Annotated in this window: 56 protein-coding genes and 4 tRNA genes (1 of these 60 cut by a window edge); 29 read left to right on the forward strand and 31 right to left on the reverse strand. The window is 62.4% G+C overall.

All coding sequences use genetic code 11. The features are described 5' to 3' along the window. The 4 genes from J2X76_RS00005 to J2X76_RS00020 form a co-directional block, all read right to left on the reverse strand. Positions 1–94 (reverse strand): GTP-binding protein (locus J2X76_RS00005; RefSeq protein ID WP_018010120.1); only part of this gene is annotated, 94 nt, incomplete at its 3' end. A 277-nt stretch (positions 95–371) separates the two neighbouring features. After that, positions 372–866, reverse strand: a complete 495-nt coding sequence (locus J2X76_RS00010) for a histidine kinase (RefSeq protein ID WP_113130417.1) — start codon at positions 864–866, stop codon at positions 372–374. 237 nt (positions 867–1,103) lie between these two features. Beyond that, a tRNA-Gly gene (locus J2X76_RS00015) sits at positions 1,104–1,177 on the reverse strand. A gap of 25 nt (positions 1,178–1,202) precedes the next feature. Further along, positions 1,203–1,287: transfer RNA gene (locus J2X76_RS00020), tRNA-Tyr, on the reverse strand. A gap of 203 nt (positions 1,288–1,490) precedes the next feature. Between J2X76_RS00020 and rlmB the strand changes: the two genes are divergently transcribed. The 5 genes from rlmB (at position 1,491) to J2X76_RS00045 (ending at position 6,144) form a co-directional block, all read left to right on the forward strand. Next, positions 1,491–2,369, forward strand: coding sequence for a 23S rRNA (guanosine(2251)-2'-O)-methyltransferase RlmB (gene rlmB, locus J2X76_RS00025; protein ID WP_113130416.1), 879 nt, complete (start codon positions 1,491–1,493; stop codon positions 2,367–2,369). A gap of 85 nt (positions 2,370–2,454) precedes the next feature. Further along, on the forward strand, positions 2,455–3,243 hold the full coding sequence (gene cysQ / locus J2X76_RS00030; RefSeq protein ID WP_310211752.1) for a 3'(2'),5'-bisphosphate nucleotidase CysQ: 789 nt from the start codon (positions 2,455–2,457) through the stop codon (positions 3,241–3,243). A gap of 159 nt (positions 3,244–3,402) precedes the next feature. Further along, a complete protein-coding gene (locus J2X76_RS00035; protein ID WP_113130415.1) occupies positions 3,403–4,707 on the forward strand; it encodes a UDP-glucose/GDP-mannose dehydrogenase family protein in 1,305 nt (434 codons plus the stop codon). Between the two features lie 69 nt (positions 4,708–4,776). Next, the gene (locus J2X76_RS00040; protein ID WP_113130414.1) at positions 4,777–5,148 is read left to right on the forward strand and encodes a hypothetical protein; all 372 of its coding nucleotides are present in this window, start codon (positions 4,777–4,779) and stop codon (positions 5,146–5,148) included. 90 nt (positions 5,149–5,238) lie between these two features. Continuing rightward, positions 5,239–6,144: a transglycosylase SLT domain-containing protein gene (locus J2X76_RS00045; RefSeq protein WP_405029956.1), complete on the forward strand. Its 906-nt coding sequence runs from the start codon at positions 5,239–5,241 to the stop codon at positions 6,142–6,144. A 54-nt stretch (positions 6,145–6,198) separates the two neighbouring features. Here the strand turns inward: J2X76_RS00045 and J2X76_RS00050 are convergent, their stop codons facing one another. The 3 genes from J2X76_RS00050 to J2X76_RS00060 form a co-directional block, all read right to left on the reverse strand. Continuing rightward, a complete protein-coding gene (locus tag J2X76_RS00050; RefSeq protein WP_310211758.1) occupies positions 6,199–6,555 on the reverse strand; it encodes a hypothetical protein in 357 nt (118 codons plus the stop codon). A gap of 216 nt (positions 6,556–6,771) precedes the next feature. Then, entirely contained in the window at positions 6,772–7,230 is a 459-nt protein-coding gene (locus J2X76_RS00055; RefSeq protein ID WP_310211760.1) for a hypothetical protein, read from the reverse strand. A 255-nt stretch (positions 7,231–7,485) separates the two neighbouring features. Then, positions 7,486–7,561: transfer RNA gene (locus tag J2X76_RS00060), tRNA-Thr, on the reverse strand. Between the two features lie 252 nt (positions 7,562–7,813). On the opposite strand from J2X76_RS00060, the gene J2X76_RS00065 reads away from it, so the two are divergent. Further along, on the forward strand, positions 7,814–8,587 hold the full coding sequence (locus tag J2X76_RS00065; protein ID WP_310211763.1) for an NAD kinase: 774 nt from the start codon (positions 7,814–7,816) through the stop codon (positions 8,585–8,587). Between the two features lie 47 nt (positions 8,588–8,634). Here J2X76_RS00065 and J2X76_RS00070 read toward each other — a convergent pair whose 3' ends face one another. Continuing rightward, a complete protein-coding gene (locus J2X76_RS00070; RefSeq protein WP_113130409.1) occupies positions 8,635–9,291 on the reverse strand; it encodes a TetR/AcrR family transcriptional regulator in 657 nt (218 codons plus the stop codon). A gap of 170 nt (positions 9,292–9,461) precedes the next feature. Between J2X76_RS00070 and J2X76_RS00075 the strand changes: the two genes are divergently transcribed. Further along, positions 9,462–10,664, forward strand: a complete 1,203-nt coding sequence (locus J2X76_RS00075; RefSeq protein ID WP_310211767.1) for a multidrug effflux MFS transporter — start codon at positions 9,462–9,464, stop codon at positions 10,662–10,664. Positions 10,665–10,741: 77 nt separating this feature from the next. Here the strand turns inward: J2X76_RS00075 and prfB are convergent. From prfB to J2X76_RS00090, 3 genes are all read right to left on the reverse strand, one after another. Further along, positions 10,742–11,870 (reverse strand): peptide chain release factor 2 gene (prfB, locus tag J2X76_RS00080; RefSeq protein ID WP_310211772.1). Its coding sequence is split into 2 segments (ribosomal slippage): positions 10,742–11,800 and positions 11,802–11,870, totalling 1,128 coding nucleotides; the frame shifts between segments, so codons are not numbered across the junction. A 109-nt stretch (positions 11,871–11,979) separates the two neighbouring features. Further along, positions 11,980–14,451: a penicillin-binding protein 1A gene (locus J2X76_RS00085; protein WP_113130406.1), complete on the reverse strand. Its 2,472-nt coding sequence runs from the start codon at positions 14,449–14,451 to the stop codon at positions 11,980–11,982. Between the two features lie 257 nt (positions 14,452–14,708). Further along, on the reverse strand, positions 14,709–15,896 hold the full coding sequence (locus J2X76_RS00090; RefSeq protein ID WP_405029991.1) for an N-acetylmuramoyl-L-alanine amidase: 1,188 nt from the start codon (positions 15,894–15,896) through the stop codon (positions 14,709–14,711). Positions 15,897–16,580: 684 nt separating this feature from the next. Between J2X76_RS00090 and J2X76_RS00095 the strand changes: the two genes are divergently transcribed. From J2X76_RS00095 to J2X76_RS00125, 7 genes are all read left to right on the forward strand, one after another. Continuing rightward, the gene (locus J2X76_RS00095; protein WP_310211775.1) at positions 16,581–19,574 is read left to right on the forward strand and encodes a ribonuclease E/G; all 2,994 of its coding nucleotides are present in this window, start codon (positions 16,581–16,583) and stop codon (positions 19,572–19,574) included. A gap of 303 nt (positions 19,575–19,877) precedes the next feature. Then, a complete protein-coding gene (locus J2X76_RS00100) occupies positions 19,878–20,654 on the forward strand; it encodes a DsbA family protein (RefSeq protein ID WP_310211777.1) in 777 nt (258 codons plus the stop codon). A 132-nt stretch (positions 20,655–20,786) separates the two neighbouring features. After that, the gene (aroQ, locus tag J2X76_RS00105; protein ID WP_310211780.1) at positions 20,787–21,224 is read left to right on the forward strand and encodes a type II 3-dehydroquinate dehydratase; all 438 of its coding nucleotides are present in this window, start codon (positions 20,787–20,789) and stop codon (positions 21,222–21,224) included. Between the two features lie 28 nt (positions 21,225–21,252). Continuing rightward, on the forward strand, positions 21,253–21,714 hold the full coding sequence (accB, locus tag J2X76_RS00110; protein ID WP_310211783.1) for an acetyl-CoA carboxylase biotin carboxyl carrier protein: 462 nt from the start codon (positions 21,253–21,255) through the stop codon (positions 21,712–21,714). A gap of 9 nt (positions 21,715–21,723) precedes the next feature. Next, complete coding sequence (gene accC / locus J2X76_RS00115; RefSeq protein ID WP_113130399.1) at positions 21,724–23,070, forward strand: acetyl-CoA carboxylase biotin carboxylase subunit; 1,347 nt, start codon at positions 21,724–21,726, stop codon at positions 23,068–23,070. A gap of 8 nt (positions 23,071–23,078) precedes the next feature. Then, positions 23,079–23,696, forward strand: a complete 618-nt coding sequence (aat, locus tag J2X76_RS00120; RefSeq protein ID WP_310211789.1) for a leucyl/phenylalanyl-tRNA--protein transferase — start codon at positions 23,079–23,081, stop codon at positions 23,694–23,696. An 82-nt stretch (positions 23,697–23,778) separates the two neighbouring features. Then, a complete protein-coding gene (locus J2X76_RS00125) occupies positions 23,779–24,711 on the forward strand; it encodes a DUF2167 domain-containing protein (protein WP_310211792.1) in 933 nt (310 codons plus the stop codon). 4 nt (positions 24,712–24,715) lie between these two features. Here J2X76_RS00125 and J2X76_RS00130 read toward each other — a convergent pair whose 3' ends face one another. The 3 genes from J2X76_RS00130 to J2X76_RS00140 form a co-directional block, all read right to left on the reverse strand. Then, on the reverse strand, positions 24,716–25,135 hold the full coding sequence (locus tag J2X76_RS00130) for a DUF2155 domain-containing protein (RefSeq protein ID WP_037088812.1): 420 nt from the start codon (positions 25,133–25,135) through the stop codon (positions 24,716–24,718). A gap of 77 nt (positions 25,136–25,212) precedes the next feature. Next, positions 25,213–25,611, reverse strand: a complete 399-nt coding sequence (locus tag J2X76_RS00135) for an NADH:ubiquinone oxidoreductase subunit NDUFA12 (protein ID WP_310211796.1) — start codon at positions 25,609–25,611, stop codon at positions 25,213–25,215. Positions 25,612–25,714: 103 nt separating this feature from the next. After that, entirely contained in the window at positions 25,715–26,179 is a 465-nt protein-coding gene (locus J2X76_RS00140; protein ID WP_113130396.1) for a GNAT family N-acetyltransferase, read from the reverse strand. A gap of 59 nt (positions 26,180–26,238) precedes the next feature. Here J2X76_RS00140 and J2X76_RS00145 point away from each other — a divergent pair, with 59 nt between their 5' ends. Beyond that, positions 26,239–26,667 (forward strand): hypothetical protein, encoded by a 429-nt coding sequence (locus J2X76_RS00145; protein ID WP_310211802.1) that lies wholly within the window; start codon positions 26,239–26,241, stop codon positions 26,665–26,667. Positions 26,668–26,689: 22 nt separating this feature from the next. Here the strand turns inward: J2X76_RS00145 and J2X76_RS00150 are convergent, their stop codons facing one another. Both J2X76_RS00150 and gatB read right to left on the reverse strand, forming a co-directional pair. Then, a complete protein-coding gene (locus tag J2X76_RS00150; protein ID WP_113130394.1) occupies positions 26,690–27,193 on the reverse strand; it encodes a GNAT family N-acetyltransferase in 504 nt (167 codons plus the stop codon). Between the two features lie 5 nt (positions 27,194–27,198). Next, complete coding sequence (gene gatB / locus J2X76_RS00155) at positions 27,199–28,704, reverse strand: Asp-tRNA(Asn)/Glu-tRNA(Gln) amidotransferase subunit GatB (protein WP_113285887.1); 1,506 nt, start codon at positions 28,702–28,704, stop codon at positions 27,199–27,201. A 140-nt stretch (positions 28,705–28,844) separates the two neighbouring features. Between gatB and J2X76_RS00160 the strand changes: the two genes are divergently transcribed. After that, positions 28,845–29,156 carry a DUF1294 domain-containing protein gene (locus J2X76_RS00160; RefSeq protein WP_310211807.1) on the forward strand — a complete coding sequence of 104 codons (312 nt, stop codon included), beginning with the start codon at positions 28,845–28,847 and terminating at the stop codon, positions 29,154–29,156. Here the strand turns inward: J2X76_RS00160 and J2X76_RS00165 are convergent. Continuing rightward, complete coding sequence (locus J2X76_RS00165) at positions 29,153–29,662, reverse strand: GNAT family N-acetyltransferase (protein WP_113130391.1); 510 nt, start codon at positions 29,660–29,662, stop codon at positions 29,153–29,155. The two genes, J2X76_RS00160 and J2X76_RS00165, sit on opposite strands and share 4 nt — an antisense overlap. Before the next feature lie 277 nt (positions 29,663–29,939). Here J2X76_RS00165 and J2X76_RS00170 point away from each other — a divergent pair, with 277 nt between their 5' ends. Further along, positions 29,940–30,197, forward strand: coding sequence for a YjhX family toxin (locus tag J2X76_RS00170; protein ID WP_113130390.1), 258 nt, complete (start codon positions 29,940–29,942; stop codon positions 30,195–30,197). A gap of 47 nt (positions 30,198–30,244) precedes the next feature. Here J2X76_RS00170 and J2X76_RS00175 read toward each other — a convergent pair whose 3' ends face one another. From J2X76_RS00175 to J2X76_RS00205, 7 genes are all read right to left on the reverse strand, one after another. Continuing rightward, positions 30,245–30,514 (reverse strand): hypothetical protein, encoded by a 270-nt coding sequence (locus J2X76_RS00175; RefSeq protein ID WP_113130389.1) that lies wholly within the window; start codon positions 30,512–30,514, stop codon positions 30,245–30,247. A 68-nt stretch (positions 30,515–30,582) separates the two neighbouring features. Next, positions 30,583–31,725 carry a slipin family protein gene (locus J2X76_RS00180; RefSeq protein ID WP_310211814.1) on the reverse strand — a complete coding sequence of 381 codons (1,143 nt, stop codon included), beginning with the start codon at positions 31,723–31,725 and terminating at the stop codon, positions 30,583–30,585. Between the two features lie 418 nt (positions 31,726–32,143). After that, positions 32,144–32,220 (reverse strand) — tRNA-Leu (locus tag J2X76_RS00185). Between the two features lie 216 nt (positions 32,221–32,436). Beyond that, a complete protein-coding gene (locus tag J2X76_RS00190) occupies positions 32,437–32,901 on the reverse strand; it encodes a GNAT family N-acetyltransferase (protein WP_310211816.1) in 465 nt (154 codons plus the stop codon). Between the two features lie 20 nt (positions 32,902–32,921). Next, the gene (gatA, locus tag J2X76_RS00195; protein WP_310211819.1) at positions 32,922–34,403 is read right to left on the reverse strand and encodes an Asp-tRNA(Asn)/Glu-tRNA(Gln) amidotransferase subunit GatA; all 1,482 of its coding nucleotides are present in this window, start codon (positions 34,401–34,403) and stop codon (positions 32,922–32,924) included. Positions 34,404–34,462: 59 nt separating this feature from the next. Further along, a complete protein-coding gene (gene gatC, locus J2X76_RS00200; RefSeq protein ID WP_113130385.1) occupies positions 34,463–34,750 on the reverse strand; it encodes an Asp-tRNA(Asn)/Glu-tRNA(Gln) amidotransferase subunit GatC in 288 nt (95 codons plus the stop codon). A 109-nt stretch (positions 34,751–34,859) separates the two neighbouring features. Next, the gene (locus tag J2X76_RS00205; protein WP_310211823.1) at positions 34,860–35,561 is read right to left on the reverse strand and encodes a metal-dependent hydrolase; all 702 of its coding nucleotides are present in this window, start codon (positions 35,559–35,561) and stop codon (positions 34,860–34,862) included. Between the two features lie 130 nt (positions 35,562–35,691). Between J2X76_RS00205 and ruvX the strand changes: the two genes are divergently transcribed. Continuing rightward, complete coding sequence (gene ruvX / locus J2X76_RS00210) at positions 35,692–36,180, forward strand: Holliday junction resolvase RuvX (RefSeq protein WP_113130383.1); 489 nt, start codon at positions 35,692–35,694, stop codon at positions 36,178–36,180. Here ruvX and J2X76_RS00215 read toward each other — a convergent pair. From J2X76_RS00215 to J2X76_RS00230, 4 genes are all read right to left on the reverse strand, one after another. Continuing rightward, positions 36,123–36,449 (reverse strand): DUF6105 family protein, encoded by a 327-nt coding sequence (locus tag J2X76_RS00215; RefSeq protein ID WP_113130382.1) that lies wholly within the window; start codon positions 36,447–36,449, stop codon positions 36,123–36,125. The two genes, ruvX and J2X76_RS00215, sit on opposite strands and share 58 nt — an antisense overlap. Continuing rightward, a complete protein-coding gene (locus J2X76_RS00220) occupies positions 36,446–36,616 on the reverse strand; it encodes a hypothetical protein (RefSeq protein WP_310211827.1) in 171 nt (56 codons plus the stop codon). Before J2X76_RS00220 ends, J2X76_RS00215 begins: the two co-directional genes overlap by 4 nt. Positions 36,617–36,743: 127 nt before the next feature. After that, positions 36,744–37,229: a group II truncated hemoglobin gene (locus J2X76_RS00225; RefSeq protein WP_310211829.1), complete on the reverse strand. Its 486-nt coding sequence runs from the start codon at positions 37,227–37,229 to the stop codon at positions 36,744–36,746. Positions 37,230–37,295: 66 nt separating this feature from the next. Then, the gene (locus J2X76_RS00230) at positions 37,296–37,940 is read right to left on the reverse strand and encodes a TetR/AcrR family transcriptional regulator (RefSeq protein WP_310211834.1); all 645 of its coding nucleotides are present in this window, start codon (positions 37,938–37,940) and stop codon (positions 37,296–37,298) included. Positions 37,941–38,122: 182 nt separating this feature from the next. On the opposite strand from J2X76_RS00230, the gene J2X76_RS00235 reads away from it, so the two are divergent. Further along, positions 38,123–39,058, forward strand: coding sequence for an AEC family transporter (locus J2X76_RS00235; protein ID WP_310211838.1), 936 nt, complete (start codon positions 38,123–38,125; stop codon positions 39,056–39,058). Here the strand turns inward: J2X76_RS00235 and J2X76_RS00240 are convergent. Next, a complete protein-coding gene (locus J2X76_RS00240) occupies positions 39,040–40,692 on the reverse strand; it encodes an acyl-CoA dehydrogenase family protein (RefSeq protein ID WP_113130379.1) in 1,653 nt (550 codons plus the stop codon). The genes J2X76_RS00235 and J2X76_RS00240 overlap by 19 nt on opposite strands. Before the next feature lie 202 nt (positions 40,693–40,894). Here J2X76_RS00240 and J2X76_RS00245 point away from each other — a divergent pair, with 202 nt between their 5' ends. The 4 genes from J2X76_RS00245 to dprA are packed head-to-tail and all read left to right on the forward strand — an operon-like array spanning position 40,895 to position 44,920. Beyond that, a complete protein-coding gene (locus tag J2X76_RS00245; RefSeq protein WP_113130378.1) occupies positions 40,895–41,836 on the forward strand; it encodes an aspartate carbamoyltransferase catalytic subunit in 942 nt (313 codons plus the stop codon). Then, positions 41,836–43,134: a dihydroorotase gene (locus tag J2X76_RS00250; protein WP_405029992.1), complete on the forward strand. Its 1,299-nt coding sequence runs from the start codon at positions 41,836–41,838 to the stop codon at positions 43,132–43,134. Before J2X76_RS00245 ends, J2X76_RS00250 begins: the two co-directional genes overlap by 1 nt. Beyond that, on the forward strand, positions 43,103–43,765 hold the full coding sequence (gene plsY, locus J2X76_RS00255) for a glycerol-3-phosphate 1-O-acyltransferase PlsY (RefSeq protein ID WP_310214636.1): 663 nt from the start codon (positions 43,103–43,105) through the stop codon (positions 43,763–43,765). The genes J2X76_RS00250 and plsY overlap by 32 nt, the downstream gene beginning before the upstream one ends. 12 nt (positions 43,766–43,777) lie before the next feature. Then, positions 43,778–44,920: a DNA-processing protein DprA gene (gene dprA, locus J2X76_RS00260; protein WP_310211841.1), complete on the forward strand. Its 1,143-nt coding sequence runs from the start codon at positions 43,778–43,780 to the stop codon at positions 44,918–44,920. Here dprA and J2X76_RS00265 read toward each other — a convergent pair. Beyond that, a complete protein-coding gene (locus tag J2X76_RS00265; RefSeq protein WP_113130420.1) occupies positions 44,900–45,106 on the reverse strand; it encodes a hypothetical protein in 207 nt (68 codons plus the stop codon). The genes dprA and J2X76_RS00265 overlap by 21 nt on opposite strands. Before the next feature lie 246 nt (positions 45,107–45,352). Between J2X76_RS00265 and topA the strand changes: the two genes are divergently transcribed. From topA to rpmG, 6 genes are all read left to right on the forward strand, one after another. Next, complete coding sequence (gene topA, locus J2X76_RS00270) at positions 45,353–48,028, forward strand: type I DNA topoisomerase (protein WP_113130375.1); 2,676 nt, start codon at positions 45,353–45,355, stop codon at positions 48,026–48,028. Between the two features lie 50 nt (positions 48,029–48,078). After that, on the forward strand, positions 48,079–50,379 hold the full coding sequence (rnr, locus tag J2X76_RS00275) for a ribonuclease R (RefSeq protein ID WP_310214639.1): 2,301 nt from the start codon (positions 48,079–48,081) through the stop codon (positions 50,377–50,379). 2 nt (positions 50,380–50,381) lie between these two features. Further along, positions 50,382–50,834 carry a DUF983 domain-containing protein gene (locus J2X76_RS00280; RefSeq protein WP_113285873.1) on the forward strand — a complete coding sequence of 151 codons (453 nt, stop codon included), beginning with the start codon at positions 50,382–50,384 and terminating at the stop codon, positions 50,832–50,834. Further along, a complete protein-coding gene (locus J2X76_RS00285; protein WP_405029957.1) occupies positions 50,831–51,514 on the forward strand; it encodes an NUDIX hydrolase in 684 nt (227 codons plus the stop codon). The genes J2X76_RS00280 and J2X76_RS00285 overlap by 4 nt, the downstream gene beginning before the upstream one ends. Before the next feature lie 10 nt (positions 51,515–51,524). Continuing rightward, positions 51,525–52,709 (forward strand): MFS transporter, encoded by a 1,185-nt coding sequence (locus J2X76_RS00290; protein WP_310211845.1) that lies wholly within the window; start codon positions 51,525–51,527, stop codon positions 52,707–52,709. Positions 52,710–52,800: 91 nt separating this feature from the next. Continuing rightward, positions 52,801–52,968: a 50S ribosomal protein L33 gene (gene rpmG, locus J2X76_RS00295; protein WP_003547442.1), complete on the forward strand. Its 168-nt coding sequence runs from the start codon at positions 52,801–52,803 to the stop codon at positions 52,966–52,968. A 775-nt stretch (positions 52,969–53,743) separates the two neighbouring features. Here rpmG and J2X76_RS00300 read toward each other — a convergent pair. Then, positions 53,744–54,016, reverse strand: the final stretch of a protein-coding gene (locus J2X76_RS00300) for a PleD family two-component system response regulator (protein WP_113130370.1). 1,098 nt of this gene lie beyond the right edge of the window; only the last 273 of its 1,371 coding nucleotides appear in the window; its start codon lies off the right edge, out of view — the gene reads right to left on this strand; its stop codon occupies positions 53,744–53,746.

Consider the following 54,016-nt stretch of genomic DNA (forward strand, 5'->3'; position numbering starts at 1 on the left):
TCGCGGCCGTCAGCGACGTCTTGCCATGGTCAACGTGACCGATCGTGCCAATGTTGACGTGCGGCTTGTTGCGCTCAAACTTGCTCTTTGCCATTGAATGCTTCCTGTGAACATAAGGGTGGACCCGGCGACCGGGTTTGGTGTCGCCGTTTAAGGCTTTCCACTAGAATGCGCAAGACATAATTACGACGCGCGCCCGGACAAGGGGAGCAGGCGAAATCCCGCGGAAATCGTCGGCAGACGGCGCGATCCGCCGCATGCCTTTGGCGGGCGCCTCCGTTCCATGACAGCTGTAAAAACAAAGGGCCGGCCGTCACCCCTCAATACGGGAGACGGCCGGCCCCTTCAATTCGCGAGCGCCAGATGGGCCCTTACTTCGCCGGCTTCAGCGAGTTGATCAGCGCCAGCAGTTCGGCCCCATGCTTTTCCTGTTCGCCCTTGGTGCCCCAATAGGTGATGACGAGGAGCTTGTCCGGCTTCGGCGCGACGAGCGAGACGCCGATCGAGACGGCGCTGTCCTTGTCCTTGCCGCTCCAGTCGAAATTGGTCATCTTCATGCCGTTGAACGTGTCTTCCGACTGTTTCTGGGTGGCCGGATCGACCGTCACGCCATTCTCGCTCAGGAAGGAGAACACGTCATCGATGACCTTGTCGGTGGTTTCCGCGGTCGCGACGTCGATCGACAGATAGATCGAGTCGTCATCGGAGTTCGCCTGGATGCCGCTGTCGGTTTCCTCCGGGTTCCAGGCATCCGGAATGGTGATCTGCGCGACGGGGTCGGCGCTCGGGAAAAGCAGGGTTGCGGCAAACGACGGAGACGACAGGAGCGTCGTCGCAAGGGCTGCGGCGGCAAGTATTTTCTTCATGGACAAAGTTCCATAGCTGGTGGTGGGGCGGCCTCTGTGCCGGCGAAAAAGCTTCTATCGAGAATGCTTTAAAAAGTTGCGAGCATCATCTGGACAATCCGAGGCGATCGGCGGAAATCAGGGTTCCACCCAAAAAAAGTACGGCGCTGCGGTGACGGGGATAAGAGGCCGGACAAAGGCCATGAAAGTCGCGCGCTCAAGCGAGCAACACGCCGATTTCCGATATGATCTTGAGTATGGAGCGGGTAGCGGGAATCGAACCCGCGTATTCAGCTTGGAAGGCTGCTGCTCTACCATTGAGCTATACCCGCGGTGTGGTGTCCGATCAGAGACGAATGGTGGAGAGAGTTGGATTTGAACCAACGTAGGCTGAGCCAACGGATTTACAGTCCGTCCCCTTTAACCACTCGGGCATCTCTCCAGTTTTTCGTCCGGATCGTGAGACCAAGTTCGTCAGACCTTCGAAGCTTGCCGCCCCTCGATCTGCGCCGCGTATATGACCGCCTCGTTCCCGTCTGTCAACACGATGAAGAAGCAAAAATGACGAAAATAAATCAGTCGCTGTTTCGACCCGCCTCCCCGCCGAGGGCTTTGCCGCGAGAGCGAGGATGGCTATAAGGCCTGATGAGCAAGGACGACAAACAAGACAAATCCACCCGCGACACCCATTACGCGACGCTTCGGCGGGCCGTGCGCGACGCCCGGCGCGAACGCGGGGAAATTCCGACGCCGCCGCAGAGGCGGCCGAAATCCAACAAGGACTGGAAACCGCCGCAGCTTCAGCCGGAACAGGTCTTTCTCTACGGCCTGCATACGGTGCGCGCGGCGCTCGACAATCCCGAACGCAAGCTCATCAAGCTGTCGGTGACGCAGAACGCCTTTGCCCGCCTCGATATCGGCGAGCCGGAAACGTTGTCCTTTCCGGTCGAATTCGTCTCGCCGCAGGATATCGACAAGGTGCTCGGCCCGGAAGCCATCCACCAGGGCGTGATGCTGGAAACGCGGCCCCTGCCCGTGCGCCGGCTGGAAGCCTTGAAGGCAAGCCCTCTGCTTCTGGTTCTCGACCAGGTGACCGATCCGCACAATGTCGGCGCGATCATGCGCTCGGCCGTCGCCTTCGGTGCCGGCGCCATCGTCACCACCCAGAGACACAGCCCGACGGAATCCGGCGTGCTCGCCAAATCGGCTTCGGGGGCGCTGGAGCTGATACCTTATATACAGATCACCAATCTCGCCGACGCGATCGAGGAACTGCACCGGCTCGGCTTCCAGACGATCGGGCTCGATTCGGAAGGCCCCGCCCCGCTCGAAGGCACGTTTGCCGGCAACCGGGTCGCACTGGTGCTCGGCTCCGAGGGAAAAGGGCTGCGGCAGAAGACCCGCGAGACGGTCAACGCGCTTGCCCGCCTCGACATGCCGGGCGCCATCAAATCGCTCAACGTCTCGAACGCCGCCGCGATCGCGCTTTACGCGACACGGCAGCATCTCGCCAAGGTCGGCTGACCTGCCCCGTTCAAGGCTCCCAAACGCGGGGCGAACGTGTCATGGGAAGTCTACGCAACCGACGTGATCAGCCGCCATGGAATTCATGCTCGCCACATTCGAAAAAGCAGCCCTTCTCGCGGGCCAGGCCATCCTGGACATATACAGGGCCGGCCCCAGCACCAGCTACAAGGCCGACCGGTCCCCGGTCACGGAGGCGGACGAGCGGGCCGAGGAGATCATCCTCGCCGAGCTCGCCCAAACCTTTCCCGACATTCCGGTCGTCGCGGAAGAATCGGTGGCGATGGGACGCATCCCGTCGATCGAGGGGCGCTCCTTCATCCTGGTCGATCCGCTCGACGGCACCAAGGAATTCATCAACAAGCGCGAGGATTTCACGGTCAATATCGCTTTGATCGAAAACGGCGTGCCGGTCCTCGGCGCGGTCTATGCGCCTGCTCTCAAGGTCGCCTATCTCGGCGGCGGCGGCCGGGCGGAAAAGCTCGTCATCGGTGACGATTTCGCGGTGGCGAGCCGGACGCCGATCGTCGCAAGGCCCGTCGAGCCCCGCCCGATATGCGTCGCCAGCCGATCGCACAATTCCGCCGAGACCGAAGCCTTCCTCGAAAAAGCGGGGGCAGCCGATATCCGTTCGATCGGCTCTTCGCTGAAATTCTGCCTGCTGGCAGAAGGCGCCGCCGACCTCTATCCCCGCTTCGGCCGGACCATGGAATGGGATACGGCGGCGGGCGATGCCGTGTTGCGGGCCGCGGGCGGCAACACGGTGACGCTCGACGGCGCGCCGCTTGCCTACGGCAAGACCGGCCGCCCGGATCTCCTGGATTTCGCCAATCCCGATTTCATCGCCTGGGGGTCGCGGCCGGCGAACAGTTAAAGCACCGTCGTCCTATTGTCATCATTCGGTGACATTGGCCAGAGAACCGATTGCAAGGGCACCGGTCGCAAGGAGCCAATCCGGCGCGTTGCATTCCCTTGCCGATGCGCTTAGGAAACCGCTGCGCGTGAGATTGCCGAGCAAGGATGAGGATTATTGATGCGTATTGTGATGGTGGGATCGGGTTATGTCGGCCTCGTGTCGGGCGCCTGCTTTGCGGATTTCGGACATGACGTGATCTGCGTCGACAAGGCCGCCGAAAAGATCGAGGCCCTGAAACAAGGCGTCATCCCGATCTTCGAGCCCGGCCTGGATGCGCTGGTCGAATCGAACGTCAAATCCCGCCGCCTTTCCTTCACCACGGAGCTCGGCCCGGCAGTGGCCGATGCGGATGTCGTGTTCATCGCGGTCGGCACCCCGTCGCGCCGCGGCGACGGCCATGCCGACCTCGGTTACGTCTATGCCGCAGCCCGCGAAATCGCCGAAGCCCTGACCGGCTTCACCGTCATCGTCACCAAGTCGACCGTGCCGGTCGGCACCGGCGACGAGGTGGAGCGGATCATCCGCGAAACCAATCCGGATGCGGATTTCGCCGTCGTCTCGAACCCGGAATTTTTGCGCGAAGGGGCAGCGATCGAGGATTTCAAGCGCCCGGACCGGATCGTCGTCGGCCTTTCCGACGAGCGCGCCCGCGGGGTGATGACGGAAGTCTACCGTCCGCTCTATCTCAACCAGTCGCCGCTCCTCTTCACCAGCCGCCGCACGTCCGAGCTGATCAAATATGCGGCCAATGCCTTCCTGGCGATGAAGATCACCTTCATCAACGAGATGGCCGACCTTTGCGAGCGCGTCGACGCCGACGTTCAGGACGTTTCGCGCGGCATCGGCCTCGACGGCCGCATCGGCTCGAAATTCCTGCATGCCGGCCCCGGTTATGGCGGTTCCTGCTTCCCGAAGGACACGCTGGCGCTCGCCAAGACCGCCCAGGATTATGACAGCCCGGTGCGCCTGATCGAAACCACCATCGCCATCAACGACACCCGCAAGCGGGCCATGGGCCGCAAGGTGATCGCGGCCGCCGGCGGCGACGTGCGCGGCAAGAAGGTCGCCGTCTTCGGGCTGACCTTCAAGCCGAACACCGACGACATGCGCGACAGCCCGGCGATCGCCGTCGTCCAGACGCTGCAGGATGCCGGCGCGATCATTTCCGGCTACGACCCGGAAGGCATGGAAAACGCCAGGCAGATGATGGACATCGAATTTGCCGGCGGCCCCTACGAGGCCGCCGAGGGGGCCGATGTCGCCGTTCTCGTCACGGAATGGAACGAATTCCGGGCGCTCGACCTGGAGCGGCTGAAATCCGTGATGAAAAGCCCGATTCTCGTCGACCTGCGCAATGTCTACCGCGCGCGGGAAGTGGAAGCGCATGGCTTTGCCTATACCGGCGTCGGCAAAGTTCGCTAAGGAAAGTCCCGAAGGCGTCGGATCGAAGGCGTTGCCCGGAACCTTGGGCTTCGCACGAGAGGTGTCCGAATGACCACGGAAGCGAAAATCACTTGGGTCTTGGCGGCGCTGCTGACGGCGGCGCCGGCTTTCGCCCAGACCGAGCCGATCCGTTCCGCCGAACAGCACATATCCTGTTCCGCCTTCTATTCGATGCGCGGGATCATGGCCAAGGAGTTCGGCAAGAACGACATCACCGCTGGCATCGTATCCCGCGACGAGGCGCATATGCATGCCGCGCTGGTGATCCTGCGGGATATCGGTTATCCCCAGGACCAGACCAATGCCCTGTTCGAGAGACAGACGCAGCTGATGCTGGAAAAGACCCAGTCGATGGCCGGGGCGGATTTCGCCGCGCTGGACCGGTCCTGCCAATCGCTTCTGGAGCAATCCACGCGATAGACGAGCCGGTTCGGAACGTTCCCGGTGCCGAAGGCTTTCAAGCCGCAGCCTGATTGGGCATATTGCATGCCGATGATGTTTCGCCGTCTCATGCAAACAGGCCTGGCCTTGTCATTGGCAGTCCCGCCCCATGGCGGGCGCATCGCGGCTGCCGAAGGCCCCGCCTCTTCCGAATGCCGATACGAGCATGCGGCATCGGACGGAGCGGGCCGGCTCTGCATCCGCACCGAAACCTTCAATCAGGATCTCTGCGAGGCGATGGAGCGGCTTGCCGTGACGAACGGGCTGCCGCCGGAATTTTTCGCTCGGCTGATCTGGCGCGAAAGCCTGTTCCGGGCCAATGCGGTGAGCCCGAAAGGCGCCGAGGGCATAGCCCAGTTCATGCCGCAAACAGCGAAAATCCGGGGGCTGGCAAACAGCTTCGACGTCGCCGAAGCACTTGCCGCGTCCGCTCGCTATCTCAGCGACCTGCGCGGCCGATTCGGCAATCTCGGGCTTGCGGCCGCAGCCTACAATGCGGGGGAAGCAGGCTTGGAAACGTTCCTGAAGGCCGGGCGCCTGCCGATCGAAACGCGCGACTACGTGTTTGCGATCACCGGCCATTCCGCCGAGACATGGAAGGACAATCCGCCGGAGGCGGCGGCTCAGGCGCTCGATCCGGGCAAACCCTTCATCGACGGCTGCTTGAGGCTCGCCAACACGAGGCGGCTCAACGAGAGCGTACTGATTGCCTCGGCTGACTGGGCGCCGTGGGGCGTGCAGCTTTCGGCCCACTATAATCCGAATATCGCCGGCCGGCTGTTTGCCACCACGATCGGCAGGCTGCCGGCTCCCCTCAACGCGGAACGGGCGCTTGTGGTACGGCAGAAACGGGGCAATTTCGGCTATCGCCCGCGCTATGCTGCGCGGATCGGCCGTGCCACCCGAGCGGAGGCAACCGATCTGTGCGCCGAGATCAGGGCTCAGGGGGTGCCGTGCACCGTTCTTAGAAACTGAAACCACGCTGGTGGAGCGGGAAGCACACCTCCCGCTGCCACACCGGAGTTTGGATCAGCAATTTTGCGCCTGCCCGGCCTGGGGAGTCCCGCCAGAATTGGTCGCGGCACCGCCGCCGCCCTGAGGCAGATTGTTCGGGGCGCAGTTCGAACCACCGGAATTGCTGGAGGTGCTGCCCGTCGTATTGGAATCAAGCGCACCACGCCCTGCCCCGCTAAGCGGGGTAGCCGTATTGCCATCGAGCGTCGCAGAACCGGAGCCGCTCGCCCCCGAGCCCGACACGGATCCGCTGGTTCCCGCGGAACCGGAGCCCGAAGCGCCGCTGGATCCGGAGCCTGAGCCCGATTGGGCCACCGCGGCGGTGGCGAGACCGAGCGACAATGCGCCGATGGTGAGAATCTTTGCAAACATTGGATTTCCTCTCTTGGGCTTTTTCCAGACATGCCCTGCGAAGGATCTAACCCGGCCGGTCCCATAAGGTTTCCGGCGTCACCGAGCGCGAAACGGCAAAAGCCGTACCACCAGCCTACTCCCCCCTCGGGCGAGCCCACCGCGCCCGTCGTCATCGGACGGCGTTCCGGAACGCTCGTCCGATGACGAGGCTCCGGCAATACGACACCGTGTCGATCAGGAGGCGGCCAGTTTCGACCTTAACCTGTCGCCTTGCTGCTTGATGGCATCAAACATGCTTTGCAGCGCGGCGAAATTCCCGCGCTCCTCGGTGCATACGCGATCCTGGTAAAGCGGCAGATCCTCAAAATCCTGATCATTGAACCAGTAGATTTCGGTCTCGCCGTTGGAACGGGGCTGCTGGACCGGCATCTCGGCGCCGAGATAGACATGAGGCTGGAGAATTCTGTGGCGCTCGACGGCGAACTTGATGAATTTGCGCTCGAATGCCTCCGCCGTCTGCATTCTCCAGGTGCCCACAGAGACCCAGTTCCTGCAATTGCCGAGCGGCATCGTCTGTCCGCCTTTGTAGCGCCACCCCTCGATCAGCGAACGGAAGCGATCCTGGCCACCGGCGGAGAAGCCGAGCTTGAAGACATATGCCCTGGGATCGAGAGCATAGGCCTTGCGTGCCACGCATTCCGAAAACAGCACATAAACGAACGGTCCCGCCTTGTTTGCAAACGGGGATGAACTGCTCGAATATCTGATGAGCTTGCACTGCGAGCACGACATGCCGGTATGGTGGGAATTTGATCGGGCTCTGTCAATCGAACGCACGATCATATGAGGGCGGAACTGCGCCGATGCATTCTGAAAATCATGGGCGGGCCATTTCCGCCGCTTCAGCCCGGCTGGCGAACAACCGTCTGCTCAGATGAAGGGTTTTAGTGGTGCCCCCGGCAGGGTTCGAACCCGCGACCCCCTGATTACAAATCAGGTGCTCTACCAACTGAGCTACAAGGGCACTTCAGAGTGGGGGAGTTACCAGATTCTGCCTTCCTGTAAAGAGAAAATCGCGGTGACGGTGCGGAGCGGGTGTAGGGATTTCAGGGTTTCACTCGCTCGCGCCGCTGCAAGGTGCTTGTCCAAAAGCCTGTTTTTCCTGTACTGAGTGCCGTCCCGCCGGCATGTTCCTGTCACAGGATCGTGTTAGCTCGACTGGTTACAGCGTCCCTTGCGCGCCCCGTCGGGTGGCGGCACCTTCAAAGGCCCGTTCATGGCGTCCCAGACGAACAAGCTCTCCATCATCGCCTCGACCGCGCCGGAAGCACAGTCCGCACTGGAGGAACTCGTGGGGCTCTACGGCAACGTGCCGACCGCGGAGGCCGACGTGATCGTGGCGCTCGGCGGCGACGGCTTCATGCTGCAGACGTTGCATGACACGATCCATACGGGCAAAAGCGTCTATGGCATGAACTGCGGCTCGGTCGGCTTCCTGATGAACGATTTTCGCGCCGAGCAGCTTCACGAGCGGGTTGCCTCTTCGGTCGAAAACGAATTCCACCCGCTGAAGATGACCACCGAAAACGAGGACGGCTCGACATCGACGGCGCTCGCCATCAACGAGGTCTATCTCTTCCGGCAATCCTACCAGGCAGCCAAGCTGCGCGTCGAGATCGACGGCCATGTACGGCTGGAGGAGCTGATCTGCGACGGCCTGATGATCGCCACGCCCGCAGGCTCCACCGCCTACAATCTGTCGGCGCATGGACCGATCCTGCCGCTGGAAGCGCCGCTGCTGGCCATGACGCCGGTCTCGGCGTTCAGGCCGCGGCGCTGGCGCGGCGCGCTTTTGCCGAACCATGTCTGTGTCGACATCCACATCCTCGAGCCGGAAAAACGGCCGGTCAACGCCGTTGCCGACAATACCGAGGTGAAGTCGGTGCTGAAGGTGCGGGTGGCGCAATCGACCGAGATCACCGCGCGCATCCTGTCCGATCCCAACCATTCCTGGTCCGACCGAATTCTCGCCGAGCAGTTCAACAACTGACTCAGCGTCAGCGCACCCAAATAAAGCCTCTTGCCCTCGCGTAAAGCTCAGCGCTTCGGGGTGAAGGCGCGCAAGAATGTGCGGGTGGCGTTCGCCGCCATCTGGTCGATCTCCGATTCCGGCGTCTGGCGGCCGATCTGCTGGTCGTAGCGAAGGTCGGTCGCCAGAAGCGCCATGTACTGGCGGGCGGCAAGCGCCGGATCGTCGATCTCGAGATAACCGCCATGGGCAAGCTGCGCGAGCCGTGCGGCGATGGCCGGATATTTCTTGCCCGGCCCGTATTCCTTCCAGGTTTCGAAAAGCTCGGGGAAACGGGCGCCTTCGGTCTCGACCACCTTGCGCAGCCAGCGGCCGTTCGGGTCGCAGATCGCCTTGCGCAGGAGCTGGGCCGAAAATTGCGTCAGCTCCGTCTCGATATCCTGCGGCGCCACGGGGAAAGTATCGAGGACGCGAAAAAAACCGGCGCTGGAGCGGTCGGTGATTTCAGCCACCACGACCTTGAAGAGGTTATCCTTGTCGCCGAGCTGATTGTAGATCGTCTGGCGCGACACCCCTGCCCTTGCCGCGATCGCATCGATGCTGGCGCCACCAAAACCTTCCTGGGCAAAAACATCGGCTGCCGCGTTGAGGATCGCCTGGCGCTTGTTCTGTGCCGGCGGCCAAGTATCTAAATCGCGTGAAAGTTCGGCAGACGAATTTTTCATGACATCACTATAGCGGGGGTTGACGAATTGGACAATTGTGTCCAAAATCTTTTACATGATTGATTAGGCCCATCCTCCCGCACGCGGCCGGCTTTCATATTCATCTCCCATAATCGTCCTTGCCCTGCCGTTACCACGGCAGATGTGGTGACGGGAAAGGTTTTTTCCAAATGCAAAGCAGAGCTCCTTCGCATGCCCTTTCGCTCGGGCTGCTTTCGGCTATCGGGCTTTTCGCTCTCGACATGTACCTTCCGGCGCTGCCGACCATCAGCGCAAACCTCAATGCCAACAGCCACGAGGTACAGGCGAGCCTGATCTCCTTCTTCGCCGCCATGGCGGTGTCGCAGATCGTCTACGGCCCGCTCTCCGACATGTTCGGCCGCAAGCGGCCTCTTTATGTCGGCCTCTCCCTTTACGCCATCGGTGCGATCGGCTGTGCGCTGTCGCCGTCGATCGAGTGGCTGATCGCCTTCCGGTTCCTGCAGGGCATGGGCGCCTGCGCCGGCGTCGTCATCTCCCGCGCCATCGTCCGCGACCTGCATACCGGTCCGGCGGCGGCCCAGCTGATGTCGCGGCTGATGCTGGTGTTCAGCGTCTCGCCGATTCTTGCCCCGCTTGCCGGCAGTATCGTCACCGTGTTCGGCGACTGGCGGCTGATCTTCTGGGTCATGGTCGGTGCCGGCGCGGTCGGCGCCATCGTCGCGGTCTTCTTCCTCGAAGAAACCCGCCTGCCCGCCGCACGCAGCGAAAGCAGCCTCGCGGGTGCACTCAAGTCCTACGGCACGCTGCTTCGGGATCCCTATTATCTCGGGCTGGTGCTGATCGCCTCGTTCGGCATGTCGAGCTACATGATCTATGTGGCCAATTCGTCCTTCGTGCTGATCGAGCATTACGGCCTGTCGCCGACCTTCTACAGCATCGTCTTTTCGTGCAATGCGGTGGCCTTCATCGGCATGTCGCAGCTGAACGGCTGGCTTTCCCGCAAGATCGGGCTGCGCAAAGTGATCCGCAGCGCCGTGTTCGGCTATTCGACGATGATGGTCATGCTGGCATTCGTTACCTCGCTCGGCATTGACCGTCTCGATGTGATGGCCGCCTTCCTGTTCGGCGGCTACGGCTTCCTCGGCATGATCATCCCGACGGCTGCGGTGCTGGCGCTCGAACACCACGGCCGGATCGCCGGCACGGCATCGGCGATGATGGGCACGATCCAGTTCGTGACCTCGGCGGTCGTGGTCGGCCTCGGCGGCATGTTCGCCGACGGCACGTCGTTGCCGATGGTCACAGTCATCGCAGTGTGCTCGGTCGTCGTCTTCATGCTGTCGCTCGCAGTGCTGCGCAGCCGTCAAGGTGCCGTGGCGGCCGCGGAATAAATCCTCTGCCCCCTAAAACAAGAGCGGCCGGACTTTTCGAAGTCCGGCCGCTTTTTTGTTGTGCAGTGAAACAAGCCTTAGTCGATATCGGCCGCCACGTCTGCAGCACCGCTGATGCGGTGCGCAAGGGCCGCTTCCATGAACTCGTTCAGCTCGCCGTCGAGCACGTCGTCGGGGGCCGTGCTCGAAACGCCGGTGCGCAGGTCCTTGACCAGCTGGTAGGGCTGCAGCACGTAGGAGCGGATCTGGTGGCCCCAGCCGATATCCGTCTTGGAGGCGGCTTCCGCATTGGCCGCCTCTTCGCGCTTCTTCAGCTCGGCTTCGTAAAGGCGGGCGCGCAGCATGTCCCAGGCCTTGGCGCGGTTCTTGTGCTGCGAACGTTCCTGCTGGCACTGCACGACGATGCCGGACGGCATGTGCGTGATGCGCACCGCCGAGTCGGTCGTGTTGACGTGCTGGCCGCCGGCACCGGACGAGCGATAGGTATCGATGCGGCAGTCGCTTTCGTTGATGTCGATCTGGATCGAATCGTCGACCACCGGGTAGACCCAGATGGACGAGAAGGACGTGTGGCGGCGCGCGTTGCTGTCATAGGGCGAGATGCGGACCAGGCGGTGGACGCCCGATTCGGTCTTCATCCAGCCATAGGCATTGTGGCCCTTGACGAGGATGGTCGCCGACTTGATGCCCGCTTCTTCGCCGTCATGCACTTCCAGGAGCTCGACCTTGAAACGCTGGCGTTCGGCCCAGCGGGTGTACATACGCAGGAGCATGTTCGCCCAGTCCTGGCTTTCCGTGCCGCCGGCACCGGAATGGACTTCGACATAGGTGTCGTTGCTGTCGGCTTCGCCCGAGAGCATGGCCTCGACCTGGCGCCGGCCGGATTCCGCCTTCAGCGCCTTCAGCGCATCCTCGGCTTCCTTGACGATCGCCTCGTCGCCCTCTTCCTCGCCAAGTTCGATCAGCTCGATATTGTCGTTGAGCTGTTGCTCCATGGCCTTGACGCCATTGATGCCGTCATCGAGCTGCTGGCGCTCGCGCATCAGTTTCTGCGCTTCGGTAGCATCGTTCCAGAGGTTCGGGTCCTCTGACTTGTTGTTCAACCAGTCCAGTCGTCTTACCGCCTGATCCCAGTCAAAGATGCCTCCTCAGCAGGCTTATGGCCTGCTTGATTTCGTCGACTACGTTGATGATTTCCGCACGCATGGCGCTTGTTCTTCGCTCTTTGTGTTGGGGTTTTAGGTGCCGTGGACATAGTTGCAGCGAGCCCGGATGTAAAGACCGGGCCGCCCGCAAGCATTTGCTTCCCGCAGGATCAGAACAGTCCCGGCATGCCGGAGGTGACCGCCTGCTGCGCCTGCGGCGAGTTGGTGAAGATCTGGTCCTGGGTCATGTATTCGCCGTCGCCGATGACCTGGAAGACGTCGGCCGGGCCGGTGCCGGGCTTGAAGGCTTCGACGATCGTGTCCGGCTGGCCTTCCATGGCCGCCATGCCGGTCTTGCGGTTGACCGCGACGAGCTGCATGCCGTCCGGCACGTGGAACTTTTCGGCCGGCGTCAACTTGGCTGCCTGCGCGAGGAACTCGCCGAAGATTGGGGCTGCGAGACCACCGCCGGTGCCGGCACGGCCAAGCGGCGTCGGCGTATCGAAGCCGATATAGAGACCGGCAACCAAGTTCGGCGTGAAACCGACGAACCAGGCATCCTTTTCGTCATTGGTGGTGCCGGTCTTGCCGGCGACATCGCGGTCCTTGACCGGGATCTTGCCAGCAGCCGTGCCGCGCAGGACAACGCCCTGCATCATCGAGGTGATCTGGTAGGCCGTCATCGGATCGAGAACCTGCTCGCGGTTGTCGACGATGCTGGGCTCCTCCTGGTGAGCCCAGTCATTGGAGTTGCAGCCGTCGCAGGCGCGCTCCTCGTGGCGGAAGATCGTCTTGCCGTAGCGGTCCTGGATGCGGTCGATGACGGTCGGCTTGATCTGCTTGCCGCCATTGGCGATGACCGCATAGGCCGAGACCATGCGCATGACGGTCGTCTCGCCGGAGCCGAGCGACATAGCGAGCACCGGCAGCATCTTGTCGTAGATGCCGAAACGCTCTGCATATTCGGCGACCAGTTCCATGCCCATGTCCTGCGCCAGGCGCACGGTCATCTGGTTGCGGGACTTTTCGATGCCGGTGCGCAACGTCGACGGGCCGCCCGCCTCGCCGCCGTAGTTTTCCGGCCGCCAGACCTGACCGCCGGAGACGATCTCGATCGGGGCGTCCAGGATGACCGAAGCCGGCGTATAGCCGTTGTCGAGCGCTGCCGAATAAACGAAGGGCTTGAACGACGAACCCGGCTGGCGCATCGCCTGGGTGGCGCGGTTGAATTCGGATTGCGAATAGGAGAAACCGCCCGCCATCGCCAGAACGCGGCCCGTATTCGGGTCCATGGCGACGAAACCGCCCTGGACCTTCGGCGGCTGGCGCAGCCTGTAGGTCTTGGCCTGCGGATTGATCGGCTGCACGTAGACGACGTCGCCCGGCTTCAGCACGCCGTCCGGAGATTTCGCCGGCTTGCGGCTATTGGCGGAGTCCCGATAGGCCCATTTCATGTCGTCGGCATTGATCGTGCCCATCTCGCGGGCCGCATCGACCTTGCCGGCCGCATCCGTCGAGGGCTGCAGGCCGATCGTGGCGGATTTCGCCGAGACTTCCGTCACGACCGCCAGCTTCCATTCCGGCACGTCAGAAAGCGACTTCTGCTTGGCGAGTTCCGGACCCCAATCCGAACTTCCAAGGGCGCCGCTCATGGCGATCTGGGCGATCGGCCCATGAAAACCGCGACGCTCGTCATATTCTACCAGACCGTTCTGCAGGGCGCTGCGCGCGAAAACCTGAAGGTCAGGATCGAGCGAGGTCCGCACAGAGAGACCGCCCTCGTAGAGCGCCTTGTCGCCATAGCGCTCGATAAGCTGGCGCCGCACTTCTTCCGAGAAATAATCCGAGGCGAACACATGCGCGCCGGTGCGGCGTTGCTTGACGCCGAGCGGCTGCTTCTTGGCGTCGTCGGCATCGGGCTGGGTGATGTATCCGTTCTCGGCCATGCGATCGATGACCCAGTTGCGGCGCTCGAGCGCCGCCTTTTCGCGGCGGAAGGGATGGTAGTTGGCCGGGCCCTTGGGAAGGGCGGCAAGATAGGCGGCCTCGGCGGTCGTCAGTTCGGTCACCGACTTGTCGAAATAGGTGAGCGCGGCGCCGGCGATGCCGTAGGAGTTCAGGCCGAAGAAGATCTCGTTCAGATAGAGTTCGAGGATCTTGTCCTTCGAATAGGTTTGCTCGATGCGGAAGGAGAGGATCGCTTCCTTGACCTTGCGGTCGATCGTCTGGTCGGCGGAGAGAAGGAAGTTCTTCGCCACCTGCTGGGTAATGGTCGAGGCACCTTCCGGCCGGCGGCCGGAGCCGAGATTCTGAAGGTTGGAGAGGACGGCGCGTCCAAGGCCCGTGATGTCGATGCCGGGATGGCTGTAGAAATTCTTGTCTTCGGCCGAAAGGAAAGCAGCCTTGACGCGATCCGGAACCGCCTGGATCGGCAGGAAGAGGCGCCGTTCGCGGGCATATTCAGCCATCAGCGCGCCGTTGCCGGCATGAACGCGGGTGGCGACCGGCGGCTCGTAGGAGGCAAGCACCTCGTAGTTCGGCAGGTCCTTGGTCATCCCGGTGAGGTAGATACCGACACCGGCGGCCACGACCAGAAACAGGACGCAGGCCAATCCAAAGAGATAACCAATCAATCTTACCATATCGGGGCTACCGTTCAGCTTTCATTCGGCGCGTGGAACACACCATCGCATGGTTACAGGCGTTTTGCACGGTGATTGCACCAGCGCAAGGCGAAAGCGGATCAATTGCCCCCTCGTCCATTGCGCCCGGTAATCTTCGAATAACCGCCCGAATGTGAGTAAAATAGGGCTCTTACTCTGCAATTTCCGGTAACCGGCATCCCCTGCAGCATATTCGCCGGCGCCTGTGGCACCCGCGCCACGCGCGGCGGGGAGAATCAGCCGCCGTTCGCCACCGCGCGATCACGATAGCGCCTGATCGCATCGACCATACGATCGATCACCTTCGAGCGCCACGACTCATCCAGAAGCAGCTTTTCGTCCTCGGCATTGGACAGGAAGCCGAGTTCGAGAAGCACGGACGGAATGTCCGGCGCGCGCAGAACCTGGAAACCCGCGTAGCGGTGGGGATTGTTGATGAGCCCGATCTGCCCTTCGAAGGATTCGACGACATTGGTCGCAAGCGCGATCGAAAACGCCTGGGTCTCGCGCCGAGTCAGGTCGAGCAGGATATCGGCGACTTCGGGCGGACCGCTCTGGAGCGTATAGCCGGCAAGCTCGTCGGAGAGGTTTTCGCGGGTCGCGAGGTTTTCCGCCATCCGGTCGGAGGCCTTGTCCGACAGCGTATAAACGGTCGCGCCGCGGATATCCTTCTGGCCGAGCGTGTCGGCATGCGCCGATACGAACAGATCGGCGTGGCCCTGGCGCGCGAGCGTCACCCGCTCGGAGAGCGACAGGAACGTGTCGTCGTCGCGTGTGAGGAAAGCCTTGATACCGTCGACCTTGTTCAATCGTTCGGCAAGCGTCTTGGCGAAGGCGAGCGTGATGGTCTTTTCGGGCGTCTTGGTGCCGGCACCCGTCGCGCCGGCATCGATCCCGCCATGCCCGGCATCGACGGCGACAGTGAAGACATTGTCCTTCACCGCCATCGCCAGCGGGTCGGGAGCGGCGGCGCGCGGCATCGCCCAGTTCTGGGTCTTCACAAGATCGGCGAAAACCTCCTTGGAGGCCATTTCCGCATCGAGCACCAGGCGGTAGCTGCCGTTGTCGTTCGACTGAACCTCGGCGATCGACAGTTTCACCGGCTTCTTGGCGGTCAGCACGATGCGGGCGCTCGCCTCGCCCATCGTGCCGTAACGGATATCCTTGAAGAGGCCCCGCGCGGAGAGGTCCTCGGCCGGGAAGCCGAAAGCGGTCGCCGGCAGGTCGACGATCACCCGTTCGGGGGCGGCAACATAGTGAACGGAGAATTCCGGCTTCTTCTCGAAATCGATGACGATGCGGGTGCGCGCCTCGTCGCCGGCGACCCGGGCGCTGAAGGCGAGAAGCGGCTGCGGCGTGGCGCCAACGGCAGTGGGAGAAAGGGTTGCGATGGCGCTGATCAGAAGAAGAGCCACGCAACCGATTCGTGCAAAAAACCGCTGCCGGCTTCCGCCGCAGGCCGTCGCCGCGCTTGCCTTCACATCCACCCTCAAAACGCCACTCGCATTCAAAGCCCCACCGCAATCGCGCCACTCGCATCAAAGTGCCCATTTTAGAAGGCATTTGCACGTCAAAAGATGCGAATCATCCGCCCGTTCCCTGCCATCCATAAGGGGTCTAATTCCATCGAGAATATGGCAAACTTGGCTTTTCCCTTGCTATTGTGACAGATAAACCATACAACGCGCATGAGGGTTAAAGTGTTGACGGGATAGTCTGCCGATAGGCTGGCCAGCCTCTTCAGGACCTGGCGCCGGAGACCGACAGTCATCCGCCGTCGTTACACTTTATCCTGATACTCGATCCATCCGGCGGTGGCCGGAACAGTACCGGGTGGCATGCCACCCACCGCTCACACGGAGCACATTCATCGGGCCCTCGAGGGCCTATGGTATCGTCATTCTCGTTTGGTTTTTGATGTCGCGGCACAATTTTCAGAACCTGGAGAGACAGCGGGAGCAACGCTCCCCGTCATCTTTCCGGTTGCCGTCACAAATGCGCCCGGCGGGAACATCTTTATCCGGCGCAACGACCGCATTGCATGACGGGCCTGTCCTTGTGGCAGCCTTTTCTGCACTCCCCCGGCGGCGCCGAGGAGCAGAATTTCAATGGCAGACAAAATGCTTATCGACGCGTCTCACGAAGAGGAGACGCGCGTAGTCGTCGTTCGCGGTAACCGGATCGAGGAGTTCGATTTCGAATCGCAGCATAAGAAACAGATACGCGGCAATATCTATCTGGCGAAGGTGACGAGGGTCGAACCCTCACTGCAGGCCGCCTTCGTCGACTACGGCGGGAACCGTCACGGCTTCCTCGCCTTCGCCGAAATCCACCCCGACTATTACCAGATTCCGCTCGCCGACCGTCAGGCGCTGATGCAGCAGGAAGCGGAAGACCAGCGCAAGATCGCCGAGGCCGAGGCCGCCGATCCGGTGGTCGATCTCGCCAACCAGGATCAGCCGGATATCGGCATCGCCGCCCCTGCCGCCGAGCCCGTAAGCGAAGCCGGCGCCGAGGCCGCGGAGGCCACTCCGGTCGAAGCGGTTGCCGTCGAAGAAGAAGCCGAAAAGCCGAAAGCCAAGCCGAAGCGCAGCCGCGCCCGCAAAAAGCCGGCCGAAGCCGCCGCTGACGAAGCACCCGCTGCGGAAGCCGCAGCCGCCGAGGGCGAAAGCGCCCCCTCCTCAGACAATAATGACGACGACGGTTCGACGCCCGGCGAAATGGCCGCGATGGTCGAGACCGATTCGATCTCGGAAGATGTCGATGCCCGCCGCGGCGGCCGCAACGACGATTTCGATGACGACGACGATGACGATCACGGCGAGAAGGAAGTGATCGAGTCGGTCGGCGCCGAAGACGCCATGGAAGAAGTTCCGGACCGCGTCGTGCGCAAGCCGCGCAAGCAGTACCGCATCCAGGAAGTCATCAAGCGCCGCCAGATCCTGCTCGTGCAGGTCGCCAAGGAAGAGCGCGGCAACAAGGGCGCTGCTCTCACCACCTATCTTTCGCTTGCCGGCCGTTACTCGGTGCTGATGCCGAACACGGCGCGCGGCGGCGGCATTTCCCGCAAGATCACCCAGCCGCAGGACCGCAAGCGCCTCAAGGAAATCGCCCGGGAGCTCGACGTGCCGCAGGGCATGGGCGTGATCCTGCGCACCGCCGGTGCCAACCGCACCCGCGTCGAGGTCAAGCGCGATTTCGAATACCTGATGCGCCTGTGGGAAAACGTCCGCACGCTGACGTTGAGCTCGACCGCTCCCACCCTCGTCTACGAGGAAGGCTCGCTGATCAAGCGTTCGATCCGCGACCTCTACAACAAGGATATTTCCGAGATCATCGTGTCCGGCGAAGAAGGCTATCGTGAAGCGAAAGACTTCATGAAGATGCTGATGCCGAGCCATGCCAAGGTGGTCCAGCCCTATCGCGACCTGCATCCGATCTTCGCCCGCTCGGGCATCGAGGCGCAGCTCGACCGCATGCTGCAGCCGCAGGTGACGCTGAAGTCCGGCGGCTACCTGATCATGAACCAGACGGAAGCGCTGGTTGCCATCGACGTCAACTCCGGCCGTTCGACCCGCGAACATTCGATCGAGGAAACGGCGCTCCAGACCAACCTGGAAGCGGCGGAAGAAGTCGCCCGCCAGCTGCGCCTGCGCGACCTTGCCGGCCTGATCGTCATCGACTTCATCGACATGGAAGAAAAGCGCAACAACCGCGCCGTCGAGAAGAAGCTGAAGGATTGCCTGAAAAACGACCGCGCCCGCATCCAGGTCGGCCGCATCTCGCATTTCGGCCTGCTCGAAATGTCGCGCCAGCGCATCCGTGCTTCGGTTCTCGAATCCACGACGCAGATCTGCACCCATTGCGGCGGCACCGGGCATGTGCGCTCGCAGTCGTCGGTGGCGCTGCATGTGCTGCGCGGCGTCGAGGAATACCTGCTCAAGAACACCACGCACGACATCACCGTGCGCACCACGCCGGAGATCGCGCTCTACCTCCTGAACCACAAGCGCTCCAGCATCGTCGATTACGAGAACCGCTTCGGCGTCTCGATCTTCATCGAATCGGATGTCAGCATCGGCTCCAGCCACTTCGCGATCGATCGCGGCGAGCCGGTCGAAAACCCGGTCAAGATCGAAAGCCTGATGCAGTTCGCGGCGATCCCCGTCGAAGAAGACGATGACGACATCGTCATCGAGGCCGACGAGGAAGAAGAGGAAGAGGCCGCTGCTTCGTCGCAGCCGGCCGCTGCCAATGCCGACCGGGCCCGCCAGGAGGGCGACGACCAGAACGGCCGCAAGCGCAAGCGGCGCCGGCGTCGGCGCAACCGCGGCGGCGAGCGGGGCGGCGACGCCCAGGCGGCCCAGGGCGGCAACGACGACATGGCCGATGGCGACGAGGACGGCGACGAAGGCGAGGACGATGTTTCCGAAGCCGGCGAAGCATCCGAAGCAACGGTTGCGGCCGATGCCGACTCGGACGAAAACAACCGCCGCAAGCGCCGCCGCCGCGGCAAGCGCGGTGGCCGTCGCAACCGCAACGGCGAGGACGGACAGGAGCTGAGCGCTTCGGATGACGACGAAGCAGCCGATGGCGATGCGTCCGACGAGGTCGATGGCGACGCAGCGGTAGTCCCTGCCGAGGCAGCCGCGTCCGAAACACCTGAGGAAGTCACGGCCGAAGCTGTGGCGGCCCCCACCGAAGCGGAGGCTGCCCCTGTCGGCAAGGCAGACGCCAAGCCCCGCCGCTCGCGCCGCGGCAAGGCTGCGACCGCGGCCGATGCAGCGGCTGCGGACGAGGTCCCGGCGGCGGTCGCTGCTCCGGCACCCGTGGAAACCGTTGTGGAACAGGTCGAGGCCGCACTTGGCGAAGAGCCGCAGGCTGCCGAGGTTGCTCCGGCTGCGGAAGCTCCCGCCAGCGAGGCCGTAGAGCCCGCCGATGCCGGCGAAGCAAAGCCGGCTCGAGCCAACCGCGCCTCGAACATCTCCTCCTCCGCCGAGGCGGTGGTTAAGAGTTCCGATCCGGCGGCCGCGCCCGAGGCTGAAGGCGATCCTTCCAAGCCGAAGAAGGCGGGCTGGTGGCAGCGCCGCGGCTTCTTCTGAGCCAACCGACATCGATGAAAAACGGCCGCGCAAAACGCGGCCGTTTTTGTTTTGTCCCGCCGAACCTTCAGAAACCGGATCAAGCGCCTGCCGAAGCGATTCCGCAAACACGTCCAACCTGTTGAATTCCGACTCCATTCCGCCGCCCGGCCGGCTTCCGCAAGGGCGTCATACGCAGTTGTGAACCGGTGGAAGCCGGCTGGAGGTGATTTTGAGGTTTTTTGGAAAGCCCGACTGGCTTACTTTGGGCGCAAATCGCAACAATGGTGCGCGGGATTCGTGTGCCGACCCAAGAGGATATGAATGACCCGCCTGTTCAAGACGCGCGTTTTCAAGATGTTGGCCGCCGGCTCGATGCTGGCCCTGGCGTTTTCCGCGGCCGCTCCAGCCGTCGCCCTGGACGACCAGCAGAAAAAGGAAATGGGCGAATTCATCCGCGAGTATCTGATCCAAAACCCGGAAGTGCTGGTCGAGGTTCAGAACGCGCTGGAAGCCAAACAGCAGAGCCAGCGCGTCGAGCAGTCGACAAAGGGGATCGCGGACAACAAGCAGGAGATCTTCTCCTCGCCGACCGACATCACGCTCGGCAATCCGAAGGGCGACGTCACGGTCGTCGAATTCTTCGATTACAATTGCGGCTACTGCAAGCGGGCGCTTTCCGACATGGACGACATCCTGTCCAAGGACAAGAACATCCGGTTTATCCTCAAGGAATTCCCGATCCTCGGGCCGGATTCGGTTGCGGCGCACCGGGTCGCCAACGCCGTGCGTCTGGTCGCTCCTGAGAAATATGCGGAATTCCATCGCCAGTTGCTCGGCGGCAAGCCCCACGCCTCGGAAGCGACGGCGATTGCGGTCGCCGGCGCTCTCGGCGTCAAGGAGGCGGCGATCCGCAAGTCGATGGCAGACCAGCCGAACGATGATCTGGTGCGCGAAGCCTACCGGCTCGCCAACGCGATCGGCATCACCGGCACGCCGACCTACGTGGTTGGCGACGAAGCCGTGTTCGGCGCCGTCGGCCTCGAGACGATCGAGGAGAAGGTCGCCAATGTGCGCGCCTGCGGCAAGGCGACCTGCTGACAGGGCATAGCTCACCGACAGATGTTCCATCTCAGTGGACTCACGGGCTTTCGGCGCGGCGGGGGCTTTCCCTTGCCGCCTCGCCGGTCTATAGGTGGCCCCTGAATTTCAGTGTGGAACAATAGAGTAACGATGAGCAAGACGGTCTTCGTCCTTAACGGCCCCAATCTCAATATGCTGGGCAAGCGCGAGCCCGGCATCTACGGCGCAGCCACGCTGAAGGACGTCGAGAACGACTGCATCGCGGCCGGCAAGGAACTCGGCTTTACGGTCGATTTCCGCCAGAGCAATCATGAAGGCGTGCTGATCGACTGGATGCACGAGGCCAACGAAAAGGCCGTGGGCGTCGCCATCAATGCCGGCGCCTTTACCCATACCTCGATCGCATTGCACGACGCCATCAAGGCGATCTCCGTGCCGGTGATCGAGCTTCATATTTCGAATGTCCACGCGCGGGAGGAATTCCGCCATCATTCGATGATCGCACCGGCGGTAAAGGGCGTGATCTGCGGTTTTGGCACCGCAAGCTACATTCTGGCGTTGCACGCCTTGAAATCCATTACCGCCTGACAAGATAAACAGAACAATAGGGTTTGCCATGTCTGACAAGAAGAACGGTATCGACAAGGGACTGATCCGCGACCTCGCGAACATTCTCAACGAGACCGACCTCACCGAGATCGAAGTCGAACAGGACGATCTGCGTATCCGCGTATCGCGCGCCGGCACGACGCAGTATGTCCAGGCCCCGATCGCAGCGCAGGCCTACGCTCCGGCTGCCGCAGCCGCTCCGGTTGCCGCTGCAGCACCTGCCGCCCAGGACAACAAGAACGCCGTCACCGCACCGATGGTCGGCACCATCTATCTCTCCCCGGCCCCGGGCGCGCGCGCCTTCGTCGAAGTCGGCGCCACCGTCAAGGAAGGCCAGACGCTGCTGATCATCGAGGCCATGAAGACGATGAACCAGATCCCCTCGCCGCGCTCCGGCAAGGTCACGGAAATCCTGGTCAACGACGCTCAGCCTGTCGAGTATGGCCAACCGCTCGTCGTCATCGAGTAAGGCGCATCCATGATTTCCAAGATCCTCATAGCCAACCGCGGTGAAATCGCGCTTCGCGTGCTTCGCGCCTGCAAGGAGCTCGGCATCGCGACCGTCGCGGTCCATTCCACCGCCGACGCCGACGCCATGCATGTGCGGCTTGCGGACGAAAGCGTGTGCATCGGCCCGCCGCCGTCGCGCGAGAGCTATCTGAACATCCACCAGATCGTCGCCGCCTGCGAGATCACCGGCGCCGACGCCGTGCATCCGGGCTACGGCTTCCTGTCGGAAAACGCCAAGTTCGCGGATATCCTCGACGCGCACGGCATTACCTTCATCGGCCCGACCGCCGACCATATCCGCATCATGGGCGACAAGATCACCGCCAAGCAGACCGCGCAGGAACTCGGCATCCCCGTCGTTCCCGGCTCCGACGGCGAGGTGAAGCCTGAAAACGCGATGGAAATCGCCCGCCAGATCGGCTTCCCGGTACTGATCAAGGCAACCGCCGGCGGCGGCGGACGTGGCATGAAGGTCGCCAAGACCGAGGCCGATCTCGACGAGGCCGTCTCGACCGCCCGCTCCGAAGCGCTCGCCGCATTCGGCAACGACGCGGTCTACATGGAAAAATATCTCGGCAAGCCCCGCCATATCGAGATCCAGGTGGTCGGCGACGGTGAAGGCAATGCCATCCATCTCGGCGAGCGCGACTGCTCGCTGCAGCGCCGCCACCAGAAGGTCTGGGAAGAAGCAAATTCCCCTGCCCTCAATGTCGAGCAGCGGATGAAGATCGGCGAGATCTGCGCCGATGCGATGCGCAAGCTGAAATACCGCGGCGCCGGCACGATCGAGTTCCTCTATGAGAACGGCGAGTTCTATTTCATCGAAATGAACACCCGTCTCCAGGTCGAGCACCCGATCACCGAAGCGATCACCGGCATCGACCTCGTGCACGAACAGATCCGCGTCGCCTCCGGCGGCGGCCTGTCCGTCAAGCAGGAGGACATCGTGTTCTCCGGCCATGCCATCGAATGCCGTATCAATGCCGAGGATCCGCGCACCTTCGTGCCGTCCCCCGGCACGATCACGCATTTCCATGCACCGGGCGGCCTTGGTGTGCGCGTCGATTCCGGCGCCTATGCGGGCTATCGCATCCCGCCCTATTACGACAGCCTGATCGGCAAGCTGATCGTGCATGGACGCACCCGCGTCGAATGCATGATGCGCCTGCGCCGCGTGCTGGACGAGTTCGTCGTGGACGGCATCAAGACGACGCTGCCGCTCTTCCAGGACCTCGTCGACAATCCGGATATCGCCAACGGCGATTATGACATTCACTGGCTGGAACACTATCTCGCCGGCGACAAGACGCATTAGGGAGATCGATGGCAGGGCGACGTGGCAGATATTACCCGGCGATAACCCCGGAAATCCTGCTGCGCGCCTATTCCATCGGCCTCTTCCCGATGGCCGAATCCGCCGACGACCCGGAAATCTTCTGGGTCGAGCCGGAAATGCGTGGGCTCCTGCCGCTCGATGCCTTCCACGTCTCGAAAAGCCTCGCCAAGGCGGTCCGCAAGGCCCCGTTCGACATCCGTTTCGACACGGCCTTCGAGCGCGTGATGGCCTTGTGCGCCGAACCTGCCGGCGACCGGCCGAGCACCTGGATCAACTCCACCATCCGCAAGCTCTATACCGAACTGCACCGCATGGGCCACGCGCACAGCGTCGAAGCCTTCGAGGGCGATGAGCTGGTCGGCGGGCTTTACGGCGTCTCGCTCGGTTCCGCGTTCTTCGGCGAGAGCATGTTTTCGAGGCGCACCAACGCCTCCAAGATCTGCCTCGTGCATCTGGTGGAGCGGCTTCGGGAAAACGGCTTTACCCTGCTCGACACGCAGTTCACCACCGAGCATCTGAAGACGTTCGGCGCGATCGACGTTCCCAAGGACGACTACCTCAAGCTCCTGAGAGCCGCGGTCGAAGTGCCGCATCTGAAATTCTGATTTTCCCTCCCGAAAAATACCCGCGCCGTGTTGTTACGCGCAGATAGCACGCTAAGGTAGAATGATCGAAGGGGATTTTCTGATGAGACATTTTTTAGCGACCATTGTTATTCTTGCATCCATGGGCGGTCCGGCATGGGCCAAATCCATGGAAGAGGTTTTCCCGAGCGCCGCCACATTTTCCGATCAGGAAAAGCAATTCTTCAAAAATTTCAATTTCCAGCAGGGCATGGTGAAGCTGCCGGCCGCCAAGGCGACGCTCGTCGTTCCTCCAAATTTTTATTACCTCAATCCGGTAGACACGAAAAAGGTACTGGTCGATATCTGGGGCAACCCGCCGGCCTCGGCCGAAGGCAATCTGGGTATGCTTTTCCCGACACAATACCTGCCTTCCGAAAAGATGTCCTGGGGCTCCATCATCGAATACGATGCGGACGGTTACGTTTCGGATGCCGAAGCAGCGTCAATTGACTACAACGAGCTTCTCCAGCAGATCAAGAATGGCGTCGTCGAGAGAAATGTGGAGCGGGAGAAACAGGGCTTCGAGCCTATAACGCTCGTCGGCTGGGCATCGCCCCCCCACTACGATAGTTCCGCGCATACATTGCACTGGGCGCGAGACCTGATTTTCGGCAAAGACATGTCGGCGGCCCACACGCTGAACTACTCCATTCGCGCGCTCGGACGCGAAGGCGTGCTGCAGTTTAACTTCGTTTCAGGGCTCGACCAACTTGCGGAAATCAAGGCCGCTATTCCCACGGTCACCAACATGGTGTCCTTCGACAAGGGAGCCGGTTATGCGGACTTTCGGGATGGCGACAAGATCGCCGCCTATGGCATGGCGGGCATGATTGCAGCCGGCGCCGGGGCCAAGGTTGCCGCAAAATTCGGCTTGTTCGCGGCCGCGCTCGCGCTTCTGAAGAAGGGCGGCTTCCTCTTTGTTTTTGCGGGTCTTGCGGGAGCCTATCGGTTTGTTGCCGGCCTCTTCAGGCGTAACAAGACCCCGTCGGCCTGAAACCTCAGTTGGTCGCCTTCGGCGGCGGTACGTCGGACTTCTGCTTGCAGCCGGTCAGCCAAACGTCATAGATCGGATGTTCCACGGCGTTGAGGCCGGGGCTGTCGGCGAACATCCAGCCGGTGAAGATCCGGCGGATCTTGCGGTCGAGGGTGATCTCGTCCACTTCCACGAAACCGTCGATCTTCTGGGCTTCCGTCTCGTCGCGGGAATAGCAGACTTTCGGCGTCACCTGCAGCGCGCCGTACTGGACGGTTTCGTTGACATAGACGTCGAACGTGGTGATGCGGCCGGTGATCTTGTCGATGCCGGCAAAGACCGCAACGGGATTGCTCAACCGCGCCGCCGATACACCGTCCGCCGCAAGCACGGATGCCAGCGCGATCAGTGCGCCGACCATTGGCTTGCGTGGAAAAACCGTCATCAATCCCATTATGCTTCCCGTCTCGGCAAATCCCGTCGGCACCGACCCCTAGAGGTCGAATGTGGCCAAAACAGGTGTCAGTTGCCGGGCGTCCAGGCGTCGTAATCGCCGGTGACGCGGGGGCGTTCGCCGGTCGCGGCAAGCGAGCCCTGCGGGCGATAGGCGAGCGGCGTGCCGGTGGCATTCGGCTTGTGCGGCTTCTGCCATTCCCGCGCCTTGTAGTCTTCCTTCGAAGGCGGAACGTCGGTGCGGTAGTGCATCCAGCCGTGCCAGCCAGGCCCGATTGCGGAGGCTTCGGCGTAGTTCTTGTAGATCACCCAACGCTTCGGCTTGCCCCAGGAGGTCATCGGACCTTCGTAATAGACATTGCCCATCTCGTCCTCGCCGACCCTCTTGCCGAAACGCCAGGTGAAGAACCGGGTGCCCATGGTCTGTCCGTTCCACCAGGTGAAGATCTGCAGCAGGAGATTTTTCATGGATGTTCCGTCGGCTAGGCAAACAGGATGACGATCAAAGTGACTGATCCGCTTATGCCGCTTGGCGCCTTCGATGTCCAGTGATTCCAAATGTCGCGCACCCTCATTTGAGCTTCATCTTGAAGCCGAAATGGCTTTTGGCGAAGCCGAGGCGCTCATAGAAGCGATGCGCATCGGTGCGCGCCATGTTGGAGGTGAGCCGGACGGTGCGGCAGTCGCGGCGCCGCGCCTCCTCGACCGCATATTCGATCATCCGCGCGCCGATGCCTTTGCCGCGCATGTCCGACCGGGTCTGGACGGCTTCCACGACCATCGACAGCGAACCCCTGCCCGTCAAAGTACGGCTGAACATGATTTCGAACGTGCCGACCACCTCTCCCTCGATATCGGCGACGAAAAGCTGCTCGTTCTGCGATGCATCGATGACGTTGAAGGCGCGCAGATAGTCTTCATAGGCGCTTTCGTCCGTCGTGTCGCCGTGTCCACCCACGTCGTCGGCGGCAAAAAGGGCGATCAGCGCCGGAAGATCCGTTTCGCGAGCCCGGCGGATAATAAGCTTCTCCGTCATCTCTTTCCTTTCAACGCAGAATCGGCATGATTCCCGCGAAGCTTAGAGGGGCTGGGGCGATGGCACAAAGACCTGGGGTGATTTTATTGGCTGTCGTCATGGCGGCGTGGCCGATGGCGGCCTTTGCGGAAGGCCGCGGCGCGGTCGGTTTCTCCCAGGCGCCGGAAATGAGCAGCGGCGTCTGCTTTGCGTCCTCGATCCGCAAGGCGCTCGACTGCGCCAAGAAGAAATGCATCAAGGACGGCGGGACGGTCGAGGACTGCCTTGAAACGACTGCCTGTTTCCCGGCCGGCTGGAGCATCGACGTCTTCGCGCAATCCAAGGAGGGGCCGCATTGGCACGAGACCTTCTGCGGCTTCGACAGCAAGGAAACCGCCATCAAAGCCTCCAGATCCATCTGCGACATGAAGCAGCGCAAGGGCCTGATGGAATGCAGCCTGGTGGCGATCTACGACGAGGACGGCAAGAAATTCGATCCTGCGCAATAAGGGTGTCGTCGGGCGGCAACCGTCAGACCGGTAGCCGCTTCTCCATGATGATCGCCGGCAGGCCGGAATTGGGGGCGCCCCATTCCTCCATCCGGTCGACCTCGGAAAATCCGAGCCGCTCGTAGAAGGAGAGCGCCCGCACGTTCGGCAGCGCCACCTCGACCCGCATGATCTCGGCATCCGGGAAACAGGTTTCGAGCTCGGCGAAGATATCCCGCCCGATGCCCTCGTTCTGGCAGGACGGCTTGACGTAGAGCTGATGCAGCATCGCCGTCTTCACCATCTTCGGATACATGGCGGCATAACCGATGCCGCCGATCTCCCTGCCGTTGTCGGCCACCAGGAACTCGCCACCGCGCTTCTGGATGCGCGCCCGGACGGCTGCCGCCGAATGCCAGCCGCTCACCATCCGCTGGACCTGGTCCACCCCATAAAACGGGTCATAGGTATCATGGAAGGTCGCCGCCAGCAGGGCGCGGATCTTCTCGACGTCAGCATCACCGGCGGTGCGGACGAAGTAGACCATCCGGCCTACTCCTCTTCGATCCCGAGCTTCGCCTTGACGAGCGCCTGCACGGCCTGCGGGTTGGCCTTGCCGCCGGTGGACTTCATCACCTGGCCGACGAACCAGCCGGCAAGCGTGGGTTTCGCCTTGACCTTGGCGACCTGGTCCGGGTTGGCGGCGATGATCTCGTCTACGGCCGCCTCGATCGCGCCGGTATCGGTGACCTGCTTCATGCCGCGGGCCTCGACGATCTCGGCCGGATCACCGCCCTCGGTGAGCACGATCTCGAACAGGTCCTTGGCGATCTTGCCGGAAATCGTCTCGGCCTTGATGAGGTCGATGATGGCGCCGAGCTGGGCGGGAGAAACCGGAGTCTCTTCAATGTCTTTGCCGGTTCTGTTCAAGGCGCCCAAGAGGTCGTTGATGACCCAGTTGGCGGCGATCTTGCCGTCACGGCCTTCGGCCACCGCCTCGAAATAATCGGCGATCGCCTTTTCCGAGACCAGCACGGACGCGTCGTAGATCGACAGGCCAAGCTCGCGCACGAAACGGGCCTTCTTATCATCGGGCAGCTCGGTCAGGCCTGCACGCAGTTCCTCGATGAAGGCATCGTCGAATTCAAGCGGCAGCAGGTCCGGATCGGGGAAATAGCGATAGTCGTGCGCGTCTTCCTTGGAGCGCATCGAGCGCGTTTCGCCCTTGTTCGGGTCGAACAGCCGGGTCTCCTGGTCGATCGAACCGCCGTCTTCGAGAATGCCGATCTGACGCCGCGCCTCGTATTCGATCGCCTGGCCGATGAAGCGGATCGAGTTGACGTTCTTGATCTCGCAGCGGGTGCCGAATTCGGCGCCCGGACGGCGTACCGAGACGTTGACGTCGGCGCGCATGGAGCCTTCGTCCATGTTGCCGTCGCAGGTGCCGAGGTAACGCACGATCGAACGCAGCTTGGTCATGTAGGCCTTGGCTTCGTCGGAGGAGCGCATGTCGGGCTTGGAGACGATCTCCATCAGCGCCACGCCGGAACGGTTGAGGTCCACATAGGACATGGTCGGATGCTGGTCGTGCATCAACTTGCCGGCATCCTGTTCCAGATGCAGGCGCTCGATGCCGATCTCGATATCCTCGAACTGGCCCTGGCGGTCCGGGCCGAGCGAGATGACGATCTTGCCCTCGCCGACGATCGGATCCTTGTACTGGGAGATCTGGTAGCCCTGCGGCAGGTCCGGATAGAAATAGTTCTTGCGGTCGAACAGCGAACGCTTGTTGATCTGGGCCTTGAGGCCGAGACCGGTGCGCACCGCTTGGCGGATGCATTCCTCGTTGATGACCGGCAGCATGCCGGGCATGGCCGCATCGACGAGCGAGACGTTGGAATTGGCCGGCTTGCCGAACTCGGTCGAGGCGCCGGAGAAGAGCTTGGAATTGGAGAGAACCTGGGCGTGCACCTCCATGCCGATAATGACTTCCCAATCGCCGGTGGCGCCGGGAATGAAGCGTTTCGGATCGGGCGTGCGGACGTCGACAAGGGTCATCTGATGCTCGTGAAATGGTCTCGACTTGATTTTCTGGAGGTAGAGCAAATGGCGCGGAGGTGCAAGACTTGCCGCAAGCAGGGATCGCCGCGAATGCTATTGTTCAGCCGGTTTTAACCGGACTCCGGTGAAATTGCGGGATGGAGCTATCGACCCTACTCACGCCATTCATCCTTTATCTACTCCTGAACGTCGTCGCATTCTGCATGTATTGGTGGGACAAGCATGCGGCGATCGGCGACACGTGGCGGATCAGCGAACGCACGCTCCTGGGCATAGCCTTCATCGGAGGCAGCCTGGGCGCTGTAGCTGCACAGCAGATGCTGCGGCACAAGACCCGCAAGGAGCCTTTCCGCACGTTGCTGATGATGATCGTCACCCTTCATGTTGTCGGAGCGGCGTCATGGCTGCTTGCGCCGGATCTAATGCGGCAAGCTGTAGGGGCGATCTAGAAACTTGGCCCGTAAGTTTCCGGCGCTTCGAGGACGAGGCGCTTGGAGAGACCGACCGACTGCACGTCGCGGTCGATCTTGGGGGAATAGGTGATCGACAGCCAGTTGATGGAGTAACCCTGCTTCTCGAAGAAGCCGACCGCCTCGGCATTGCGGGCATGGGTCTCGACGCGGGCGACTTCGAAACCCTGATGGACGATCTCGGCTTCTACCTCCGTCAGAAGCGCGCGACCGAGCCCCTGCCCCTTGAAAGACGGGTCGATCCAGAAATCGGAGATCAGTTCGTCAAGCTTTTCGCGCGCAGCCCAGCCGGCAAGATTGCCGCCCTGTTCGACGACGGTGATGGTGAGCCAGGAGGAGCGGGTAAAATTCTGGAAGGCGGTGCGGGCGCTGGAGCGCATATCGGTCATTTCGCCGATCGAAATCATGGCCTTCTCCCAGGAGCGGAAGCCGATTTCCGCCAGGATATCCACCTCGTCCTCACGCGCATTGCGAATATGGGCCATATCTTCCCCTGCTGCAGCGTCAGTAGAACATTGAGTCCGCGCTTTGACCAGTGCAACTTATAGGGCGCTTTCGTCAGGTGCTTGACCGAGAGGGAAAACCCGCCTAGTGCGGATAGCGTATCGATGGAGTTTTGATGTTCTCTTCCGTAGAGACCCGCTAAGGGGCCGGCCCCGCACCTAGCCGCGCCGGCCCAGACAAAAACGAGAACTCCGACGTTTTGCGACGCCGGCAACGTTTTTGTGCGCTCGTTTTGAGCGCTTCTCCGGACATCAAGACATGGACATTTCCCGCGCCGAACAGCGCATCCTCCATCTGCTCGCCCAGGGCGGCAGGATCGAGATTACCCGCGACGACAACAGGAAGATCGAAAAGCTGCAGCTCGTCACCCGCGAGGGCTGGGCTTTCTCGGGCCTCGACCTCGTCACCTTCCGCAAGCTCAAGCAGAAGAAGGCGATCAAATCCCAGGGCGGCAGGCCATACCGCATCACCGAAAGGGGGCTGGTTCTGGTGAGAGCCGAGCAGGATAATCGATAGAAAGAAACGCCGCGTGCCTCCTTGGCGCGCGGCAAACTTTACAGGCGTCAGGCAACCGTAAGCTCAACCTTCATAGCAGCCCACTCTTCGCCGATCGAGCCGATCCGCTTCTTGCCGGCTCGGCGGTACCAATAGTCGGCGTTCCAGTCGTCGCCTTCGATGCGGTGGCAGAGCGCGTGGCCCCAATCGAACGGCTTGTCGCCTTCATGGGCCTGACAAATATTGTGGACCGTTTCCCATTCAGCGCCCATCGTAAAGCCCGCGTCGGCGAGCTGGTCGAAGGCATCGATCAAGGTTGAAAGATCAGATTTCGACATGAGGTCTCCTCCAAAGTGAGAGACCTATAACAGGCGCCGCCCCGAAATCCGAGACGGCACCTGCCTTATCAGTCACGCAGATTGATGATGTCGTGCATCAATCCGCCGGTGCCGTTGTGGATGGTCAGGTGACCAACCTTGCCGGCGATGGTTTCGAGCGCTTCGAGCTCCTTCAGGCGCAGCATGACCGGGTTTTCGGCCATGACCTTCGCCGTGTTGAGGAGCGAACGGGTGGCGTTCGTTTCCTCGCGGCGGCGAATGACGTTGGCCTCGGCCTGCTTTTCGGCGGCAACGACCTGGTTCAGGATCTCACGCATTTCGCCCGGCAGGATCACGTCCTTGAGCTCGATGCCGGAGACCTCGATGCCGATCGCCGCCATGTCCTCGCGGACCTTTTCGGCGGCTTCGGCATTGATCGTCACCTTCCGCTCGAGGATCTGGTCGAGCGTCAGGCTGCCGAGCGTACGGCGGAAGACGAACTGCAGCGCGCGGTACAGCGCGTCGGAGAAGTCCTTCACAACGGTCACCGCCTTGACCGGATCGGTAACCCGGTATTCGGCGGAGATGTTGACGCGGATCGTCACGCGGTCACGGGTCAGGAGTTCCTGGCCCGAGACATCGAGCGACTGCCACTTCAGGTCGATCACCTTCACCTGGCAAGCCTTGCCGACATTCCAGAAGGCATGGATACCAGCGACGAGCGTTCCGGCCTGCGCGCCGTCGATGAACAGCAGACCCACCTGCCCTTCGTTGACGAGATGCATGGTGATCGCTTCGGCCTTACGGGCCTGGACGATCCGGCGCGTCAATGCCGGGTCGACGGTCAGGTTCTCCGAAACGTCGATCCGCTTTTCCGTCCACGGCCCGGCGTCCTTCCAGACGACGAGCTTCTGGTTCGGCATCAAGACGGAGTGGATCACACCGTCCCGCTCGATCACCGCAACCTCGGTGGCGGCAGTTCGGAAAACGGTCAGGTTGCGCTCGGCGACATCCGGGAGCCTATCGAACAGAGCCTTCTCGTAAACCGAAACGAATGCCGGGTTGGTCAGGTCGTAGCGCGCGATCTCCAGGCTATTTCGGGTGTTCCGCAGCCAATGCATGCCGGCCCCGTAAATGCCCTGAATACGGCCCTCGTTGAGGGCGATCACACGTTCGTTTTCCTTTACCAGGACGCGCTTGCGCCCCAAAATCATCTCGAGAAGCTTTGTCATGTTCGTTACTCCTTCGGCGTTGCTCAAGTCATCGACCGATTGTTCCTTTTGCGTTTCGTGTTTCGTTTCGTTCAGTTCTGCAGTTCGCCCGGCAATGATCCGGGAACCGGTGGCAGACGGCACTTGCGGAACGGCGGGAGCGGACGTCGCAGCACGCGGGCGAGCCCTGGAGCGCACTCCCTGGCCGGCCGGCATGCGGCTTGGTCATCACTGTCGTCCTGGCTTGCGCCCCTGGTTCTTAGAAAAGTCCGAGACCTTTCGGCCTCTTTCCTTTCCTCGACATTCCGGTTCCCGAACCGTCAATCCTGTTTGACACCTTCGCAGGGTGTTGCTGGTTAGGAGCCAGCCTTGGAGAAGGATTCGAACCTTCGACAATCAGATTATCAGTCTGATGCTCTACCCGTCTGAGCTATCCAAATGGGGCGTATAACGGGATTCGAACCCGCGACCTCCGGATTCTGCATCCGGCGCTCTTCCTGGCTGAGCTATATCCGCTTGTCCGACCTCCGATGCGGCATCCGTATGCAGGACGGCAAAGCCGGCTGCACGGGAGGAGGTTTGGAACTCCATCCGTTGACGTCCACACCGGCTGACGACCGGGAGGGCGCGTTTAGGGCATTTCGGGCCGCATATGCAACGGGTAAAATTACAGCGGAGAGTTGCAATCGATCGGTAGTTGCATAACCGCAACAAATTAGAAAATGCAGATCTTCAACCCAGACGCTTCTCAAGGTGCAGTTTTTCGAGCGGGATGCCGAGCCCGGAATCGAACTCCTCTCCCCTCCAGACGACCGAAAAACCACACCGCTGATAAAGCCTTGTCGCACCGGCATTGGTGGCGCGGGTATGTATCCTGGCGATCGAGAGACCTTCCGTCCCGATGCGCGCCAGGAAATACCGCACCAGCGCCGAACCGATACCGCGGCCCTGAAAGGCGGGATCGACCCAGATATCGGAAATACTATCGGGTTGGTCCTCGCGGGCGCCCCAGCCAGCCACTCTTCCTCCAAGCTCGGCAACGGCGACGTCGCCCTTGGCTTGGGCCGGATAATCAAAGAAAGCCTTGCGAGCGGCTTCGATCACGGACGGGTCGCTGAAACCCGCTTCGCCCGCCGTGCTGGTTTTCCAGGCTGCAAAACCGACTTCGCCGACCACATGGTGATCGGCGAGCGTCATTTTCCGAATTGTAAGTCCGCTTACCACCACTTCGCCGGCGTGAAGCGGCCGGCGGCCTGTTCGATGACGTAAGCGGTGCGGAACAGCGTTTCCTCCTCGAACGGCTTGCCGATCAGCTGCAGGCCGAGCGGCAGGCCCTTGGCGTCGAGGCCGGCAGGAACGGCAATGCCCGGCAGGCCGGCCATATTGACCGTCACCGTGAAGATGTCGTTGAGGTACATCTTGACCGGATCCGACGCGAGGTCCTCGTCGGCGATGCCGAAGGCCGAGGACGGCGTGGCGGGCGTCAGGATCGCATCGACGCCGGCGTCGAAGACGATCTCGAAGTCGCACTTGATGAGCGTACGGACCTTTTGTGCCTGCAGGTAATAGGCGTCGTAATAACCGGCCGACAGAACATAGGTGCCGATCATGATACGGCGCTTGACCTCGGTGCCGAAGCCGCTCGCGCGAGTCTTCTCGTACATGTCGACGATGTCCTTGCCGTCGACGCGCAGGCCGTAACGCACGCCGTCGTAACGGGCGAGGTTCGACGAGGCTTCGGCAGGGGCGACGATGTAATAGGCCGGCAAAGCGTATTTGGTGTGCGGCAAGGTGATGTCGACGATCTCGGCGCCGGCATCCTTCAACCAGGCGATGCCTTGCGCCCAAAGCTTTTCGATTTCTTCCGGCATGCCCTCGACGCGGTATTCCTTCGGAATGCCGATCTTCATACCCTTGAGCGACTGGCCGAGGGAGGCTTCGTAATCCGGCACCGGCAGGTCGACGGAGGTCGTGTCCTTGGCGTCGACCGACGCCATCGACCTCAGCATGATCGCGGCGTCGCGTACGTCGCGGGCGATCGGGCCGGCCTGGTCGAGCGACGAGGCAAACGCGACCGTGCCCCAGCGCGAGCAGCGGCCGTAGGTCGGCTTGATGCCGACGGTACCGGTGAAGGCGGCCGGCTGGCGGATTGAACCGCCGGTATCAGTAGCGGTCGCACCGGCGCACAGGAATGCGGATACGGCAGCGGCAGAACCGCCGGAGGAGCCGCCGGGCACGAGCTGCTGGTTCGAGCCCTTGGCCTTCCACGGATTGACCACGGCGCCGTAATGCGAGGTTTCGTTGGAAGAGCCCATGGCGAACTCGTCCATGTTCAGCTTGCCGAGCATCACCGCGCCGTCGTCCCAGAGGTTCTGGGTTACCGTCGATTCGTATTTCGGCTGGAAGCCGTCGAGGATGTGGCTGCAGGCCTGGGTGTGGACGTCGCGGGTGGCGAACAGGTCCTTGATGCCGAGCGGGATGCCTTCCAGAGCGCCGACCTTGCCGCCGGCGCGGCGCGCGTCGGAAGCCTTTGCCATGTCGAGCGCCTTTCCCGGCGTCACGGCCACATAGGCGTTGAACACCGAGTTGGCGGCGTCGATCGCAGCGAGATAGGCCTCGGTCAGCTCGACGGAGGTGAATTCCTTCGCTTCGAGCTTTTCGCGGGCTTCGGCAATGGTGAGGCTGGTGAGTTCGGTCATGGGCTCTTCAAACGGTTCGAAAACGAGGAGGAGGTTCGGCGGGGGCGCTATTCAAGCGCTCACTCGACGACCTTCGGCACCAGGAAGAAATTATGGTCGGTAGTCGGCGCATTGGCGACGATATCGCCGGCCTTGTCACCATCGGTAACGGCGTCGGCGCGCTTGCGCATGTCCATCGGGGTGACCGACGTCATCGGTTCGACGCCAGTGACATCGACTTCGGAAAGCTGCTCGACGAAATTGATGATACCGTTCAGCTCGCCGACCATGCGATTGGCATCTTCCTCCGTGACCGCAATGCGGGCAAGGCGCGCGACGCGCTTGACGGTGGCGAGATCGACGGACATGGCATGACTCCGGGCAAGAAAATTCCTACCCGCTATAATCGCCGCGTCCGCCCTTCGCAACAGGGAGCGCGCCTCAATTTGCGAAGGCGCGCGCCGCAGGCGGTATGGATCAGAACGTCAGGCTGCCGCCCGGAGCCGGCGTCTCGACGCGGGTTCGGGTGCCTTCCATGCCCTTCACGAATTTTTCCGGCGTCTGGTCGACGCCCGGCAGGCCGTAATGGCAGGGCAGTGCATGCTTGAAGTCGAAGAAGCGCTGGCAGGCGAGCGCTGCGACGGCACCGCCCATGGTGTAGCGGTCGCCGATCGGCACGATGCCGATATCCGGCTGGTGCAGTTCGTTGATCAGGGCCATGTCGCTGAAGATGTCGGTGTCGCCCATGTGGAGCACGGAGGGCTCGTCGTCGAAATGCAGCATCAGGCCGTTGGCATTGCCGAGGCAGTGGGAAACACCGTCTTCGGTGAGCGAGGCGGAAGAATGCAGCGCATTGGTGAAGGTGGCGGTGAAGCCGTCGAAATTGATCGTGCCGCCGGTATTGCCCATTTCGAGCTTTTCAACGCCCTTCTTGGCCAGCCAGACGCCAAGGTCGTAGTTGGCGAGCACGACGGCGCCGGTTTCCTTGGCGATCTGCACCGTGTCGCCGACATGGTCGCCATGGCCGTGGGTGAGCAGGATATGGGTCAGGCCCTCGGCGGCGGCCTTGATGTCCTGGCCGGCAAAGGCCGGATTGTAGGTCAGGAAAGGGTCGATCAGGATCTTCGCCTTGGCGGTCTCGATGCGGAAGGCAGCATGGCCGAGCCAGGTGATCTTCATGGAAAACTCTCCTTCAATATGATGCGGGATGGTAACGACACATAGCCGATATGAGGCTAAAGGGAAGTGGACAGCGGGTGGGACAAACTCTCCCCGGTCACCCTTTTTGGATCGCGGGGATGAAGAACGCATGACGGTGATGACGATCGAGGAACTGGCCGAAGCCCTTCAGCCCGGACAGGCGATCGCCGGGCTCGACCTCGGCACCAAGACGATCGGGCTCGCCATGTCGGATATCGGGCGGCGTTTCGCCTCTCCCCGGCCGGTCATCAAGCGGGTGAAATTCACCCAGGATGCGCAAGTGCTGCTCGGCTTTGCCGAGAAGGAGAAGGTGGCGGGCTTCGTCATCGGCCTGCCGATGAACATGGACGGATCCGCCGGCCCGCGGGTGCAGGCGACGCGGGCCTTCGTGCGTTCGATGTCGGAAAAGACCGCCCTGCCCTTCGTCTTCTGGGACGAACGGCTCTCGACGGTCGCCGCCGAGCGGGCGCTTCTGGAAATGGACGTGTCGCGGGCCAAGCGCGCCGAGCGGATCGATTCCGCCGCGGCGAGCTTCATCCTTCAGGGAGCGCTCGACAGGCTCTCTTCGCTCGGCAGGGAAACCGATTTCGCAAGCTGACGCCTCTGCCACCAGGCGGCAATGGCCTTGCGCTTGCGGAATGCGACGATGGCAAACACGACCAGACTATCAAAGGCGATAGCGCGGGCCACCAGCGGCGGAATGGTTTCCGGCGGAATTCCGAGGATATTGCCGTAAACCTGGAAGACCAGATCATGGGTCTGGCGGGTGAGCATGAAGAAGCCGAAGCTCATGTCGTAGTAGGAAAGCCCGTACCAGCCGGACAGCAGCAGGACCGGTCCGGCCCACAATATCAGGAACCACTTCATGCGGTCTTCCCCCTCGGCTCGACCGGATATATTTCCAGCGACACGAGCCATCTCGACAGAGCCATCAGGCTCAGGACCAGTGCGGGAACCGCGATATCAAGCGCCAGCACCGCGAAGATCGTCGTCATGACGAGCAGCAATGCACTCTCCCTGATTGTCGTTCCCATCCTGAGCGCGTCCGGCCAATGCCTTGGTTAACAATGCGTTAATGCCAATCTAGGCCGTGGGGGATTTCCTGCAACGGAAACCGGGCGGCATGGTTAATTCCGGAGGTGCGGCTGTGGATAACGCGGCTCAGGCCGCGGGCGGCACCGGCTTCTTCGGAATGTAGGGACCGCCTGTCTCGCCCCACCCCCATTGCGGCATGGGAGCATGTTCGTAGACCTTTGCGCCCGGCTGGGAATTGATGACCGCCAGCCGCGTTCCCCATTCCAGGTACCCGACCAGCGCCGAGGCAAATTCCGGGTCGGCGGGAAGCCCGAGGTCGGTATAGCTGTCGAGCAGAAGATTGATCCAGCGCCGGCGCATCTGTTCCGTCAGGTGCCTGTCGAGATGATGGCGCACCATGGCCGGGTGACCGCCGTGCTGCTCGGAATAAAGCTTCGGCCCGCCTATGACTTCGGCGATGAACATCGCAACATGCTCGGGGTGGTTCTTGTCCATGCCGGCGAAGACCGGGCCGAGCAGGTCATCTGCCGGGACGCGACGATAGAACTCCGTCGTCAGCCGCAAAAGCGCGTCGAAGCCGCCAATCCATTCGTAAAGCGTCGGTACCGTCATGATCACTTCCTCCGTCTGCCAAAGAGATATTAGGCAGAGGTTGCGGCTTCAAGACGTGTCGGCGGATCAGCCGTAGATCGCGCGCACCAGCCGGCGAAGCGCGTTGCCGACCTTGTCCCAGTCCTTCTCCGTTTTCAACGCCATGCCGGCGAACTGGCCGCTGACGGCCGCTGAAATCACCAGGTGCTGGATGGCCGCGAAAAGCAGCGCATTGGTGGTCGCGGCATCGACACCCTTCGGCGGCGTCAGCGAGCCGCGCATCTTCTCGAGCCATTTGCCGAGCGCCTTGGTGCGCGCCTCCGACAGCCGGCGGACCTGCGGCGTATCCTGCGAGACTTCCCAGGCGACGATCTTGCAGACCAGCGGGTCGTCGCGCAGGGCTTCCATGAAATAGATGGAGAGCTTTTCCATCAGGTCGCCATAGGTGAGCAGGAACATGCCGCCCGTATCTTCCGGGATGCGGTCCTTGACCCAGGTGCCGAGATCGGCGCCGATCGCCTCGATTAGCCCGTCGAGGCCACCGTAATACCGGTAGATGAGCTGCTTGTCGCAACCGGCCCGGCGCGCCACCGCGTTGATGCCGAACCCCTGGAAGCCCTGTTCCGCAAGCAGATCGCGGGCCGCCAGGAAGATCGCCCGCTCGGTGCCGGCGCGGCTGCGCACTTTGGCGACCGAACCTTGTTGCGCTGTCACTTCAGGGATCTGCAGCATTGTCCGCCTGTTTCGGTTTCATCTTGACCCACCGCGATAGTCCGAGCCATCCACCGCCGCAAGCGGTCTCGGCCGCCATGCACAGGATTGCGCACGCCGCACTTGAATTCACCCGGGGTGCATTGCACTATCGGCACGGGAGGACTAACGAGATCGTACCCTCCCACCGACGTGCCCTCCCCATGCTCATCGTCTTCCAAAGCGTCCTGCCGATCTTCCTGCTCGTCCTGCTCGGCGTCGGGCTGAAACGCGCGCCGATCATCAATCCCGACTTCTGGGACGGGCTCGAGCAGTGCAGCTACTGGGTGCTGTTTCCTGCCCTGCTCTTTGCAACCATGGCCAAGGCGGATTTCTCCAACAGCGACAACCTGACAGTCAGTTTCGCGGCGATCATATCCGTGCTGGTGATGTCGGTCGGGCTGCTGCTGGCATGGCCGCTGCTGCGCAATCTGCGCGTCGGCGGGCCGGCCTATACGTCGCTGTTCCAGACGGCGACGCGCTGGAATGCGTTCATGGCGCTGGCGATCGCCGCAAAGACCTACGGCCCGCAGGGCCTGACCATGGTCGGCCTAGTGATGGCGGCGATCATCATTCCGCTCAACTTCATCAACGTGACGGTGCTGCTGTGGTTCTCCGGCCACGACCGGAACTACAGGGCAATCCTCTATAGAATCTGCACCAATCCGCTGATCCTCTCGACGGCGCTCGGCATCCTCGTCAATGTCGCCGGCATTCCGATCTACGAGCCTGTCATGGTGACCGTCGACCTTCTGTCGCAGGCTTCGCTCAGCCTCGGCCTGATCACGGTCGGCGCCGGCCTTCGGGTCATGGATGCGCTCAGGCCCCGGCCGATCACCCTTCTGGCCGTCGTGCTGAAGCTGATCGCCTTCCCGGTCGTCGCCGTCGGCGTCGGTTTGCTCTGCGGGGTCCAGGGCAACGGCCTCGTGCTGCTTGCATTGAGCGCAGCGGTCCCCACCGCGATGAACGGCTATCTGCTGGCCAAACAATTGAACGGCGATGCGGACATGTACGCCGCAGCGGCAACCCTGCAGGTCGTCGCCTCGTTTCTCACCATTCCAGTCGTGATGACGACCGTGGCCTACGTGGCGGCGGGATAAAGCAGGTCGACGATATAGCGGGCGTCGAACCGGGCATCGAGCATGCCGTAGGTCGAGCGCCAGCCGCCGGCGAGCCGCGTTTCCAGGAAGGCATCGGCGATCTTGCCGGCCCCGAGCCGCACCAGTTCGGATGCAGCCGCCGCAAGTGCCAGTTGCTCCACGAGAAGGCGGGCAGCGCCCTCATCGGTTTCGCAGAGCGCCATGGCGGCGCGCAGCACTTCGACCGTCTTTTTGCCCGCCGGGCCAAGATCCCGCTCGAAACCCGCAAGCACCGTGTTGAACAGGTCCCGCCCACGCGACAGGACCCTGAGCACGTCGAGCGCCATCACATTGCCCGAGCCTTCCCAGATCGCATTGACCGGGGCCTCGCGATAGTGCCTCGCGATCGGCCGCTCCTCGATATAACCGTTGCCGCCGATGCACTCCATCGCCTCGTAGATCAGCGAAGGCGCGATCTTGCAGTTCCAGTATTTGATGACCGGCGTCATGACGCGGGCAAAGGCGGCGTCGGCCGGATTGCTGGCGGCGCGATCGAAGGAGTCGGCCAGCCGGAACGCGAGCGCCGTCGCGGCAGCCACGTCGAGCGCCATGTCGGCCAGCACGCGGGTCATCAGCGGCTGGTCGACCAGTTTCTTGCCGAACACGGCCCGGCCGCGGGTATGGTGGACCGCTTCGGCAAGCGACGCGCGCATGATGCCGGCCGAGGCCAGCGCGCAATCGAGCCGCGTCAGAGTGACCATGTCGAGAATGGTGCGGATGCCGCCGCCGGGTTCGCCCAGCAGATAACCGAAGGCATCGGTGAACTCGACCTCGGAAGAGGCGTTCGAGCGGTTGCCGAGCTTGTCCTTCAGACGCTGGAACTGCAGGCCGTTGGCCGACCCGTCCTCCAGCAGCCGCGGCACGAGGAAACAGCCGATGCCGTCGCCGGTTTTCGCCAGCATGACGAAACCGTCGCTCATCGGCGCCGACATGAACCACTTGTGGCCGGAGAGCCGGTAGATGCCTTCGCCGACCCGCTCGGCGGTCGAGCGGTTGGCGCGCACGTCGGTGCCGCCCTGCTTCTCCGTCATGCCCATGCCGAGCGTCACCGCGCTCTTCTGCAACGCCGGGCGATTCGTCGAATCGTATTTGCGCGACAGGATTTTCGGCGCCCACTCTTTCTGGACGCGGGGCGAGGCCATCAGCGCGGCGATCGAGGCGCTGGTCATGGTCAGCGGGCACAGATGCCCGCATTCGAGCTGCGCCGTCAGATAGAACCGCGTCGCGCGCGCCTTGTGTTCGTGGCCCTTGGCTTCGGGCACGTTTTCCCACACCGACGAATGCAGGCCGGTCTGCATCGAACGGCGCATCAGCGCATGCCAGGCCGGATGGAATTCGACGACATCGAGCCTTTCGCCGCGCGGACCGTGGGTCTTCAGCTTCGGCGGGTTCTCGTTCGCCATGCGCGCCAGTTCCTGCGCCTCCGGCGAGGTGACGTAACGGCCGAGCTGGTCGTATTCCTCGCGGATGGTGCGGTTCAGCGTGCTCGTCAGGTCGACGACCAGCGGATCGGATCTATAGGCATTGATGCCGGACCAGGGTTTTGGCTGGTTGAGTTCGGCAAATTTTTCTTCGGCGCGCGACATCTGGTTCATGGAACGGGTTCTAGCGGAAGTTATGGGGCCTGGGAACGGCGCCCAATCAGGAATCCGGGCGTTCTCAACAAAAGGCCGCACCTGCCTCAAAAAACCTTCATGTCGCGATCCTCTCAAACAAGCAGTGAGATAAACCCCACGCCCGCTTGCGGCTCCTGCCGTCAGACCCTATAGACCGCCGAACGCAAGCGGAGACGTGTCCATGGTCTTCTTCCCTCATCGCCATCTGATTGGCATCAAGGGCCTTACCGAACAGGATATCACCTTTCTTCTCGACAAGGCCGACGAGGCCGTGAAGATTTCCAGGCAGCGAGAGAAAAAGACCTCCACGCTGCGGGGGCTGACCCAGATCAACCTGTTCTTCGAAGCTTCCACCCGCACCCAGTCGTCCTTCGAGCTGGCCGGCAAACGCCTCGGCGCCGACGTGATGAACATGTCGGTCGGCAATTCCTCGGTGAAAAAAGGCGAGACGCTGATCGACACGGCGATGACGCTGAACGCGATGCGGCCGGACGTCCTGGTGCTGCGGCATTCTTCGGCCGGCGCCGCGGCGCTTCTGGCGCAGAAGGTGGCCTGCTCGGTGGTCAATGCCGGCGACGGCCAGCACGAGCACCCGACCCAGGCGCTGCTCGACGCGCTGACCATCCGCCGGGCCAAGGGCAAGCTGTCACGGATCATCGTCGCCATCTGCGGCGACGTGCTGCATTCGCGGGTCGCCCGCTCCAACATACTGCTCCTTAACGCGATGGGCGCGCGGGTCAGGGTTGTGGCGCCGTCGACCCTGCTTCCCTCGGGCATCAGGGACATGGGCGTCGAGGTTTTCCACTCGATGGAGGAAGGGCTCAAGGATGCCGACGTGGTGATGATGCTGCGCCTGCAGCGCGAGCGCATGGCCGGCGCCTTCGTGCCGTCGGTGCGCGAATATTTCCGCTTCTACGGGCTCGATGCCGAAAAGCTGAAGGCGGCAAAGCCGGATGCGCTCGTCATGCATCCCGGCCCGATGAACCGCGGCGTCGAGATCGCCTCCGAAGTCGCGGACGGCCCGCAGAGCGTCATCGAGGAACAGGTGGAAATGGGGGTCGCGGTGCGCATGGCAGTGATGGAGGCCCTGCTCGTCTCCCACAACGCGGGAGAACGCGCATGATGCAGAACCCCATGACCCCGACCGTCCTCAAGAACCTGCGCATCATCGACCCGTCGCGCAATCTCGACGAGACCGGCACGATCGTCATCGGCGCCGACGGCCGGATCCTCGCCGCCGGCGGCAAGGCTCAGAACCAGGGCGCACCGGAAGGCGCGACCGTCAGGGACTGCAAGGGCCTCGTCGCGACGCCCGGCCTCGTCGATGCCCGCGTCTATGTCGGCGAGCCGGGCGCCGAGCATACGGAAACGATCGAATCGGCGAGCCGGGCGGCGGCGGCCGGCGGCATCACCTCCTTCATCATGATGCCGGATACCGATCCGGTGCTCGACGATATCGCGCTGGTCGAATTCGTGCAGAAGACGGCCCGCGACAAGGCGGTCGTCAACGTCCACCCGGCGGCGGCGCTCACCAAGGGGCTTGCCGGCAAGGAAATGACCGAGATCGGCCTCTTACAGCAGTCCGGCGCGGTCGCCTTCACCAATGGCCGGCACGGGCTTTCCGACACGCTGCTCCTGCGCCGGGTGATGACCTATGCGCGCGAGTTCGATGCGGTGGTCTCGCTGGAACTGCGCGAAAAATATCTCGGCAACGGCGTGATGAACGAGGGCCTGTTCGCGAGCTGGCTGGGCTTGTCCGGCGTGCCGAAGGAAGCCGAAATCATCCCGCTCGAACGTGACTTAAGGATCGCCGCCCTGACGCGGGCGAAATACCATGCGGCGAAGATTTCCGTGGCGGAATCGGCCGAGGCCATGCGCGTCGCCCGCGCCCGCGGCGCCAACGCCACCTGCGGCGTGTCGATCAACCATCTGGCGCTCAACGAAAACGACATCGGCGAATACCGGACCTTCTTCAAGCTGTCTCCGCCGCTGCGGTCGGAAGACGACCGCGTCGCGATGGCCGACGCCTTGGCGGACGGCACGATCGATATCATCGTTTCCTCGCACGATCCGCAGGATGTCGATACCAAGCGCCTGCCGTTTGCCGATGCCGAGGATGGCGCCATCGGCCTCGAAACCCTGCTTGCCGCCGCCCTCCGCCTGCATCACGACGGCCGCGTGCCGCTGATGCGGCTGATCGATGCCATGTCGACCCGGCCGGCGCAGATCTTCGGCCTTGATGCCGGCACACTGAAGCCGGGCGCGAAGGCCGATATCACGCTGATCGATCTCGACGAGCCTTGGATCGTCTCGAAGGATATGATCTTGTCGAAGTCGAAGAATACGCCGTTCGAAGACGCGCGATTCTCGGGCCGTGCCGTCGCCACCTATGTGGCCGGCAAGTGCGTCTATACGCTTTAAGGGGAGCACGGGCGTGAGTGAACTCTTCAACTGGCAGATCACCCTGCCCATCGCGCTGGCGGCACTCGCGTTCGGCTACCTGCTCGGCTCGATCCCCTTCGGCCTGATCCTCACCCGGGCCGCCGGTCTCGGCGATATCCGCTCGATCGGATCGGGCAATATCGGCGCGACCAACGTGCTGCGCACCGGCAACAAGAAACTCGCCGCCGCCACCCTGCTGCTCGATGCGCTGAAGGCCACCGTCGCGGCTCTGGTCGTCTGGTATGTCTTCGGGAAGGAAGCCGGCCTGCTCGCCGGCTTCGCGGCCTTCCTGGGCCACCTCTTTCCCGTCTGGCTCGGCTTTAAGGGCGGCAAGGGCGTCGCCACCTATATCGGCACGCTGCTCGGCGTCTTTCCGTGGATGGTGCTTGTCTTCGCCGTTGTCTGGCTCGGCGTCGCCAAGATCAGCAAATATTCGTCGCTCTCCGCTCTGGTTGCAACCCTTGTCATTCCGGTTGTGCTGTGGTTCTTAAACGAACCGAAGATCGCGCTGGTCATGGCTGTCATGACCGTGATTTCCTGGTGGAAACACGAGGAGAATATCAAGCGCTTGATCGCCGGTACCGAAAGCAGGATCGGCCAAAAGGGATAAGCGGGGAAAACAATGCCGGATGGCAGCGCAAGGCGAGTTGGAATTGCGCTGACGGAGAGGCAAAGGATCGCCTGGCTGAGGCTGATCCGTTCCGACAATGTCGGCCCCGCCACCTTCAGAGACCTCATCAATCATTGCGGCTCGGCGGAAAACGCGCTTGCCATGCTGCCGGAACTCTCCGCTCGCGGCGGGGCAACGCGGGCGATCCGCATCGCCAGCGTTCAGGAAGCAGAGCGGGAACTGGAAGCAGCCCATCGCCATGGCGCGCGGTTCATCGGCATCGGCGAGCCGGATTATCCGCCGGCCCTGCGCCAGATCGAGGGCGCCCCGCCGCTTCTTGCCGCCAAAGGTGATCTTTCGGCCGCGACACGCCCGTCGGTCGGCGTCGTCGGGTCGCGCAACGCTTCGATATCAGGCGCCAAGTTCGCAGCGATGATTGCGCGCGATTGCGGCCGGGCCGGTTATACGGTGACGTCGGGTCTTGCGCGCGGCATCGATACATCGGCCCATCGCGCCAGCCTGGAGACGGGCACGATCGCGGTGCTCGCCGGCGGGCTCGACCAGCCCTATCCGCCGGAAAACATCACGCTTCTGGAGGAGATTACCGAGGGCGCCGGGCTTGCCGTCAGTGAAATGCCGTTCGGCTGGGAGCCGCGGGCGCGGGACTTTCCCCGTCGCAACAGGTTGATATCCGGCATTTCGCTCGGGCTTGTGGTGGTGGAGGCGGCAGAGCGCTCGGGTTCGCTGATCACGGCGAGGCTCGCGACCGATTTCGGCAGGCTCGTCTTTGCAGTTCCCGGCTCGCCGCTCGATCCGCGCTGCCACGGCACGAACGGGCTCCTGAAACAGGGAGCGATCGTGACGACCGGCTCGGCCGACGTCATCGAAGCCTTGGCGCCGCTCTCGCAGCTTGACCTCTTCGCCGGGTCGGTGATCGAGGAGCCGGATAAGACAGGCGACATTTTGCCACCCAATGACGACGAGCGCGCGATCCTCATCTCGGCCCTCGGGCCGACACCGGTCGATATCGACGACATCATCCGGCATACGGGACTGCCCGCCTCCTCCGTCTATCTCATCCTCCTGGAACTCGATCTCGCCGGCCGGTTGCATCGGCATGCCGGCGGCCTTGTCTCACTGGCGATGGAAGACTGAGCGGGGACGCCGGCCGGCCTGCACGTCTCCGGCCTCCACATAGGCCATCTCGATGAGATAGCACAGCATGTCCGCGCCCTCCCCCAGGGCGACCTGCCGGAGTTCTCCAAGCATCTGCCTTATATAAGCAATATTTTCCCTGGGATCTTCCTCACGCCGACTGTCCACCTCATTGCGAGAAACCATATCCTGTCCTGTCAAAAAAAGCCGGTCACCGGTCCAAATAAATTCACCCAGAGGTATGCGGGGGACCATACAGCATTTATTTAAGATTGCAACCAATTGTAAATCTTCCAAGGGTTGCATCGCGTTGTACCGTATAATTTGACAGACGCCCCTTGACCGCGAGGCAAACGCCCTCCATGTCGGGAGGTCAGATTTTCGCCTGGACCGTAATGGTTCCGGGCCAAGCCTCTATTGCAGAGAAGCAAAATGAATGTTGTCGTTGTAGAATCTCCTGCCAAGGCCAAGACAATCAACAAGTATCTCGGCTCCGGCTACAAGGTTCTCGCCTCTTTCGGCCATGTGCGCGATCTTCCGGCCAAGGACGGCTCGGTGCTTCCCGACCAGGATTTTGAAATGTCCTGGGAGGTCGATACCGCGTCGCAGAAGCGCATGAAGGACATTGCCGATGCCGTAAAAGGCTCGGACGGCCTGTTTCTCGCGACCGACCCGGATCGCGAGGGTGAAGCCATTTCCTGGCACGTGCTGGATCTCCTGAAGAAGAAGAAGGTCCTCGGCGACAAGCCGGTCAAGCGCGTCGTCTTCAACGCCATCACCAAGAAGGCCGTACTCGATGCCATGGCGAGCCCCCGCGACATCGACGTGCCGCTGGTCGACGCCTATCTCGCTCGCCGCGCGCTCGATTACCTCGTCGGCTTCAACCTGTCGCCTGTCCTGTGGCGCAAGCTGCCGGGCGCCCGTTCGGCCGGCCGCGTGCAATCGGTCGCGCTGAGGCTCGTCTGCGACCGCGAATCGGAGATCGAGCGTTTCGTCTCGGAAGAATACTGGAACCTGTCGGCGCTCCTGCGTACCCCGCGCGGCGACGAGTTCGAGGCGCGCCTCGTATCGGCAGACGGCAAGCGGCTGCAGAACCGCGCAATCAAGAACGGCGAGGAAGCCAACCGCCTGAAGGCGCTGCTCGACGGCGCGACCTATCTGGTCGAGACGGTCGAGGCAAAGCCCGTCAAGCGCAATCCCGGCCCGCCCTTCACCACCTCGACGCTGCAGCAGGCGGCGTCGTCAAATATCGGATTCAACGCCTCGCGCACCATGCAGGTGGCGCAGAAGCTCTACGAAGGCGTCGATATCGGCGGCGAGACCGTCGGTCTCATCACCTATATGCGTACCGACGGCGTGCAGATGGCACCCGAAGCGATCGATGCCGCCCGCAGCGCCATCGTCGGCCAGTTCGGGCAGCGCTACCTGCCGGAAAAGCCGCGCTTCTATTCCACCAAGGCGAAGAACGCCCAGGAAGCCCACGAAGCGATCCGGCCGACCGATTTCAACCGTACGCCGGATCAGGTGCGCCGTTACCTCGATGCCGACCAGGCCCGTCTCTACGAACTGATCTGGAAGCGCGGCATTGCCAGCCAGATGGCATCGGCCGAAATCGAGCGCACCACGGTCGACATCCTCGCCGACAACAAGGGCGAGAAGGCCGGCCTGCGCGCCGTCGGCTCGGTCATCCGTTTCGACGGCTTCCTCGGTGCCTATATGGACAGCCGCGAGGAGGGAGAAAAGAGCGAGGATGACGACGAAGACGGCCGCCTGCCCGAGATCAACGCCCGCGAAAAGCTCGACAGACAAAAGGTCAATGCCAGCCAGCACTTCACCGAGCCGCCGCCGCGTTATTCGGAAGCCTCGCTGATCAAGAAGATGGAAGAGCTCGGCATCGGCCGCCCCTCCACCTATGCCGCGACGCTGAAGACGCTGAGCGACCGCGAATATATCGTGATGGACAAGCGCAAGCTGGTGCCGCATTCCAAGGGCCGTCTGGTGACCGCCTTCCTGGAAAGCTTCTTCACCAAATACGTGGAATACGACTTCACCGCCGATCTGGAAGAAAAGCTCGACAAGATCTCGGCCGGCGAACTCGACTGGAAGCAGGTGCTGCGCGAATTCTGGCAGGATTTCTTCGCCCAGATCGAGGACACCAAGGAACTGCGCGTCACCAACGTGCTGGATGCGCTGAACGAAACGCTGGCGCCGCTGGTCTTCCCGAAGCGGGAGGACGGCAGCGATCCGCGCATCTGCCAGGTCTGCGGCACCGGCAACCTGTCGCTGAAGCTCGGCAAATACGGCGCCTTCGTCGGCTGCTCGAACTACCCGGACTGCAACTATACCCGCCAGCTGTCGTCCGAAGGCGGCGCGGAGGCGGAGGCGAACGGCCTCAACGAACCGAAGGCGCTCGGCGCGGACCCGCATACGGGCGAGGAACTGACGCTGCGTTCGGGCCGGTTCGGACCCTATATCCAGCGCGGCGACGGCAAGGAGGCCAAGCGTTCGTCGCTGCCGAAAGGCTGGAAGCCCGAGGATATCGACCACGAAAAGGCGCTGGCGCTCATCAACCTGCCGCGCGATGTCGGCAAGCACCCGGAATCGGCCAAGATGATCTCGGCCGGGCTCGGCCGTTATGGGCCGTTCCTGCTGCATGACGGCACCTATGCCAATCTGGAAAGCATCGAGGACGTGTTCTCGATCGGCCTCAACCGCGCCGTCACCGTGCTCGCCGAAAAGCAGAGCAAGGTAGCGGCCGGCGGCGGCCGCAGCCGCGGCACGCCCGCTGCGCTGAAGGAACTCGGCGACCATCCGGACGGCGGCGCGATCACGGTGCGCGACGGCAAATACGGCCCTTACGTCAACTGGGGCAAGGTCAACGCGACGCTGCCGAAGGGGCTCGACCCGCAATCGGTGACGATGGAACAGGCGATGGCCTTCATCATCGAAAAGGGCGGCAAGGCGCCGTCGGCCAAGGCGAAGCCGAAGAAGGCCGCCGCCAAGGCAGCGACCGACACCAAGAAGGCGGCACCGAAAGCCAAAACGGCCACCAAGGCCAAGGCTCCGGCAAAGAAGGCCGCACCGAAGGCGAAGAAGACGGGAACGTGAGAGAACCGCGCGACAGATCGAGACATCAGGGAAAACGCCCCGACAAAGCCATCCGAGGCAACGCCGCTTCCCCCACGGGGAAGCCGGTGATCATCCATGGTGCCGTGCCGCCGCGCGACGTTCTGCTCGAATTCATCGCCGACAATCCCGACAAGGGTTCGAAGCGCGAGATCGCCAAGGCGTTCGGCCTCAAGGGCGACACCCGTGTCGAACTGAAGGACCTGCTGCGGACGCTTGAAGAGGAAGGCCTGCTCAAGAAAAGCCGCAAGTCGCTCACCCGGCCTGACGCTTTGCCGCCGGTCACGGTGCTCGACATCACCACCCGCGACAAGGACGGCGAATTGATCGGCCGGCCGGCCGAATGGCCCGAAGAACTGGGCGCGGCGCCTGCCGTGCTGATCCGCCAGTCGTCGGACAATCGCGGCAAGGGCAAGGCGCCCGCCGCCGGGCTCAACGACCGGGTGCTGGCAAAAATCTTCCCCAACAAGGACCGCAGCGGCCCAGCCTATACCGCCCGCGTCATCAAGATCATCGACAAGCGCCGCGGCGCCTCGCTCGGCGTCGTGCACAAACTGAACGACGGCGAGTTGCGCCTGCTGCCGATCGACCGGCGCGGCGAGGAAATGGTGATCGAGCCCGCCGATATCGCCGATGCGAAGGACGGCGACCTGGTCGAGACGGAAGTCGTCCGCTCCGGCCGCTTCGGCCTGCCGCGCGCCCGGGTTCTGTCGGTCGTCGGATCGGTCGGTTCGGAAAAGGCGATCTCGATGATCGCCATCTATTCGCACGGCATTCCGCATATCTTCCCGAAACAGGTTCTGGACGAGGCCGAGGCGGCGAAGCCGGCCTCGATGGCCCATCGCGAAGACTGGCGCTCGCTGCCGCTGATCACCATCGACCCGGCCGATGCCAAGGATCATGACGACGCGGTCTATGCGGAGCTCGATCCCTCGCCCGACAATCCGGATGGGGTCATCGTCACCGTCGCGATCGCCGACGTCTCCTGGTACATCCGCAGCGGTTCGGCGCTCGACCGCGAGGCGCTGAAGCGTGGCAATTCGGTCTATTTTCCCGACCGCGTCGTGCCGATGCTGCCGGAGCGCATCTCCAACGATCTCTGCTCGCTGCGCGAAGGCGAAGACCGGCCGGCGCTTGCCGTGCGCATGGTGTTTTCGAAGGAAGGCCGCAAGGCGGGCCATACCTTCCACCGGATCATGATGAAGAGCGCCGCCAAGCTCTCCTACAACCAAGCCCAGGCGGCGATCGACGGCAAGCCGGACGACAAGACCGGGCCGCTGCTCGATCCGATCCTCAAGCCGCTGTGGCACGCCTATGGCGTGATGAAACGCGGCCGTGACCGCCGCCAGCCGCTCGAGCTCGACATGCCTGAGCGCAAGATCCTGCTGAAGCCCGACGGCACCGTCGACCGGGTGTTCGTGCCGGAGCGGCTCGATGCGCACAAGCTCATCGAGGAGATGATGATCCAGGCGAACGTCGCCGCCGCCGAGACGCTGGAGAAGAAGCGGCAGATGCTGATCTACCGCGTCCACGACGCGCCGTCGCTCGCCAAGCAGGAGACGCTGCGCGAGTTCCTCGCGACTTTGGGCATCCCGATGGCCAAGGGCGGCCAGATGCGCGCCAATTCCTTCAACGGCATCCTCGCCAAGGCCGAAGACACGCCGCACCAGGTGATGGTCAACGAGATGGTGCTGCGCTCGCAGAGCCAGGCGATCTACAGCCCCGAGAACATCGGCCATTTCGGCCTCAACCTGATGAAATACGCGCATTTCACCTCGCCGATCCGCCGTTATGCGGACCTGATCGTGCACCGCGCGCTGGTCGGATCGCTCGGCCTCGGCGAAGGCGGCATCAAGCCCGACGAAGAAGCGCAGCTCGACGATATCGCCGCAGAAATCTCGACCTTCGAGCGCCGCGCGATGGCTGCCGAGCGCGACACGATCAACCGGCTGATCGCTCATCATCTTTCGGAGCGCATCGGTGAGGAATTCGTCGGCCGCATCTCCGGCGTCACCAAGGCGGGACTATTTGTCTCGCTTCCGACCTATGGCGCTGACGGATTCATACCTATATCCACGCTCGGCAACGACTACTTCATCTACGACGAGGCGCATCAGGCACTGTCGGGAGAGAAGACCGGTCTCGGCTACCAGCTCGGCGATACGGTCGATGTGCGGCTGAAGCAGGCGATCCCGCTTGCCGGTGCGCTGCAGTTCGAAATGCTGAGCGAGGGCAAGAAACTGCCGACCGCGACCCGCTCCTTCCACAAATCGGGGCGGCGCGGCCGGGCACAACCCGGCACGCGGCCTCCGCGGGGCGGACGAAGGAGATAGGAATGCAGAAACAGGTCGAACGGACCGTCCGATATGGTGGAGCTCAGGAGGCCGAAAGGCCGCTGGGGCGATCCATCAAGCGGGGCTTGCTCTCCACCTGTCCTGCCTGCGGCACCGGCCGCCTGTTCCGGGCCTTCCTGAAACCGGTCGATACCTGCGCCGTCTGCGGCGAGGAAATCTCCCACCACCGCGCCGACGACCTGCCGGCCTATCTCGTCATCGTCGTCGTCGGCCATGTGCTGATGACCGGCTACATGCTGACCGACATGACGCTGCGGGTTTCTCCCTGGGTGCATCTGGCGATCTGGGTGCCGTTGGCGGTCCTCGCGGCGATCTTGACCATCCAGCCGATCAAGGGCGGCGTCATCGGGTTCCAGTGGGCCCTGAAGATGCATGGCTTCGGCGGCACCGAGGACGAGGCGGTCGATCCCGGCCGGGGCGGACCGATCGCATGACATCCTCCGCCGAGGAACATGCTCCGTTTGCAATGGATACGCCGAAGCATGCGCGCGTCGCCGGCGTGACGCCCAAGGATGCGGCTTCGCTGATCCTGATCGACCGTTCTGGCGGCAGCCCGCGGGTGCTGATGGGCCGGCGCGGCAGCGGTCATGTCTTCATGCCCGACGTCTACGTGTTTCCCGGCGGCAGGCGCGATGCCCGCGACCACGCCCTTCCCTTCAGCGCCGACCTCGACCGGCTGGTTCTCGAAAAACTCACCGCCGGCACCACGGCCCGCATGACCTCGGCCCGGGCCCGGGCACTGGCGCTCGCGGCCCTCAGGGAACTCCACGAGGAGACCGGGCTTGGCGGCGGCAACGCCGATCTCTCCCGCCTGCGCTATGTCGCCCGCGCCATCACGCCGCCCGGCAATGTCCGACGCTACGACACGCGTTTCTTTCTCGCGTTTACCGACGAAACTCTCTTCGACATGGCGCGTCTTGGCGACTCCGACGAACTTCAGGACGTGCGCTGGCTTGACATTGCCGAGCTTTCGGGTCTGAAACTCCCGCGCATCACCCAGGCGGTTATGGAGGACGTGAAAAACCTGATGGCATCCGATCCGTCTTTACCGTTTGGAAGCCCGGTTTCCTTCTACTTCATGCGTCATGGACGATTCGTCCGCAGCCGACTGTAAGGAACATTGAATGCCTCAGCCGACGACAGACGCCAACGGCCATGTCGAGAAGATCCACTGGCCGTCGCTGATCGCCGCCATATCCGCCATCAGTGCCGTGGGCATTGCCATCGGTCTCGGCCTGCCGCTCCTCAGCATCATTCTTGAAAAGCGCGGAATCTCGTCCACCCTGATCGGCCTCAACGCCGCCATGGCCGGCGTCGCCTCGATGGTCGCGGCGCCGATCACCACCAAGATCGCCCATGACTACGGCGTGGCGCGGACCATGATGTTCGCGGTGGTCGTCGCGGCCATCAGCGCCATCGGCTTTTATTACGCGGATGCCTTCTGGATGTGGTTCCCGCTGCGCTTCACCTTCCACGGCGCGACGACGACGCTGTTCATCCTGTCGGAATTCTGGATCAACGAGGCGGCCCCGCCACGGCGTCGCGGGCTCGTCCTCGGCATCTATGCCACGGTGCTCGCCATCGGCTTCGCGACCGGTCCCCTGCTCTTCTCCGCGCTCGGCAGCGACGGCGTCCTGCCCTTCCTGGTGGGTGCCGCGATCATCATGCTGGCGATTATCCCGACCTTCGTCGCCCGCCATGAGAGCCCCGTGCTGGACACCAAGCCGGAGCGCCATTTCTTCCACTATATATTCCTGGTGCCGACCGCCACCGCCGCAGTCTTCGCCTTCGGCGCCGTGTCGGCGGGCGGACTGTCGCTGTTCCCGATCTATGCGCTTCGCGAGCAGCTGACGGAATCGCAGGCCGCCGTGCTGCTGACGGTGATGGGGATAGGCAACATGGCCTTCCAGATCCCGCTCGGCCTCTATTCCGACAAGCTGAAGGACCGCCGGCCGCTGCTGACCACCATGGCGGTGCTCGGCGTGCTCGGATCGCTGGCACTGCCCTTCCTCATCCAGAACTGGATCCTGATGGCGGTGATCCTGTTCTTCTGGGGCGGCTGCGTCTCCGGCCTCTATACGGTCGGCCTGGCGCATCTCGGTGCGAGACTCAGCGGCCCCGACCTTGCCGCCGCCAATGCGGCCTTCATCTTCTGTTACGCGGTCGGCACCGTGGCCGGTCCGCAGGGCATCGGCGCGGCCATCGATATTGCCGGCAATGACGGTTTTGCCTGGGCATTGGCGGGATTCTTCGGCTTCTATGTGCTGGTTTCCCTCTGCCGGATGCTTTTCCGATCAAAACGGAGTTGACTTTTCGGGCGCGATTTGTAATTTCGCGCCAGATTTTGCCGTGGACCCTACCCGCGTCCGCGGCTTCATTTTTTCTTAGAGGCAGAACACCATGGCGAAAGCTACGACCATCAAGATCAAGCTGCTGTCGACGGCTGACACCGGTTTCTTCTACGTCACCACGAAGAACAGCCGCACGATGACCGACAAGATGACCAAGACCAAGTATGACCCGGTCGCCAAGAAGCATGTCGAGTTCAAGGAAACCAAGATCAAGTAAGACTTGATCCTACGGTTTGTCGAAGGGCGCCAGCCGATCGGCTAGGCGCCTTTTCTTTTGGTTTCTCTCCGGCATGTGATCCAGAGTGGATCAGGCTGCGTAGAAACGGAAAAGCGCCGCTCCAGAGGCCTGGAACGGCGCTTTCAATTGGGGGTCGACCAGCCTGCAATCACGGCACGAGGAACCGCTTTGGTATGCCTGCCAGTCGACCGACCCCACGACCCAGGAGATGCGGCGGACCTGAGCATCATGGGGTATCGGCGTCCCTTTCGGGTACACTGTCTGTGTTGCGGTCAAAATTGCTCAAAACGAAAAGAAAATCAACAGATTCTTAATCTGATACCGGGTCAGTCACTGTTGTTGGTTAAAATTCGCGTCCGCTATTCGCATTCTGCTTAAATTCTTCGACATAATCCCAAGGTCATTCCGGATGCTTTATAGGATTACAAGCAATCAAACCCTTGGAAATTTGCTGCCAATTCAACAACCTCTTTGAGGAACATTGTTTATCTTGCCAGCCATGCAAAAACATGAAAGCCAATTCGACAGCTATTCTCGATTGACTGGCCTGATGCCCGCCGCGGATACATTCGAAATTTCTTGGATGCGCCGCAGCAACAGGATTAACCGATCCCTGTTCATGAAATTCTTCAATTAATTCGCACCTACAAAAAATTGGGTTCCGCCTCAGACAAACCCGGTGCTCCAGAGGTTTTTCCACAGCACCCCTGCATTGCAGGCCGCCAATTCGCGCAATTTAGAATTTTCTGATTCTCTACGCGGCGGCTGCAACCACGCGATTGCGTCCGCCGTTCTTCGCTTCATAAAGGGCGCGGTCGGCCTGCTTTATCAATTGCTCCGGGGTTTCGGCGCCATGGGTGTTGCAGGCGATCCCGAGCGATGCGGTGATGTTGAGCATGATGCCCGCCGTCTTCAAATGGAACGGCTGGTTCTCGATGATGCTGCGAAGCCTCTCGGCAATCGCAGCGGCCGACATCGCGTCGGTATCGGGCATGACGACCACGAATTCCTCGCCGCCGTAACGGCA

It is taken from the genome of Neorhizobium sp. 2083, assembly GCF_031455615.1.
Classification (GTDB): domain Bacteria; phylum Pseudomonadota; class Alphaproteobacteria; order Rhizobiales; family Rhizobiaceae; genus Neorhizobium.

Excerpts from the sequence above, each read along its gene's own strand:
- J2X76_RS00010 (WP_113130417.1), bottom strand. The coding sequence starts at position 866 with ATGAAGAAAATACTTGCCGCCGCAGCCCTTGCGACGACGCTCCTGTCG.
- rlmB (WP_113130416.1), top strand. The coding sequence starts at position 1,491 with ATGAGCAAGGACGACAAACAAGACAAATCCACCCGCGACACCCATTAC.
- cysQ (WP_310211752.1), top strand. The coding sequence starts at position 2,455 with ATGCTCGCCACATTCGAAAAAGCAGCCCTTCTCGCGGGCCAGGCCATC.
- J2X76_RS00035 (WP_113130415.1), top strand. The coding sequence starts at position 3,403 with ATGCGTATTGTGATGGTGGGATCGGGTTATGTCGGCCTCGTGTCGGGC.
- J2X76_RS00040 (WP_113130414.1), top strand. The coding sequence starts at position 4,777 with ATGACCACGGAAGCGAAAATCACTTGGGTCTTGGCGGCGCTGCTGACG.
- J2X76_RS00045 (WP_405029956.1), top strand. The coding sequence starts at position 5,239 with ATGCAAACAGGCCTGGCCTTGTCATTGGCAGTCCCGCCCCATGGCGGG.
- J2X76_RS00050 (WP_310211758.1), bottom strand. The coding sequence starts at position 6,555 with ATGTTTGCAAAGATTCTCACCATCGGCGCATTGTCGCTCGGTCTCGCC.
- J2X76_RS00065 (WP_310211763.1), top strand. The coding sequence starts at position 7,814 with ATGGCGTCCCAGACGAACAAGCTCTCCATCATCGCCTCGACCGCGCCG.
- J2X76_RS00070 (WP_113130409.1), bottom strand. The coding sequence starts at position 9,291 with ATGAAAAATTCGTCTGCCGAACTTTCACGCGATTTAGATACTTGGCCG.
- J2X76_RS00075 (WP_310211767.1), top strand. The coding sequence starts at position 9,462 with ATGCAAAGCAGAGCTCCTTCGCATGCCCTTTCGCTCGGGCTGCTTTCG.
- J2X76_RS00085 (WP_113130406.1), bottom strand. The coding sequence starts at position 14,451 with ATGGTAAGATTGATTGGTTATCTCTTTGGATTGGCCTGCGTCCTGTTT.
- J2X76_RS00095 (WP_310211775.1), top strand. The coding sequence starts at position 16,581 with ATGGCAGACAAAATGCTTATCGACGCGTCTCACGAAGAGGAGACGCGC.
- J2X76_RS00100 (WP_310211777.1), top strand. The coding sequence starts at position 19,878 with ATGACCCGCCTGTTCAAGACGCGCGTTTTCAAGATGTTGGCCGCCGGC.
- aroQ (WP_310211780.1), top strand. The coding sequence starts at position 20,787 with ATGAGCAAGACGGTCTTCGTCCTTAACGGCCCCAATCTCAATATGCTG.
- accB (WP_310211783.1), top strand. The coding sequence starts at position 21,253 with ATGTCTGACAAGAAGAACGGTATCGACAAGGGACTGATCCGCGACCTC.
- accC (WP_113130399.1), top strand. The coding sequence starts at position 21,724 with ATGATTTCCAAGATCCTCATAGCCAACCGCGGTGAAATCGCGCTTCGC.
- aat (WP_310211789.1), top strand. The coding sequence starts at position 23,079 with ATGGCAGGGCGACGTGGCAGATATTACCCGGCGATAACCCCGGAAATC.
- J2X76_RS00125 (WP_310211792.1), top strand. The coding sequence starts at position 23,779 with ATGAGACATTTTTTAGCGACCATTGTTATTCTTGCATCCATGGGCGGT.
- J2X76_RS00130 (WP_037088812.1), bottom strand. The coding sequence starts at position 25,135 with ATGACGGTTTTTCCACGCAAGCCAATGGTCGGCGCACTGATCGCGCTG.
- J2X76_RS00135 (WP_310211796.1), bottom strand. The coding sequence starts at position 25,611 with ATGAAAAATCTCCTGCTGCAGATCTTCACCTGGTGGAACGGACAGACC.
- J2X76_RS00140 (WP_113130396.1), bottom strand. The coding sequence starts at position 26,179 with ATGACGGAGAAGCTTATTATCCGCCGGGCTCGCGAAACGGATCTTCCG.
- J2X76_RS00145 (WP_310211802.1), top strand. The coding sequence starts at position 26,239 with ATGGCACAAAGACCTGGGGTGATTTTATTGGCTGTCGTCATGGCGGCG.
- J2X76_RS00150 (WP_113130394.1), bottom strand. The coding sequence starts at position 27,193 with ATGGTCTACTTCGTCCGCACCGCCGGTGATGCTGACGTCGAGAAGATC.
- gatB (WP_113285887.1), bottom strand. The coding sequence starts at position 28,704 with ATGACCCTTGTCGACGTCCGCACGCCCGATCCGAAACGCTTCATTCCC.
- J2X76_RS00160 (WP_310211807.1), top strand. The coding sequence starts at position 28,845 with ATGGAGCTATCGACCCTACTCACGCCATTCATCCTTTATCTACTCCTG.
- J2X76_RS00165 (WP_113130391.1), bottom strand. The coding sequence starts at position 29,662 with ATGGCCCATATTCGCAATGCGCGTGAGGACGAGGTGGATATCCTGGCG.
- J2X76_RS00170 (WP_113130390.1), top strand. The coding sequence starts at position 29,940 with ATGGACATTTCCCGCGCCGAACAGCGCATCCTCCATCTGCTCGCCCAG.
- J2X76_RS00175 (WP_113130389.1), bottom strand. The coding sequence starts at position 30,514 with ATGTCGAAATCTGATCTTTCAACCTTGATCGATGCCTTCGACCAGCTC.
- J2X76_RS00180 (WP_310211814.1), bottom strand. The coding sequence starts at position 31,725 with ATGACAAAGCTTCTCGAGATGATTTTGGGGCGCAAGCGCGTCCTGGTA.
- J2X76_RS00190 (WP_310211816.1), bottom strand. The coding sequence starts at position 32,901 with ATGACGCTCGCCGATCACCATGTGGTCGGCGAAGTCGGTTTTGCAGCC.
- gatA (WP_310211819.1), bottom strand. The coding sequence starts at position 34,403 with ATGACCGAACTCACCAGCCTCACCATTGCCGAAGCCCGCGAAAAGCTC.
- gatC (WP_113130385.1), bottom strand. The coding sequence starts at position 34,750 with ATGTCCGTCGATCTCGCCACCGTCAAGCGCGTCGCGCGCCTTGCCCGC.
- J2X76_RS00205 (WP_310211823.1), bottom strand. The coding sequence starts at position 35,561 with ATGAAGATCACCTGGCTCGGCCATGCTGCCTTCCGCATCGAGACCGCC.
- ruvX (WP_113130383.1), top strand. The coding sequence starts at position 35,692 with ATGACGGTGATGACGATCGAGGAACTGGCCGAAGCCCTTCAGCCCGGA.
- J2X76_RS00215 (WP_113130382.1), bottom strand. The coding sequence starts at position 36,449 with ATGAAGTGGTTCCTGATATTGTGGGCCGGACCGGTCCTGCTGCTGTCC.
- J2X76_RS00220 (WP_310211827.1), bottom strand. The coding sequence starts at position 36,616 with ATGGGAACGACAATCAGGGAGAGTGCATTGCTGCTCGTCATGACGACG.
- J2X76_RS00225 (WP_310211829.1), bottom strand. The coding sequence starts at position 37,229 with ATGACGGTACCGACGCTTTACGAATGGATTGGCGGCTTCGACGCGCTT.
- J2X76_RS00230 (WP_310211834.1), bottom strand. The coding sequence starts at position 37,940 with ATGCTGCAGATCCCTGAAGTGACAGCGCAACAAGGTTCGGTCGCCAAA.
- J2X76_RS00235 (WP_310211838.1), top strand. The coding sequence starts at position 38,123 with ATGCTCATCGTCTTCCAAAGCGTCCTGCCGATCTTCCTGCTCGTCCTG.
- J2X76_RS00240 (WP_113130379.1), bottom strand. The coding sequence starts at position 40,692 with ATGAACCAGATGTCGCGCGCCGAAGAAAAATTTGCCGAACTCAACCAG.
- J2X76_RS00245 (WP_113130378.1), top strand. The coding sequence starts at position 40,895 with ATGGTCTTCTTCCCTCATCGCCATCTGATTGGCATCAAGGGCCTTACC.
- J2X76_RS00250 (WP_405029992.1), top strand. The coding sequence starts at position 41,836 with ATGCAGAACCCCATGACCCCGACCGTCCTCAAGAACCTGCGCATCATC.
- plsY (WP_310214636.1), top strand. The coding sequence starts at position 43,103 with ATGTGGCCGGCAAGTGCGTCTATACGCTTTAAGGGGAGCACGGGCGTG.
- dprA (WP_310211841.1), top strand. The coding sequence starts at position 43,778 with ATGCCGGATGGCAGCGCAAGGCGAGTTGGAATTGCGCTGACGGAGAGG.
- J2X76_RS00265 (WP_113130420.1), bottom strand. The coding sequence starts at position 45,106 with ATGGTTTCTCGCAATGAGGTGGACAGTCGGCGTGAGGAAGATCCCAGG.
- topA (WP_113130375.1), top strand. The coding sequence starts at position 45,353 with ATGAATGTTGTCGTTGTAGAATCTCCTGCCAAGGCCAAGACAATCAAC.
- J2X76_RS00280 (WP_113285873.1), top strand. The coding sequence starts at position 50,382 with ATGCAGAAACAGGTCGAACGGACCGTCCGATATGGTGGAGCTCAGGAG.
- J2X76_RS00285 (WP_405029957.1), top strand. The coding sequence starts at position 50,831 with ATGACATCCTCCGCCGAGGAACATGCTCCGTTTGCAATGGATACGCCG.
- J2X76_RS00290 (WP_310211845.1), top strand. The coding sequence starts at position 51,525 with ATGCCTCAGCCGACGACAGACGCCAACGGCCATGTCGAGAAGATCCAC.
- rpmG (WP_003547442.1), top strand. The coding sequence starts at position 52,801 with ATGGCGAAAGCTACGACCATCAAGATCAAGCTGCTGTCGACGGCTGAC.